Raw genomic sequence first — 57,362 nt, 5'->3', positions numbered from 1 at the left:
GGCGTCGAACAGATAGGCCCATTCAGGCGGTACGCTCAGATCGAGCGCATCGCCGCTGCGGATGCGGGTCTGTCCATCCACGGCAGCGGTCAGCACATCGGGGCTGCCCTGGTTGCTGCAATAGGCGTGGGTGATGGAGCCTAGCGACTCGACAAACGTCACGGTGGTTTTCAGCGCGTTGGCCGTGATGCCCGGCAACAAGTGCTCGGGACGTGCGCCCAGCTTGACGGCATCGCCCGGCTTGGCATTGGATGCGTCCACCCGGCACTCGATGACTTCGCCACCCCCAAGTCGCACGCGGGCAGCTTGGCTGTTGGCCTCGACGATCACGCCGTCAATCAGGTTCATGCCCGGCGAGCCAATGAAACCGGCGACAAACAGATTGTCCGGGTGTTCATACAAGTGCAAGGGCGAACCAACCTGCTCGATACGTCCTGCGGACAACACGACGATGCGATCTGCCAATGTCATGGCCTCGACCTGATCGTGCGTCACATAGACCATCGTCGTCTTGAATTCTTCGTGCAGCTTGGCGAACTCGTAGCGCATGCGTACGCGCAGCGCGGTGTCCAGATTGGACAGAGGCTCGTCAAACAAAAACACTTCCGGCTTGCGCACGATGGCGCGACCGATGGCGACGCGCTGGCGCTGCCCGCCCGACAGGTCCTTGGGCTTGCGGTCCAGCAGGTGATCGATATTGAGCACTTTGGCGGCCTGATGCACCAGACGGTCAATCTCGGCGGTGGGCATCTTGTTCAGCTTCAGGCCAAACGCCATGTTGTCGTACAGGTTCATGTGCGGGTACAGCGCGTACGACTGGAACACCATCGCAATGCCGCGTTCGGCCGGTGGTACGTCGTTGACCACTTTGCCGCCAATCGTCAGCTCGCCGCTGGTGATCTCCTCCAGGCCGGCGATTACGCGCAACAGCGTTGATTTACCGCAGCCGGACGGGCCGACAAACACCATGAACTCGCCGTCGTGAATTTCCAGGTCGATTCTTCGCAGGATGTGCGCATCCCCAAAGCTTTTGCAGACGCCCGTCAGTTTTACGTTAGCCACTTGTTGTCTCCGTGCGGCACCCTGGGGATGCCTGTTTTGCGTAAGTATACCTGTCAAATGTAGTCATACAACGAGATGTAAATGGCGGGAGTTTTCTTGAATTACGCTAATTCTGCTGATAATATCGCGACATTGAGCAATTGTTTGTAGTCAAACTACATGTAAATTCCGAGGCTGATGTGCAGCCCAGATCACTATCCGCCCCGTTGTACCTTTGTTTGTGACTCACCGTAATGATGAAAACCCACCCTGCAGCTACACCTTTGTCCCTGCCTGATCGCTTCCAGCAAATTTATGCAGCGGGTCTTGCGCAAGCCGGCCAGGCCGACGCCGCCCATTGCCTGCGTGCCGCAGCGAGCGCCTGCCGCGAACTGCTCGCCGGTCGCTGGGCCGCTTCGCGGCTACAGGACAAGGCCACGGTCGGGACGGCAGGCGTGCGTCGTGTGCATTACCTGTCGATGGAATTCCTGATGGGCCGTGCCACTGGTAATGCGCTGGCCGCGCTGGGGCTGGAGCCCGCTGTGCGCGATGCGCTCACCGCGCAAGACCTGCAACTTGGCGACGTACTGGAGCAAGAGAACGATGCCGCGCTGGGCAATGGTGGCCTGGGCCGTCTGGCCGCCTGTTTTCTGGATTCGTTCGCCGAGCTTGGCCTGCCATCGTTTGGCTACGGCCTGCGCTACCAGTACGGCATGTTTGCGCAGCGCATCCACAACGGCAAGCAGTCAGAGGTGCCGGACGACTGGATGAAGCACGGCAATCCGTGGGAAGTGCCGCGCCCCGACGTGCACTACACCGTTGGATTTGGTGGCTATATCGAGGTCAATGTGCACAAACGCCGCTGGATACCGGCCCAGCGCATGCTGGCGCAGGCCTACGACTTCATAGTCCCCGCGCATTTCAGCGAGCGTGTTTCCACATTGCGCCAGTGGCAGGCCAGCGCCGAGCAACCGATTGACTTTGGTCGCTTCTGCGCCGGTGACTACCAGGGCGCAGCTTCGCACCGGGTTGCTGCCGATGCGCTGAACTGGGTGCTGTACCCGGACGACAGCACCGAAGCCGGACGCGAACTGCGCTTGAAACAAGAAGCCTTTCTGGTGAGCGCCTCGTTGCAGGATTTGATTGCCCGCCACCTGGCCAACGGCCAGCCGCTTGGCACGCTGGGCCAACACAACGCGATCCACCTGAATGACACGCACCCGGCGCTGGCACCGGCCGAGCTCATGCGCCTGCTGGTTGATGAGCACGACATGGGTTGGGAAGCAGCCTGGGCCATCACGCAAGAGGCCGTGTCCTACACCAATCACACGCTGATGCCCGAGGCGCTGGAAACCTGGCCGGTGCGCATGTTTGAGCAACTGCTGCCGCGCCATCTGGAAATCATTTACGAGATCAACCACCGTTTTGTCGCCGAGGTGCGCGCCCGCTTCCCGTGGGACGACGCGCTGATCGCGCGCATATCGCTGATTGATGAGACCGGTGAGCGCCGCATCCGCATGGCGGCGCTGTCCATCGTCGCGTCGCACAAGATCAATGGCGTGTCGGCTTTGCACTCCGAGCTGATGGTGCAAACTATTTTTGCCGACTACGCCAAGCTGTTCCCCGCGCGTTTTCACAACGTGACCAATGGCGTCACGCCGCGGCGCTGGCTGATGCAGGCCAATCCCGTGCTGTCGCGGGTGATCGACCGCACTATAGGCACCGCATGGCGCCAAAACCTGGATGGCCTCGCTGCACTGAAACCGTTGGCGGCCGACGTCACACTGGGTCAGGAGTTCATGGCGGCCAAGCGCGCCAACAAGGAAAAACTGGCCCGCTACATCCAGCAAACCCTGGGAATTCAGGTCAGCACCGAAAGCCTGTTTGATGTGCAAACCAAGCGCATCCACGAGTACAAGCGCCAGTTGCTGAACGTGTTGCACGTGATTGCCCGCTACCAGGCCATCATCGACCAGCCCAACGCACACTGGACACCGCGCACCGTCATCATCGCTGGCAAGGCCGCGTCGGCTTACGTCACCGCCAAGCGCATCATTGAACTGATCCACGGCGTCGCCGCCGTCGTCAACAACGACCCGCGCGTCGGCCATCGGCTGAAGCTGGTGTTCATTCCCAACTACAGCGTGAGCCTGGCCGAGCGCATCATGCCGGCCGCCGATTTGAGCGAGCAGATTTCCACTGCGGGCACAGAAGCCTCCGGTACCGGCAACATGAAGTTCGCGTTGAACGGTGCGCTGACGATCGGCACTTGGGACGGCGCCAATATCGAAATGGCAGAGGCGATGGGCGAGCGCAACATGTTTGTGTTTGGCCTGCGCACCGAAGAGGTCGCCAAGGTGCTGCAGGACGGTTACCAGCCGCAGAAATACGTGGTGGCCGATCCACAACTCAAGCGCGTGATCGACGCGATTGCCAGCGGCCAGTTCTCTGGCGGCAACAGCAGCACCTTCCAGTCGCTGGTCGACAGCCTGATGACGCGCGATCAGTATTTGCTGATGGCTGACTTCGCGGCGTATGTGAGCGCGCAGTCGCAAGTGGATGCGTTGTACGACAAGCCACGCGCCTGGAGTGAGCGTGCGATCCTGAACGTTGCCGGCATGGGCGAGTTCTCGTCGGATCGCACGATTCGCGAGTACATCAGCCGCGTCTGGGCCAAGCCAGGCGCGTAGGATGCCCCCATGATTGCGCCGGACGATCTGGAACTGCTGCGTCTGGGGCAACACCCAAGGCCTTATGCCGTTCTGGGCGCGCATCTGGTTACGAGCGAGAAACGCGACGGTGTGCGCTTCGCCGTCTGGGCTCCGAATGCGCGGCAAGCCAGTGTGGTCGGTGACTTCAACGACTGGGATCCCGCGCGCAACCCGATGCACAAGCATACGGAGGCGGGTGTCTGGGAAGTGTTTGTGCCCGGCGTGCAGCCGGGTGCGCTCTACAAATTTGCGCTGATCGCTGCGGATGACCAGCCCTTACCGCTGAAGGCTGATCCGTATGGGCGTGCGGCACAACTACGGCCAGACACGGCCAGTATCGTCACCGTCATGCCTGAGCCACGCACTTTGTCGCCCGCGCGTGCAGCGGCGAACCGGCGTGATGCACCCGTTTCAATTTATGAAGTGCATGCAGGTTCATGGCGCCGCGCCGCCGATGGTGGCTTTATGCAGTGGGACGAACTGGCGGCCCAACTGCCGGAATACGCAGCGTCGCTGGGCTTTACGCACATCGAGCTGATGCCGGTCAGTGAGTTTCCGTTCGACGGTTCCTGGGGATATCAGATGCTGGGCCTGTATGCGCTGAGCGCGCGCTTTGGTCCGTGGGAAGCGTTTGACCGCTTCGTCGATGCCTGCCACGCCAAAGGCCTGGGCGTGCTGCTGGACTGGGTACCGGCGCACTTTCCTATGGACGCGCATGGTTTGACGCAGTTTGACGGCACGGCGCTGTTCGAACACGCTGATCCGCGCGAAGGGTTTCACCGCGACTGGAACACGCTGATCTACAACTTTGGTCGCAACGAGGTGCGCAACTTTCTGGTGGGCAATGCGCGCTACTGGAGCGAGCGGCACGCGATTGATGGTTTGCGCGTGGATGCAGTCGCGTCCATGCTGTACCGCGACTACTCGCGCAAGGAGGGCGAGTGGGTGCCCAACATCCATGGCGGAAACCACAACCTCGAAGCGATTGCACTCTTGCAAGAGGTCAATAGCGCGCTTGGTGCCAACGCACCAGGTTGCATCACCGTGGCTGAAGAGTCCACTGCGTTCCCCGGCGTTAGTGCGCCAGTCAGCGCCGGGGGACTGGGCTTTCACTACAAGTGGAACATGGGCTGGATGAACGACACACTGCAGTACATGCGGGAAGACTCGGTGCATCGCAAGTGGCACCACGAAAAAATGAGCTTCGGTCTGGTCTACGCGTTCAATGAAAACTTTGTGTTGCCGCTGTCGCACGACGAAGTGGTGCACGGTAAGGGATCGTTGTTGAACAAGATGCCGGGTGATGTCTGGCAGCGTTTTGCGAATCTGCGCGCCTATTACGGTTTCATGTGGGGCCACCCCGGCAAGAAGCTGCTGTTCATGGGGCAGGAGTTTGCGCAAGCTACGGAATGGAACCACGATGTGCCGCTACCGTGGTATCTGTTGAATGACTCGGCCCACGCCGGTGTGCAGGCGCTGGTGCGTGACCTGAACCATCTGTACCGCAGCGAGAGTGCATTGCACCAACTGGACTGCGAAGCGCGCGGCTTTGAATGGCTGGTCAGCGACGATGCGGACCATTCGGTGTTTGCCTGGCTGCGCCGCGATGCGGCAGGGCGCGAAGTGCTGGTCGTTTGTAATTTCACACCGGTGTCGCGTGCGGATTACCGCATTGGCGTACCTGCCAGTGGCGCCTGGCGCGAAGTGTTGAATACCGATGCAACCGTCTATGGTGGCAGCGGCGCTGGCAATGGAGGCACCGTCATCGCTGTGACAGCACAACCGGCACACAATCAGTCCCAATCCATTTCACTGACATTGCCGCCGCTGGCAACCTTGTTTTTGCAACCCGTTTGAGCCCCATGTCCCATACCCTTCAAGAAGGCCGCACCGAACCCATGGGAAGCCATGCGCGTGATGGCGGCGTGAATTTCTGCGTGTTCTCGCAGCACGCGCAACGCATCGAGCTATGCCTGTTCGGCGCCGATGGCAAGACTGAAGTGCAGCGCCTGGAGCTTTTCGGCCCACACGATGGCGTGTTCCACGGCTTCCTGCCCGGCGCTGCGCCAGGCCTGATCTATGGTTTGCGCGCGCATGGGCCTTACGAGCCGCATGCGGGTCATCGCTTCAACCCACACAAGTTGCTGCTGGACCCGAATGCGCGCGAGATCGTTGGCCAGTTTGAATGGCGTGCCGAGCACCACGGGTACACACTGGGTCATGCAGACGGCCCGTTCAGCATGGACACCCGCGACAACGCAGCCGATGCGCTGAAAGCCCGTGTTGCTGAGCCGCCGAGTCTCGCGCCCGGCAGCTTCAATGCGCCACGCCATGCAAACGCAGACCTGGTTTTGTACGAGGTGCATGTCAAAGGCTTTAGCAAACGCCTGCCCGGCATTCCTGCTGCGCTGCAAGGAACCTACGCCGGGCTGGCGCATCCGGCATCCATTGCGCACTTCAAGAAGCTGGGTGTCACCACGCTATCGCTGTTGCCGGTGCAGTACTGCATCGATGAGCCGCACCTGCCCTCAAAGGGTTTGCGCAATTATTGGGGCTACAACACCATTGGGTTTTGCTGCCCCGACCCGCGCCTAGCAGGGGCGGAGGCTGACCCGGCTGCCGTGACGGCAGAGTTCCGCCAAATGGTCAGCACGCTGCATGCGAACGGTCTGGAGGTGGTGCTTGACGTTGTATACAACCACACGCCGGAAGGCAGTGAACTCGGTCCCACGCTGAGCTTTCGCGGCCTCGATAATTCCAGCTGGTACCGGCTCGAACCGGAAGCGCGATCGAAGAGCGAGAACTTAACTGGTTGTGGGAACACCTTGCGCGTCGAGCATCCCCGTGTAACGCAGTTTGTACTGGACTCGCTGCGCTACTGGGTACAGGAGATGGGCATCGACGGTTTCCGCTTTGACCTGGCGCCGGTGCTGGGCCGCACCAGCCATGGCTTCGATCCGCAATCCGCATTCTTCACTGCGTTGCGGCAAGACCCTGTTCTGGCCAAGGTGCATCTGATCAGCGAGCCGTGGGATGCCGGTCCGAACGGCTACCAGGTGGGTCGCTTTCCGGGGCGCTTCCTGGACTGGAACGACAAGTTCCGCGACACGGTGCGTGGCTACTGGCTGCAGCAGGGCGGCGTCACGCGCGGCGAATTGGCCAAGCGGTTTTCTGCGTCAAGCGATCTGTTTCACCACAGCCAGCGCCGCCCCAGCGCTTCGGTTAATTTCATCTCGGTGCATGACGGCTTCACGCTGTTGGACATGGTCAGCTACAGCCGCAAGCACAACCTTGCCAATGCTGAAGACAACCGCGATGGCCGCGACGGCGAGATGTGCGCCAACTACGGCGTGGAGGGTGCAACCGAGGACACGGACATCCTGCAACTGCGCCAGCGTGTGCGCCGCGCGATGTTGGCCACGCTGTTGCTGTCCCAAGGCACGCCCATGCTGTGCGCAGGCGATGAAATTGGTAATAGCCAGCAGGGCAACAACAACGCCTATTGCCAGGACAACGCGGTGACCTGGCTGGACTGGAGCACGGCCGATGCTGCGTTGAACGATTTCGTCGCCGACGCCATCGCGCTGCGGCGCAGCGAACCCGTGCTGCGCAGTGACGAATGGGAACATGCTGGCCCCAAGCGCGTCTGGCGCGCGCCCGGTGGCCAAGAACTGCATGGCAACGACTGGAATGACCACCACCACAAGGCCTTTGCCTGCGAGCTGTCGCTGGCGGCCTCGCACTTGTTTATCGCTTTCAACCCGGGTGACCACGCAGAGGCCTTCAATGTGCCGGATTGCGCATGGCAACTGGCGCTGGACAGCTCCGGCCTGATGAACAACGCACCGCAACCGGGCAGCAGCATGGCCGTGCCCGCGCATGCGCTTGTCGTGTTGCGCAATGTGAAGAGCATTTGATTTTTTGAAGAGACACAACATGATCGATCTGAAACAACGCCGTGCGGGCGTACTGCTGCACATCACATCCCTGCCCGGCCCGCATGGCATTGGCGATCTGGGGCCGGACGCTTACCGTTTTGTCGATTGGCTGCAGTCGGCTGGCCAGCGCATCTGGCAACTGTTGCCGACCACACCGATTGGCCCGGGCGATTCTCCGTACATGAGTGTGTCGGCGTTTGCTGGCAGCCCGTTGATGGTGGCGCTGGAGCCGCTGGTGGATGCGGGCTGGTTGTCTCCCCCCGTGTTGCCGTCGGAAGGGTTTGCAGCCAGCCGTGTGAATTTTGGTCAGGTTGTTCCCTGGCGCGTGCAACAGTTGCGCGCGGCGGCAGCGGGTTACCGGAAGAGTGCGTCGCCGCAGGTCCGCGCCGATTTTTCTGCGTGGTGTGCAAAGCAGTCGTATTGGCTGGACGATTACGCGCTCTTCATGGCGCTGGAGACGGCCCACAACGGACACGCCTGGTGGGATTGGGAAGAGGGCACAATGCGCCGCGATCCGAAAGCATTGCAAAAGGCCCGAACAGAGCACGCCGATGAAGTGTTCTTCTGGCAGTTTGTGCAATGGTGTTTTGACACGCAGATGACTGCATTGAAGGCCTATGCCAATGCGCGCGACGTGTCCATCGTGGGCGACTTGCCGATCTTCATTGCCCACCACAGCGCCGATTGCTGGGCCCGGCCCGATCTGTACGAACTGGACGACAAGTTTCAGCCCACGGTTGTTGCTGGATGTCCGCCCGATGAGCTTGGGCCGGATGGCCAGCGTTGGGGCAACCCGCTGTACCGCTGGGACCGCATGGCTGCGGAAGACTTCGCCTGGTGGGCCGCACGCGTGCGCCGCGCGCTGGAGCAGGCCGACGTGTTCCGCATTGACCATTTCCGTGGCTTCGCTGGCTATTGGGAAATTCCGGCCAGCAGCCCGACCGCGCGCATTGGTAAATGGGTGCCTGCGCCGGGCAAGGCGATGTTTGACGCGATCCAACGCGCGCTGGGCGATTTGCCCATCATTGCCGAAGACCTGGGGCTCATCACCCCTGATGTCATCGAGCTGCGCGACGGCTGTGGCTTCCCTGGCATGAAGATTTTGCAGTTCGCGTTTGGCGGTGATGGGGCGCACGAGTTTTTGCCGCATAACTACGGCAGCAACTTTGTCGTCTACACCGGAACGCACGATAACGACACAGTGCGCGGCTGGTGGAACAACGCTTCAGCGCATGAACGTGCGTTCGTGGGCAGCTATCTCGCGTGTGGCGAGCACGATGTGCACTGGGCGATGGTCCGTGCACTGTGCAACTCGGTTGCCGAGATGGCGGTGTTTCCGCTGCAGGATGTGCTGGGCCTGGATGGGGCACACCGCATGAACATCCCCGGCACGCTGGGGGGTGCGAACTGGTGCTGGCGCTTTGACTGGGGCATGGTCGGCGCCGAACCGGGCCGTGTGTTGGGTCTGATTACCGCGACCAGTGGCCGGGGACCGATGCAACTGGCGCATCTGCCCTGATACTTGAGGGCGTGACTACTGCCTTACCCCGTCCCCGCCTGATTGCCGTCGCTTGGCCCCTGCTGGCCGAGCTGCTGCTGGGCTTTGGCGTCGGCCTGCTGGGCTTGTGGCTGGCATCGCAGGAGTCCGACACTTCGTCCGCTGCGTTTGCGCTGGCCAACCAGTGGCAGGGGACTTTCTTCCTGCTGTTTCGCATCATCAGCATGGGCGTCAGCGTGGTCATCACGCAGTATGTGGGTGCGGGTAACCGCACGGGTGCTGACCAGACTGCACGCGCCGCACTCGGTGCCAGCACCTGGCTGGGCCTGGGCTCAGGGTTGGCGATATTTCTGGGTGCCGTACCTCTGCTAACGCTGTTGAACGCGACACCTGATGTGGTCGCACTGGGCGCACCGTATCTGCAAATGCTGGCGCTCGCATTGTTGCTGGATGCTTTCAATGCCAGCATGGCCGCTGTGATGCGCGCGCACCTGCATACGCGCGACACGATGCTGACGCTCTTGGCTATGCATGCCAGCCATTTGTTGCTATGCCTGCCGCTGATGCGCGGTTATGGGCCGATTCCCGCGCTGGGGCTGGTGGGTTTTGCGCTGGCCATGGCGATCAGCCGCGCACTGGGTTTGTGTGCGCATCTGGTTTTGTGGCGCTGGCGTTTGCAACTGGTGCCGCGGCTCTCCGATTGGTTCACGCTGCACAGGAAAACCTTGGCGCCAGTGTTGCACATCGGCCTGCCCGGTGCCGCAGAAAACATCGCCTACCGTTTGGCCATGCTGGTCTCGGTGACTGTGGTGGGTGGCATGGGTGCCGCGGCGCTGGCAACCCAGACCTACACCTTCCAGATCATGAATGTGGTGGTGCTGTTCAGCGTGTCGCTGGGCTTCGCCAGCGAAATCCTGATCGGCCACATGATTGGCGCCGGGCACTTTCAACAGGCGAATAAATTGCTGCGCAAATGCATGGCCTGGGGTCTGGTCGTGTCATTTGTGTTGGCGGTGCTGGCGGCCATCAGCGCGCACTGGACGCTGACGCTGTTCACCCGTGACGCATCCATCATTGCGCAAGCGACGACACTGCTGTGGATTGCCGTGCTGCTTGAGCCCGGCCGCACCTGCAATGTGGTGATCATCAACGCACTGCGTGCCACCGGTGATGCGCGCTTCCCGGTCGCTGCCGGTGCGCTGTCGATGCTGCTGGTGATGGCCGGAGGCTCGTGGCTGCTGGGCGTGTATTTCAAGTTGGGTCTTGTCGGCGTGTGGATTGCCTATGCCGTTGACGAGTGGCTCAGGGGCTTGATGATGGCGGCGCGCTGGACACGACTCGGATGGTTGCCCGCAGCGCGAAGAATCCGGCGCCGCGTTGCGGGCTAACGCCCCGTAACGAACACCTGCACCGCCTGCGGCGCCAGCGTGATTTGCAGATGACCCGAGGCCGTGACTTTCAACGGGGCTGCGTCGGCGGGATGTGCCGCTTTGAACTCCCGCTTCGCGGGCAATCCCGGAATCACTACCTGCGCCGACTCGCCGCCGTAATTGAGCACCACCAACGCCGTCTCTTTGCCCCACGTCCGCTGAAATGCCATCACCGACCCTTGGCTCCAGGCCCCGTGGTAGTTGCCCTGAGCCAATGATGGATAGCGGTTGCGCAGAGCAAGCATCGATTGGTAGAACGCGAATATCGAATCCGGCTTTGCGCGTTCTGCGCCGACATTCTGCACAGAGGCATTTGGAGCAGTAGGTCGAAAAGGCGTGCCGCTGGTAAAGCCTGCTTTGTCCGGCTCGGCTGTCCAGCTCATAGGTGATCGCAGCGGCAGATCGCCTTCCAGGTTCGGCACGCCCGCCATGCCAATCTCTTCGCCGTAGTAAATGAAGGGTGTGCCGGGCTGCAGCAGGTAAGTGGCTGCGGCCAATTTGTATTGGGCGAGATGGCCGTCGACCTGGTCCCACAGCCGCTTGCCGGCGAAGATGTCGTGGTTGGAGAGCATGGTCGCCATCGTGATCGGTGCGGTCTTGAAATAGTCCGCAACCTCTTTGACCGCTTCGACATCACCCTTGGCAGCCTTGACGATGCTGTACTGGTGCCCAAACGCAAACGCGCTGCCACAGATTTTGGGTGCGGCATAGTCCAATGGCTTGGCCGTCGCCTCACATACGACGTAGCGCTTGGAGTAACCGGTAATCAACTTGCGCAAATCGCTGGTGATCTTGCGGCTCTCGGGCTGGTCGTTCCAGTCTTTGCCGTTGTTCTCCACCAGATGGGGCACGGCGTCGAGCCGGTAACCATCGAGGCCGCGGTTCAGCCAGAAACGCAGACTGTCTTCGTGGTACTTCACCACGGCCTTGTTGCGGAAATTGAAGTCCGGCATGTGCGCACCGAACGTGGCGAAGAAGGTTCCGTCGGGTGAGGCGTACCAGGGGTCTTTGCCCCAGATGTCCCAGCCCTGCGGTGCGGGGTCCTTCCAGACATACCAACTGCGATAGGGGCTTGCCGGATCCTTTGCCTCCAGAAACATCGGGTGGACGGCCGCGCTGTGGTTGATCACGTAATCCATGATCACGCCGATGCCGCGCTTGTGCGCTTCACGGATCAATTCGTCGAAGTCGGCCAGCGTGCCGTATTCCGGGGCTATGCCACGGAAGTCGGTCGTGGCATAGCCGTGGTCACCATCCGCGTTGCCGGTGATCGGCATCAGCCAGATGCCTTTGATCCCTAAGTCTTTCAGGTATTCCAGGCTTTGGGTTACGCCGCGCAGGTCGCCAATGCCGTCACCGTTGCTGTCACGGTAGGCGCGGACAAAGATTTCCATGAAGGCGCCGTTGTGCCAACCCTTGGCCAACTTGCTTCCAGGGTCGCGTTTCATGACCGCGCTGGTGTCGATCGCAGTGCCGGCCCAAGCACCGCCGGTCAGCAGGGCCGCCACAGCGGTGGCGGGTGCTAGACAATGCCGAAAACGACTCAAGGCGAAGCGCATAAAACCTCTTTGTGTAGTAAAACTACTTAATAAACTACGGTGCCTAAATAGAATTGATGCAGTAATTAAAGTAAATATCAGAACAAATTGCAAATTCTGTAGTGATACTACTCAAATAATTCGATGAGGAGAAGCTGATGAAATCCCTATGTCTGGCCCTTGCTTTGGGCGCCTGCAGCATGGCTTGGGCGCAATCGCCTGTTGATGTGCAAGCCTGCAATGCCAGGTCTGCGCAAACCGCTTTGCATGCTGCGCCAGCGGGCGAGAGTTTGCAAGCCCAAGCCTATTGGTTGTCCCGCGACTTGCTGACCTGGCCGGGCCAGGCGGCGGGCGGGCGTTATCGCCTGTACCACTCCGCGCAGGCGCAGTTGTTGGTGGCCGTGGGTGCTGCGGTGCAGGGTGCCGATGGCGCATTGGATTTACAGAGTGCGAGTGAAGGCCCTGCAGTCAGTATTCAGAAGCGTTTCAAGTTTGTTGGCGCGGGTGCGCTGCTTGGTGTGGCAAGGCAGGATCAACCACGTGTTGCCGAGTTGCTGCGCCAGCAGTTGGTGCTGGTGAAAGAGGATGAGGCAGGGCGCGTTGTTGCGGCCACGCAGCTGCAGACGCCCGGTGCGTTGGACGATCTGTATGCCGCTGCGGCGCAGGTGTCGGATCTGGGTGTGCGTTTGCAGCCAGGGGGCACGGTATTCAAGCTGTGGGCGCCGACGGCTCGCAACGTAGCCGTGTGTGTGTATGGTGCTTCGCAAAGCCCTGCTGTCGCAGCCGAGCCCATGCGCATGGATAGCAGTACAGGCGTGTGGCAGGTGCAACTGCCCAAGCGGCATGTTGGAAGCTACTACGCCTATCTGGTCGATGTCGTGGTACCGGGCGCGGGTGTGGTGCGTAACCGCGTGACCGACCCGTATGCGCTGAGCCTCAATGTCAACTCACGTCGCGCTTATATCGCCGACATGCAAGCCGCAGCCCTGGCGCCCAAGGGCTGGGCGACCCACACAATGCCGCAGCGCGTCAAAAACCAGACCGATATGGTGGTCTACGAACTGCATGTGCGCGACTTCTCGATCAACGACGCCTCCGTATTGCCGGCCTGGCGCGGCAAGTACATGGCGTTTACGCAAACGAAAGCCAACGGCATGCAGCACCTGCGGCAACTGTCGCAGGCAGGCATGACCGATGTGCACTTGCTGCCGGTGTTTGATCTGGCAACCGTTCCCGAAAAAGGCTGCAGCGTGCCGACCGTGCCGCAAGCAGCGGCCGACAGTGAAGCCCAGCAAGCCGCGGTGATGGCGCAGGCGGGCGCGGATTGTTTCAACTGGGGCTACGACCCGTTCCACTTCAATGCGCCCGAGGGCAGCTACGCCACCAATGCCGATGACGGCGCCGTGCGCATCCGCGAGTTCCGCGCGATGGTGCAGGCCTTGCACAGTGCTGGGCTGCGGGTCGGTATGGACGTGGTCTACAACCACATGTCGGCCTCCGGGCAAGCAGAGCATTCGGTGCTGGACCGCATAGCTCCTGGCTACTACCACCGGCTGAGCGCCACAGGCAAGGTGGAACGTTCCACCTGCTGCGACAACACCGCGACCGAGAACCTGATGATGGGCAAGCTGATGGTGGACTCGGTCGAAGGCTGGGTGCGCGACTACAAGATCGACTCGTTCCGCTTCGACCTGATGGGTCACCAGCCGCGCGCAGTGATGGAGCAATTGCAGTTGCGTGCAGATGCTGCAGCCGGGCGCCATGTGAACCTGATTGGCGAAGGCTGGAACTTTGGCGAGATTGAGAACGGCGCGCGCTTTGTGCAGGCGTCGCAACTGTCGCTGAACGGCTCCGGCATTGGCACCTTCAGTGACCGCGGACGCGACGCGGTGCGTGGTGGCCGTGCGGGCGAGGGCGGCAAGGATCTGATTCGCAACCAGGGCTATGTGAATGGTCTGGTATATGACGCCAACGCATTGGCAGAGGGCAAGCGGGCCGATCTTTTGCGCACCGCAGACATGGTGCGCTTGGGGCTGGCGGGCTCGGTGCGCGACTACGTGATGACGGATCACTTGGGGCAAGCCAAACCCCTGAGCGCCTACGACTACGGCGGACAACCTGCGGGCTACGCCAGCGCGCCTGGCGAAGTCGTCAACTATGTGGAGAACCACGACAACCAGACGCTGTTCGACATCAATGCCTTCAAGCTGCCACTCTCAACCAGCCGCGAGGACCGTGCCCGCGTGCAAATGCTGGCATTGGCCATCAACATGTTCAGTCAGGGCGTGGCCTACTTCCATGCGGGTGGTGAGAGCCTGCGCTCCAAGTCGCTGGACGGCAACAGCTACGACTCCGGCGACTGGTTCAATCGGCTGGACTGGACATTTAGCGACAACTACTTTGGCACCGGCGCGCCTCCCAAAGGCGACAACGGTGCGAACTACCCGTGGATCAAGCCCTTGCTGGCCAACTCGGACATTCGACCGCAGGCGGTCAATATCCGTTGGGCGCGTGACCAGTTCAACGATTTGCTGCGCCTGCGTGCCAGCTCCAGTCTGTTCCGCCTCGCCAGTACCAAAGACATTCAAGACCGACTGACATTCTTCAACACCGGGCCGCGACAGGTGCCCACGGTCTTGGTGGGCCATCTGCGCGGCGACGGCTACCCGCACGCGGGCTTCAAGGAGGTGCTGTACCTCGTCAATGTCGACAAGGTGACCCAGCAGGTGCGTGTCGATGGATTGAAAGGCAAGCCTTTCGTGTTGCACCCGGTGCATCTGGCCAAACAAGCGGCGGACCAGCGGCCGCGCCGGGAAGCTAGCTTCAACGCTACCGATGGGACTTTCCAAATCCCCGCCCGAATCGCGGTGGTGTTTGTCGTGCGGTAACCAAGCGTGACATAGGGGCGTGCCGTTGGGTAGACAATAGCGGCATGACCCTGACGGAACTCAAATACATTGTGGCGGTCGCGCGGGAGCGGCACTTCGGCAAAGCGGCCGAGGCTTGCTACGTGTCGCAGCCCACGCTGTCGGTGGCCGTCAAGAAGCTGGAAGAGGAGCTGGACGTCAAGCTCTTCGAGCGCAGCGCCAACGAAGTCACGGTCACGCCGTTGGGTGAAGAGATCGTCCGCCAGGCGCAAAGCGTGTTGGAGCAGGCGGCCAATATCAAGGACATCGCCAAGCGTGGCAAAGACCCGCTGGCCGGCTCGTTGAAGCTGGGTGTCATCTACACGATCGCACCGTACCTGTTGCCGGATCTTGTACGTCAGGTGATTACTCACAGTCCGCAGATGCCTTTGATGTTGCAGGAAAACTTTACCGTCAAATTGCTGGACATGCTGCGCACCGGCGAAATCGATTGCGCGATTCTGGCGGAGCCTTTTCCGGACACCGGCCTCGCGATTGCGCAGCTGTACGACGAGCCGTTTTTTGCCGCCGTGCCCACAAGCCATGCACTGGCCAAACAAGACAGCGTGACCACCGAAGAGCTGAAGAAGGAAACCATGCTGCTGCTGGGCAACGGCCATTGTTTTCGCGACCACGTTCTGGAGGTATGCCCCGAGTTCGCGCGCTTCTCCAGCGACACCGAAGGCATACGCAAGAGTTTTGAGGGCTCGTCACTAGAGACCATCAAGCACATGGTGGCCGCGGGCATGGGCATCACACTGGTGCCGCGCCTGAGTGTGCCCAAGGATGCGATGACCTCCAAGAAGCGCCGAGGCGATGAACCGTTTGTGAAATACCTGCCGGTGCAGGACGGCAAGTTGCCTCCGCCCACACGCCGCATCGTGCTGGCATGGCGGCGCAGCTTTACGCGTTACGAAGCCATCGCCGCACTGCGCAACGCGATCTATGCCTGCGAACTCCCCGGAGTTACTCGCCTTTCGTAATTTGGAGCCAAATCGGCCTCTGAAGCCCGCAGAATGTGCGTAAGCAGCTACAAAAATAATAGCAACTTCATGGCTGAAAGAATTTCCCTGTACCTCGATCTGATCCGTTGGAACCGCCCAGCGGGCTGGCTGCTACTGCTCTGGCCCACGCTCAGTGCGCTGTGGCTTGCCAGCGGCGGTTTCCCGGGGTGGCATCTGCTGACCGTGTTCACACTTGGCACGATCCTGATGCGCAGCGCTGGTTGCTGCATCAACGACGTGGCCGACCGCGCGTTTGACCGCCATGTGAAACGGACTGCGCAACGCCCCGTGACCAGCGGCGCGGTGTCGGTGCGTGAGGCATTGGCCGTTGGCGCGGTGTTGGCCCTGCTCGCCTTTGGCCTGGTGTTGACGACAGACCGTCTGGTGGTGATGTGGTCGGTCGCGGCGCTGGCAGTGACGCTGGCATATCCCTATGCGAAGCGCTATTTGTCCATGCCGCAGGCGGTGTTGGGTGTGGCGTTCAGCTTTGGCGTTCCGATGGCATTTGTCGCGGTGCAGCACAGCGTGCCGCTGTACGCATGGGGCTTGTGGCTGGGCAACCTCTTTTGGGTGCTGGCCTACGACACCGAGTACGCAATGGTGGACCGTGATGATGATTTGAAGATCGGCATCAAGACCTCGGCCATTACTTTGGGGCGCTGGGATGTGACAGCGATCTTGTTGTTTTATGGCGTGTATCTGACGCTGTGGGCCGCGGTTCTGTTGCATGTGGTGCCCTCGTCCCAGTGGTGGCTGGGCTGGGCTGCAGCTGTGGCCCAAGTGGTTTGGCATGCTGGCCTAATTTGGAAACGTTCGCGCGATGGGTGTTTCCGAGCTTTTCGGGCCAACCACTGGTTGGGCTTTACGTTGTTTCTTGGACTGGTACTGGCGCAACAGGCATAAAAAAAGCCCGCGGTGACGCGGGCTTCGCAGAGGCATGTGCCTTTACTTCGCGTCGGCCATGCACTTCTTGATGTGCGCAGTTTTGGCGGCGCCATGCAGCTTCTTGTCGGCAGCTGACTTGTCGCATGCGGGGCTGGCGGCGACGGCGGCTGAAGCGGCGGCTGCGGGTGCATCGGCCTTCATGCATTCATCGCGTTTTTTCTTGTATTCGTCACCCTTCAGCCCTTTGGCTTCGGAGCTACAGGTAGCCAGCTTGCTCTTCTTGCCCGCAGCGGCCTTGTCGTCTGCCGCATGTGCGCTGCCAACTGCAAGGGCCAAGCCCATCACCATGAGAGAGATCAGTTTTTTCATAGCATTTCCTGTTGGTTGTGGCATTCCTGCCGAGGTGAAAATCCCGAATGAGATTCCAGCACATAACGCGCGTACTGGCAATGCGGCCGACCCGCAGAGCAGTAATACAGGGGTTGCTGCGGACCTGCCCGTAAAATCGCGGCATGCTGTCTGTCAAAAAAGAACTACTCGAGGCGCTGGCCTCCACCCTCGAAACTCTGTCGCCCGGTGCGGGCGAAAAAGCGGCCTTTGAATCCCCCAAAGTGGCGGCGCATGGCGATCTGGCCACTACGGCTGCGATGCAGCTGGCCAAACCGCTGAAACAAAACCCGCGACAACTGGCGGAAACGCTGCGTAGCAACCTGCTGGCGCACCCCGCGTTTCAGCGCTGGGTTGAAGCAATCGAGATTGCCGGCCCCGGCTTTATCAATTTCCGCCTCAAGCCCGAGGCCAAGCAGCAAGTGGTGCAGGAAGTTCTGACCCAGGCCACGCACTTTGGCGAACAACCGTCCAACGGTCAGCGCCTGCTGGTGGAGTTTGTGTCAGCCAACCCGACCGGACCGCTGCACGTGGGCCACGGCCGCCAGGCAGCGCTGGGAGACGCCATTTGCAGCCTGTTCCAGACCCAGGGCTGGAACGTGCACCGCGAGTTTTATTACAACGATGCTGGCGTGCAGATCAACACGCTGGCGACCAGCACGCACTTGCGTGCCCAGGGTTTCAAGCCAGGCGATGCCCAGTGGCCCAGTGGTGAGAACGCGCAGGCCTACAACGGGGACTACATCGCGGACATCGCCGCCGACTTCCTGGCCGGCAAGACCGTCAAATCCGATGACCGCGAATACACCGCCAGCGGCGACATCAACGATCTGGACGGCATGCGGCAGTTCGCCGTGGCCTATTTGCGCCACGAGCAGGATCTGGACCTGCAAGCCTTTGCGGTCAAGTTTGATCACTACTACCTGGAGTCCAGCCTCTACACCAGCGGCAAAGTGGACGATGCGGTGGCGCGCCTGCAAAAGTCTGGCAAGACCTATGAAAAAGACGGTGCGCTGTGGCTGCAGTCCACCGACTACGGCGATGACAAAGACCGTGTGATGCGCAAGCAGGACGGCAGCTACACCTACTTCGTGCCCGATGTGGCGTACCACATCGCCAAATGGGAGCGGGGTTTCACCAAGGTCATCAACATCCAGGGCACAGACCACCACGGCACCATTGCCCGGGTACGCGCAGGGCTGCAGGCGGCCAATGTCGGCATCCCGCTCGGCTATCCGGACTATGTGTTGCACACCATGGTGCGCGTGGTCAAAGGCGGTGAAGAGGTCAAGATTTCCAAGCGTGCGGGCAGCTACGTCACACTGCGCGACCTGATCGAATGGACCAGCAAGGACGCGGTGCGTTTCTTCCTGCTGTCGCGCAAGCCCGATACCGAATACACCTTCGACGTGGACTTGGCCGTTGCCAAGAACAACGACAACCCGGTTTACTACGTGCAGTACGCGCATGCGCGCATCTGCTCGGTGCTGGCGGCCTGGGGCGGTGATGCCGCACAGCTGAAGTCTGTCGACCTGAGCCCGCTGACCAGCCCGCAGGCGCTGTCCTTGATGCTGCTGCTGGCCAAGTTCCCGGAGATGCTGACGGCCGCCGCTGAGGGCTTTGCGCCACACGACGTGACCTTTTACCTTCGCGAACTGGCTGCGAGCTACCACAGCTATTACGATGCAGAACGCATCCTAGTGGACGACGAGCAGATCAAACTGGCACGCCTGGCCCTGGTCGCAGCGACGGCGCAGGTGCTGCACAATGGTTTGGCAGTGCTGGGCGTGAGTGCGCCGGCAAAAATGTAATAACTTGCGGGTCAGACCACTCGCGTAAGCGATGTGCTCTGAACCCAACTGATTGAGAAAGCAACGGATGAAATTGCAACGTGGTAATACCCTGGTGGGATTCATCGTCGGCGTGGTCGTAGGGCTCGCCGCCGCACTGGCGGTGGCCGTGTACGTGACCAAAGTCCCCGTCCCTTTCATGAACAAGGGCCAAAGCCGCTCCAGCGATCAGGACGAGGCTGAAGCCAAAAAGAACAAGGACTGGGATCCGAACGCGCCTTTGTACGGCAAGAACCCGGTCAAACCTCCGCCCGCACCGGTCCCTGAAGAGCCGGCCAAAACGGCTGGCAAGGCCGACGCCAAGGATGCTGGCAAAGCGCCGGCGAAACCAGAAGCAAAGGCCGATGCAAAAGCGGATGCCAAAGGCGAACTCAAGCCTGCGGTATCGGCAGATCCGCTGGGCGATCTGGCCAGAGCCAAGGCGGCTATCAACGAAGGCGATGCCTTCAGCTACTTTGTGCAAATTGGCGCCTTCCAGAAGCAGGAAGATGCTGAGGCCCACCGTGCCAAGCTATCCCTCAGCGGGATTGAGTCCAAAATTTCGGAGCGCGAACAATCGGGCAAGATGGTGTACCGTGTGCGCGTCGGGCCGTTTGACAAGAAAGACGACGGCGAGCGCGCCAAGGAAAAGCTGGAAAAAGCAGGGCTGGAAACGGCTTTGGTGCGCGTACAAAAGTAACTGTTTGCAGGGCAGATCATCAGCCCTGTTCCCAACTGCCTAGAGGATTGGAGCCAAGCGTATGAAACGTCGTGATTTTTCCGCCGTCGTTGCCGGCGCAGCTGCGCTGTCGTTGGCCAGCGGCGCTCTGGCGCAGGGCGGCAAACCAATAGCCGGAACGCACTATGCGGTCATCGATCCGAAGGCACCCGTAGATGCGCCGGCGGGCAAGATCGAGGTGGTGGAGTTCTTCTGGTACGACTGTCCCCACTGCAACGCGTTTGAGCCCATCCTGGATGCCTGGCTGAAACGTTTACCCAACGACATTGCGTTCCGTCGGGCTCCTGCAGCTTTCGATGACAGCTTTGTCCCACTGCAACGCCTGTATTACGCGCTGGAAGAGATGGGGCTGATCGACAAGCTGCACGCCAAAGTGTTTTCTGCGATTCATCGCGAACGAAGTCTGCCCATCCGATCCAAAGGGGAAGCCATCGCCGAGTGGGTGTCCAGGCAAGGCGTGGACAAGGCCAAATTTGTCGAGCAGTACAACTCCTTCACGGTAGCGGCCAAGGCCAGCCGCGCAACGCAGCTGCAAAACGCTTACAAGCTCGAAGGCGTACCCGCCCTCGGGGTGGCTGGACGTTTCCTGACCGATGGCCCCATGGCTGGCAATATGGACAGGGCGCTGCTGGTGGTGGAGTCGCTGGTGGCGGATCTGCGCGCCGCGCGCGCGTAAGTTTCCTGAAGGCCTGCTGTTGCGGGCTAGAATAATTCGCACAACATTACAACGGAGCAGGCGCCATGGCCCATGAGAAATACCGACTGGTAACCCGCAGTGACTTTGACGGCTTGGTCTGCGCAGTGCTGCTCAATGAGATGGACTTGATCGATGACATCAAGTTTGTGCACCCCAAAGATATGCAGGATGGCAAGGTGGACGTGTCGGACCGCGACATCACCACCAATCTGCCCTATGTACCTGGCGTGCATCTGGCGTTTGACCACCACGCATCTGAAACCGTACGCAATACCGGCGAGCGCCCCAATCACATCATCCATCCGGACGTGCCATCGGCCGCCCGCGTGGTGTTTGACCACTACGGTGGTTTCTCCAAGTTCCCGCAACGCTTCGAAGCCATGATGGACGCGGTGGACAAAGGTGACTCTGCCCAGTTTGATCGCGACGAAATTCTGGAGCCCACCGACTGGGTACTGCTGAACTTCCTGATGGACTCCCGTACCGGCTTGGGCCGTTTCCGCGAGTTCCGCGTCAGCAACTACCAGTTGATGATGGATTTGATCCAGTATTGCCGCAACCACAGCATCGACGAAATACTGCAATTGCCCGACGTGATCGAGCGGGTGGATCTGTATTTTGACCACACCGCCCAGGCCCGCGACCAAATTGAACGCTGCGCCAAGGTCTACAAGAATCTGGTGGTGCTGGACCTGCGCAACGAGGAAACCATCTATGCGGTGAATCGTTTCATGATTTACGCGATGTTCCCCGAGACCAATATCTCCATCCACGCGATGTGGGGTGTGCAGAAGCAGAACACGGTGTATGCCACCGGTAAGTCCATTCTGAACCGCTCGTCCAAGACCAATATCGGTGAACTGATGTTGTCGTATGGCGGTGGCGGCCACGAAAATGCAGGTACCTGCCAGATCGACAACGACAAAGCTGACGCTGTTTTGCAGCAACTGATCACCAAAATCAACGCAGACGGCTAGCCCGTTCGGACGGTCCGCGCAAAATCTTTGCGCGCCAGGCACGACAAAGCTCCGGGAATACCCGGGGCGCTCGTTACAATGGGACATCGCCCAAGAGCAAGTTTCGTGCCTTTATGAAAAACAACCCCTTTCGTACGCTGGTTCTGGTTGCCTTGATGGCGGCCAGCGGCTGGGCATGGGCCGACAAGGCCGACCGCAACAAGCCGATGAATATCGAGGCAGATTCCCTGCGCTACGACGATGTGCGGCAGATCAGTATTGCTACTGGTCGGGTGGTCATTACCAAGGGCAGCATCGTGATGCGCGGCGCGAAGATTGAGGTTCGCCAGGACCCCGAAGGTTACCAATACGGCGTAGTCACCAGCGGGGCGGATGCCCGGGCCTTCTTCCGGCAAAAGCGCGACACCGTGGACGAATTCATTGAGGGCGAGGGTGACACCATTGAGTACGACGGCAAGGCCGACACCGTGCGCTTTGTCCAGAAAGCCCAGTTGCGCCGTTTGCGTGGCAGTGCGTTGGCAGACGAAATCACGGGCGCTGTCATCGTCTACGAAAACCTGACCGATCGGTTCACGGTGGACGGCAACGCTGGCAAGACCGCCACGGGTGCGCCCGCGGGCCGTGTACGTGCCGTGCTGACCCCCAAACAGGATGTAGCGCCAGCGACTGCACCTGCGGCATCTGCCCCCGGTCCGGCATTGCGCGCGACCACGACTTTGGGCGGAACTGCGCGGTGAGCACCGAACTGTTGGCGCCTGAGGCAAGCATTCCTTTTGCTGACTCCACGCAAGGCAAACTGGAAGCCCGCCATCTGCAAAAGTCGTACGGCAAACGGCTGGTGGTCAAGGATGTGTCTCTGGCGGTGCGCACTGGCGAGGTGGTTGGTCTGCTGGGCCCCAATGGTGCGGGCAAGACCACATCGTTCTACATGATCGTAGGCCTGCTGCGTGCCAGCGCAGGTGACATCACGATCGACGGTCAGTCGATCGAGCACATGCCCATCCACCGTCGCGCGCGCTTGGGGCTGGGCTATCTGCCGCAAGAGGCATCCATCTTTCGCAAGCTCAATGTCGAAGACAACGTGCGCGCTGTTCTGGAGTTGCAGCGTGACGAGAATGGTGAGCCGCTGAAGAAGCCGGAAATCGAAGCCCGCCTGACGTCGCTGTTGCAGGAGCTGCGTGTGGAGCATCTGCGTGAGTCGCCCTCGTTGGCCTTGTCCGGAGGTGAGCGCCGCCGCGTGGAGATTGCCCGCGCACTGGCAACCCGGCCGCGCTTCATCCTGCTGGACGAGCCGTTCGCGGGTATAGATCCAATCGCCGTGATCGAGATCCAGCGCATCATCAATTTCCTGAAGGCACGTGGCATCGGCGTGTTGATCACCGACCACAATGTGCGCGAGACGCTGGGCATCTGTGACCATGCCTACATCATCAGCGACGGCCACGTGCTGGCTGAGGGTACGCCCTCCGAGATCGTGAACAACGCCGATGTGCGCCGCGTGTATCTCGGTGAGCACTTCAAAATGTGATGAAGCAGGGCTTATCCCTACGCGTCTCCCAACACCTGGCGCTAACCCCCCAGCTACAACAGTCGATCCGGCTGCTGCAGCTTTCCACGCTGGAACTCAGCCAGGAAGTGGAGCAGATGCTGGACGAAAACCCGTTTCTGGAACTCACCGAAGAACGCGCCGAGCGCGAAGACTATGGGCTGGTGGCGGCGGATACGCCTGTCAGCACCGGAGACCGCGAATCTGAAGTTGCTGCTGATTTTGTAGCTGATTACGCTGGTGCGACGGGTGCTGACGGCAAAACAGACGACGACAGTGTGCCTTTGTCTGGCGATGATGGCATGGGTTGGGAGGGCGATGGCGGTACGGGTGTCGCCGCTGACGACAGCGAATGGGGTGGTGATGCTGCCCCGCGTACGAACAACCGGGACGAGGACGAAACGCAGGACGCCACGGCGTTGGCGCGCTCGCAGGAGAGCCTGCAAGCCCATCTGCACCGCCAGGCATTGCGTCTGCGCCTGTCAGAGGAAGACCGCGCCGCGCTGCGCTTCCTGATTGAATCGCTGAACGACGACGGCTACCTGGAAGACACACTGGAGAACCTGGCGCGCAGCCTGACGCCGGGCAGCGACGAGCAGTTGGACGACCTGGTGCATCACTTCCAGGTGGCGCTGGGCCTGCTGCACAGCCTGGAGCCGGTGGGCGTAGGCGCCCGTGATCTGGGCGAATGCCTGCGTTTGCAATTGCGCGCGCTGTTACTGGACAACGATTTCCCTGACGAGCGCGAAGTGCTGGAAGTGGGTTTGAAGATTTGCCGCCAGCCCATGGAGCTACTGGCGCGGCGCGATATCAAACGGCTGGTGCAATTGGGAGCGGGCAGCGACGCGCTGGTGCGCGAAGCGATTGCCCGCATTGCCCGGCTGGAGCCCAAGCCGGGGCGGCGCTTTGTCGACGTCGAGCGCAACGTCGTAATCCCCGACGTGTTGGTGGTGCAGGTCGGCAAGACGATTGGCGGCATGGGTCCGAAATTCCGGGTGCAGTTGAACCCGGATGTGATGCCGCGCCTCAAGGTGCATGACATTTACGCCAATGTGCTGCGCAACCACAAGGCCAGTTCCAGCCATGCGGGGCTGCAGCAGCGCCTGCAGGAAGCGCGCTGGTTTATCAAGAACATCCAGCAGCGCTTCGACACCATCTTGCGTGTCAGCACGGCGATTGTGGAGCGGCAAAAAAGCTTCTTTGTGCACGGCGAATTGGCGATGCGCCCACTGGTGCTGCGCGAGATTGCGGATGAATTGGGGCTGCACGAGTCAACGATCAGCCGCGTGACCACGGCCAAGTACATGGCAACGCCGTTTGGTACCTTTGAGTTGAAGTATTTCTTTGGTTCAGGGCTGGGCACCGAGTCCGGTGGCAATGCGTCCAGCACGGCCGTACGTGCGTTGATCAAGCAGTTCATCAGCGCCGAGAGCAGCAAGAAGCCTTTGAGCGACAACCAGATTTCCGAGATGCTCAAGGAGCAGGGCATTGAATGCGCCCGCCGCACCGTGGCCAAATACCGCGAGGGGCTGAAGATCGCTCCCGCATCTTTACGTAAGGCACTCTGATGCAACTCCAACTTTTCTTACCTTGTGCCGCCGGTGTCGAGGACCTGCTGGCCGCCGAAGTACACGCAGCGACAGGCCTGATGGGTGAAGACCTGCTGACGCGCCGCGGTGGCGTATTGGCGCGCGGCTCCTGGCGTGACGCGATGCTGCTGAACCTGCATAGCCGTCTGGCGCAGCGCGTGCTGGTGCAACTCTCGTATACCGAATACCGCAATGAGCAGGACCTGTACCGCGCCGCCAGCGAGGTGGCCTGGGAAATCTGGTTTACGCCCAAGCAAAGCATCAAGGTCGAAGTCACGTCGCAGCACAGCCCGCTGACCAGCCTGAACTTCGCTGCGCTGAAGATCAAGGATGCGGTCTGCGACCGCTTCCGCGACAAGGCCAACGGCGTGCGCCCCGATGTGAATACCCAGTGGCCCGACGTGCGCATCTATGCCCACCTGACCACCGACAGCTGTTCGCTGTACATCGACACCTCGGGCGAGCCACTGTTCAAGCGCGGCTGGCGCGAAGACAAGGGCGATGCGCCGCTGAAGGAAACCCTGGCCGCTGCGATGATCGCCGCCAGCGGCTGGGCAGATGGCGATGACGACTTGCTGCCGCTGTACGACCCCTGCTGTGGCAGCGGCACGATTGCGATTGAAGCGGCGCAGATTGCCTGCAATATTGCACCTGGATCGCTGCGTCGTTTTGCCTTTGAGAAATTTGTTCCGTTCCAGCCCCATGTCTGGTCTGCTATCAAATCAGAAGCCGCTGCCGCCGTCGTCAAGCCGGAGCCAGGCCAAAAGGCCCTAATTTACGGCAGCGATGTATCGCACCGCATGGTGGACTTTGCACAGCGCAACGCCGAGCGCGCGGGCGTGGCCGATGTGATCGAATTCCGCGGCGGTGATGCGCTGCAGCGCATGCCGCCGATCGAAGGTGGCGGCGTGATGGTGCTGAACCCGCCCTATGGTGAACGGATTGATGTCGGCGGCGTCGCTGGCGCAGCACACGAAGCGCGTTTTGGCGCGCGCGAAGCGGCAGTCACCGAAGACGGTGGCGAATTCTTCAGCCAGCTGGCGAGTCACTGGAAGAAAAATTACGCGGGCTGGACGGCGTGGATGCTGACACCGGACCTGAAGCTGCCCGGCAAGATGCGCCTCAAAGAGTCACGCCGTGTGCCGATGTGGAATGGGCCGATTGAATGTCGCCTGTTCAAATTCAGCATGGTGGCGGGCAAGATGGCGCCCAAGGGTGACGTGGCCAAACCGTGATTGTTCTGGACACCAATATCGTTCTGGATCTGTTTGTTTTTGAAGATCCGACGACCCACGCGTTATTGGCTGCCTTGCAGCAAGGCACTTTGCAATGGATTGCGACACCCGCCATGCGCGAAGAGCTGGAGCGGGTGCTGGCCTATCCACAGATCGTTAAAAGCCTGGCCTACCACCAGCGCAGTGCGATCCAAGTGCTGGCGCACTTTGACGCGCTGGTTGCCGCTCAGGCAGTTGCACCCAAAGCCAGTGTGACTTGCAAGGACGCCGATGACCAGAAGTTCATTGATCTGGCCGTGGCACACAAGGCCATGTTGTTGAGCAAGGATAACGCCGTGCTTTGCATGCAAAAAAGGCTTCTGGCGCTTGGTGTGCAAGCGCAAGTAGCTATGAAATAGATAGCGGCATGGCGCCTGGGTTTTGCACTTACGCAGCCAATCTTTGGGGTATGTCTGCCTGGAGCAGAAAGCTCTCAGCCGTAGCTTGCGGCCAGGTCAACCGGTAGATCGCCGGCAGGGCCTGCAAATCGCTTTCCAGCAGCGACCGGTCAGGCAACTGGGTCAGGATGGTTTGTGCCAGCGAACGTACTTTGTTATCGGAGCCGCGACGCACGATGTGGTGGGCGGTGATTTCGCTGGGGTGCTCTACGCCGGCAGCCTGCACCAGCTCCTGCAACGCATGCAGGGTCTGCTGGTGGAAGTTGTAGACGCGCACCGCCTTGTCTGGCACCACCAACGACTGCTGGCGCAGCGGGTCCTGTGTGGTCACACCGGTCGGGCAGTGGCCAGTGTGGCAGGTCTGCGCCTGCAGGCAGCCCAGTGCGAACATGAAGCCGCGCGCGCTGTTGCACCAGTCGGCGCCCAGCGCCATCATCCGGGCAATGTCGAATGCGCTGACCACCTTGCCAGCGCAGCCTACCTTCACCTGATCGCGCAGGCCGACGCCGCGCAGCGTGTTGTGCACCAGCAGGAGGCCCTCCTGCAGCGGTGAACCGACATGGTCGGTGAACTCCACCGGTGCCGCACCGGTACCGCCCTCGGCCCCGTCCACCACGATGAAGTCGGGCGTGATGCCGGTGACCAGCATTGCCTTGACCATCGCAAACCACTCCCACGGATGGCCTATGCATAGCTTGAAACCGGTGGGCTTGCCACCGGAGAGCGTGCGCAGCTTCTCGATGAACTGCATCATCTCCACCGGTGTGGAAAAGGCGCTGTGAGATGCCGGTGAAATACAGTCCACACCGACCGGTATACCGCGTGCGGCCGCAATTTCGGGCGTTACCTTGGCGCCGGGCAGCATGCCGCCGTGGCCCGGTTTGGCGCCCTGGCTGAGCTTCAGCTCAATCAGCTTCACTTGCGGGTCTGTCGCGTTCTCGGCGAACTTCTCGGCATTGAACGTGCCATCGTCGTTGCGGCAGCCAAAGTAGCCGGAGGCCACTTCCCAGATCAGATCGCCACCGTGCTTGCGGTGGTGCACCGAGATCGAGCCCTCGCCCGTGTCATGGGCAAAACCACCGCGCTTGGCGCCGGCATTGAGCGCCTGGATGGCGTTGGCGCTCAACGCGCCGAAGCTCATGGCCGATATATTGAATACGCTGGCGCTATACGGCTGCGCCCGTTGCGCGCCAATGGTGATGCGAAAGTCATGCGATGCCAGCTTGGTGGGGGCGACCGAATGGTTCATCCATTCATAGCCTTCGGCGTGCACATCGAGTTGGGTGCCAAACGGGCGCTTGTCCGGGTCGCCCTTGGCACGCTGGTAGACCAGCGAGCGCTGCGCGCGCGAGAACGGATTGGCTTCGGTATCGCTCTCGATGAAATACTGCCGGATCTCGGGCCGGATGAATTCCATCGTGAAACGCAGGTGCCCGATGATGGGGTAGTTGCGCAGGATGGAGCGCTTTTGCTGCCGTAGATCGTAGATGCCGATTGTGACCAACACCGCAAACAGCAAAAACGGCCCCACCCCTACGCCGAATGCCACCAGGCTGAAGATGCTCAGCAGCAAGGCAAAGCAGCTTAAACCCATCGCCGTATAGCGGATCGGGAACAGGTTATTCAGGGTGTGCAGCATGGACAGGTTTCCTCAGGGTACGTGACAATACCAGTCACTATCCTTTTTGCACAGCCCATGAACCCTAAATCCAGCCCGCCCACCCCGATCGAAGACAACGGCTCGGCGTTGAGTCCCGAAGAATTCGACCAGATTGACGCCATTCTTGACGAGATGCGCAGCCGCGCCGACGAAACCCCGCAATGGGAGTTTTGTGAAGGCTTCATGGCCGCGTTAGTGGTCAGCCGCCGTGTGATTCCTGTCGAGGAGTACCTGCCGGTGTTGCTGGACAGCGGCGACGCCGATGGCGAACTGGGCAGCTTTGCGAGCCAGGAGCAGCGGCAGGAGTTCATGGATCTGTGGGCGCGGCGCTGGAACGAGATCAGCGCTGCGCTGGACATCACCGTAGAAAGCCTGGACGACGAGCGTGCCTACCACCCGGAAGTGATGGACGTGCGCGGTGCAGTCGCGGCTCTGCCGGAGACCGAGCGCGCTGACATGGCGGGCGAGAACCTGCCTTCGTTCGCGCAAGTCTGGGCTTTGGGCTTTATGTATGCGGTCGAGAGCTGGCCAGATGAATGGGTGCCACCGCGCGACAAGCAGGCGCAAAAATGGCTGGACGCCAGTTTGCAGGCCATGGTCGCGTTGACCGAAGACGATACCGATCCGCCTACCTTGGCGGTGTTTGACGACGAAGGCATCCCCAGTGTCAGCCTGAAGCGTTTCAACGCGTTTGCCGATGCTGTGTGGGCGGTGTATGACTTGCGGGAAATGTGGCGCGGCATCGGCCCCCGTGTGGAAACCATCCGCAAGGAGGCAACACCGGGTCGCAATGACTTGTGCCACTGTGGCAGCGGCAAGAAGTTCAAGAAATGCCACGGGGCTTGAGTACTAAGCGGTGAGCAAGCACCCCTTGTCACTCGAGTGGCAACAGTGGATCCGGGACAACCTGGCGCGCGGTTGCACGGTGCCCAGCATGGTCGAGATGATGGTGCAGGCCGATTTCGAAGCGGGCTTTGCCGCAGCGTGCATTGCCCAAGTGCAAGAAGGGTCGATCGCCTCCGTCACCCAGACGGCGCAATATGTTTACGAAGCGCCGCGCTTTACGGTGCGCGGCAACGTGATTGCAACCGCCGACCGTGAAGTACACGTCAGCATGCGGCTGAGCAAACCCGTGATCGCAGTGTTGGACGATCTGTTCAGCATGGACGAGTGCGACGAGTTGATACGCCTGTCGCGCATCAAACTACAGCGCTCGACCATTGTCGACCCGACCACCGGACTTGAGACGGTGATTGCCGAACGCAGCAGTTACGGCACCTTCTTCAATGCCGGCGAGACCGGGTTCATCAGCCAGCTGGAAAACCGCATTGCAGTGGTGATGAACTGTCCGGCCGAGAACGGCGAAGGCCTGCAAATCCTGAACTACCAGGTCGGCGCCGAGTACAAACCGCACTTTGATTACTTTCCGCCGGGCGACCCCGGCAGCGCGGTGCATCTGGCCAAGGGCGGCCAGCGTGTCAGCACGCTGGTGATTTACCTGAACGATGTCGAGGGCGGAGGCGAAACCATGTTCCCGGACGTCGGACTGTCGGTCACGCCGAAGAAGGGCTCAGCGGTTTATTTTGAATACTGCAACAGCCTGGGCCAAACGGACCCCCTGTCGTTGCACAGTGGGGCCCCCGTGGTGACCGGAGAAAAGTGGATCGCCACCAAGTGGATGCGCCAGGGCCGCTACGGCTGAGGTGCTAAGGCTGACTCGCGAGGAATTTGTCCAGATTACCGCGTGCCGTGGCTTTGACCTTGTTGTGCAACATCGGCGTCCAGCCCATCAGCAGGCCCGGTGCACCCAGCGCCTGGCGCGACCAGCGCCAAAAATTGAAATGGTCCTTGTGCGTGGCAATCAGCCCTTCGGGTGTGAAGGTGAAATCCGCATCGATGATGTTGTGCACCAGGCGGCCCGTGGTGCTGAATTTGTAATGCGCCTCCCAATGTGCGTGCCCGGTTTGCGCATCCGCTGTGATGTCGCGGAACTCCAACTTCCAGTGCGCCAAGCCTTTGGCCCGGGTCGCAGCGGATAGCATGCGCCACATGCCGGCGGTTTCGCGCCGCCCCTGCAGCGTGAAAACCGGGTCACTGAAGGAGACATTCTCAGCGTAGCACTCGGCCATCGTGTCGGCGTCCAGCGCCGCAAAGGCGGTGTAGAAACGCTGCAGGGTTTGGGCATTGGGGTGCATGGTGCTCTTCCAAAAAAGAAATGGCTTGCAGGGTAATTCAAATCAACCGTTTGTGTAAATCAAGGCTGAAGTCCGGACTATGATACCGACAGACTCCATTAGAGAGGATTGTTGTGGCGCACCGTTGGCATTGGCGTTACTGGCTTCGCTTGGCATTCTTTTGCCTGGCGGGGTCGGGTATTTGCGCGGGCGTTTCCGCCGAAACTTTACGTTTGGCCACGGGTGAGTTACCGCCCTATGCGACCGAACAGCGCCCCGACCAAGGCATTGCACTGGACATCATCCGCCGTGCGTTTGCCAATGAGGGTATCGATGTCCAATATTTTTTCAAACCCTGGACACGCTCCCTGGAAGAAGCGCGTGACGGCAAATGGGATGGCACCGCATACTGGGGCCGCAACCCGACACGCGATGCGGGGTTTCTGATCAGCGACAACGTGCTGACCGAGCAATGGGTGTTTGTGTACCGGCGGGACGCATTGACGATGCGCCAGTTTGACTGGAAGCAGTTCACCGACTTGTCAGGCTTGCGTATTGGCGCTGCCAAATTCAACAGCTACACGCCCGAGTTTTGGGCATTGCAAAAAACTGGGGCGTTGAAGGTGGAATTTGCTGCGGACGATTTGAGCAATCTGCGTTTGTTGGTGGCGGGACGTCTGGACTTGGTTCCGTTGGAGCGCAATGTGGCGTGCTATCTGATGGCGGCGCATTTCCAGCCGGCCGAAGTGGCGATGCTGCGGGCCCATCCGAAGTTGTTAACTGACAACTTCACAACCCATTTGATGCTCAGCAAAACACTGCCGCAAAGTGCCGCCCGTATGGCGGCGTTCAATCATGGATTGAAGAAGTTGCAAAAATCACGGCATTACGGCGAAGTGTTACGCCAGCCGGGCTGCAGCCTGAACCGCTAGCCCCCCAGCAGATTAATCAGCTTGCGTAGGCTGTGCAGCGCTGTAGCGTTGCGCACTGCGCTGCGGTCGCCTGGGAAATGTTGCACTTCGCTGTGCAATCCCGACGGGGTGGCCCATGCGAACCACACGGTGCCGACGGGCTTGGACGCGCTGCCGCCAGTGGGTCCGGCAATCCCCGTCACCGCCAGCGCGACTTGCGCATGCGAATGCTCCACAGCGCCTGCAGCCATCGCGCGGGCCACCTCTTCGCTGACAGCGCCGTGCGTTTCAATCAGTGCGGGGTCCACACCCAACATCTCGGCCTTGGCGGCGTTGGAGTAGGTCACAAAACCCCGCTCCAACCAGGCGCTGGAGCCTGGCAGTTCAGTGCACAGGCTGGCAATCAGGCCACCCGTGCAGCTCTCTGCAGTGGCCAGTTGCCATTGTCTTTTCACAAACAAATCGGCCAGTAGAGCGCATGGAGATTGCGTAAGCAGCTCCTGAAACAATAGCGTATCGCTCATGCCATGGGCTTAAAAAGCAACCCGCCACAGGGCGATCACCAGGACCGTGCAGCCCGCTGCAACCAGATCATCCAGCATGATGCCAAAGCCCGCTTTGCGCCAGGCTTGGCGATCGGTGTGTGGGTCTACGCCATGGAACAAGGCGTCTGCCCAGCCCACCGGGCCGGGTTTGACTGCATCAAAAAAGCGGAACAGGCCAAACGCCAGCACTTGGCCGACCAAACCGGTGGGCATGATCAGCCACAGGACCAGCCAAAACGCGACGACTTCGTCCCAGACGATGCTGCCCGGGTCGAGTACGCCCATGTGTTTGGCCGTCAGGGTGCTGGACCACCAGCCGATGGGCAGACTGGCGGCAATCAGCCAACCCCATGCGGCATCCGTCATCCATGGAGACAGGGCAATGAACACCACCCAGGCCCACAGGGTTCCGGAGGTGCCAGGTGCAATGCGCGATAGCCCCGAGCCCGCGCCCAGCGCGATGAAGTGCGCTGGGTGGGAGAACAGGAAACGAACGGTGGGCCGCCCCATCGGGGCATTGGCCAGCGGCTCCGGGAAATCCGGGGCGGAAGTCAGCAGGGGCTCGTGCATGCTGACGGAGCGGCTTATTTGCTGGACAGATTGGTGCCTGCAGCGCCCGTAGTGGCGTACATAAAGGTACCACGCACCAGAGCCAGCAAATTGCTGGTGGTGCCGCTCGTCACTGCAGTCCATGTCACGGCATCGGTGCTGGTGAAAATTTTCCCGCCATTACCTACTGTGACGTATTGCGCGCCAAAAACCAGTGCATTCAGATTGCTTGCGCCGGGCAATACCTGGGCAGTCCAGGTGGTTGTGTCGGGACTGGTTAGAACGGTGCCGCCGTTGCCCACCAGAACATAGGCCAGGCCCGAAGTCGTAGTGACGCTTGTGCCATAGGCGAAGCCATGGAAATCGACGGTGGAGCCCGTGGCGACCGCCGTCCAGGTAAGTCCGTCGGTGCTCTTCACCAAAGTGCCGTTGGCGCCTGTTGCAAACCATACGCCGCCGGCAGTGGCAACTGCATACAGATCGTTGGTGGTGCCACTGGCAGTAGCGGGTGTCCAGGTCGTGCTGTCAGCGCTGGTGAGGATGGTGCCTCCCGCGCCCACTGCCACGCTGAGCGTTCCATTGTTGGCCGCGGCATACAGATTTTTGGTCGTTCCACTGGTTTTTGCGGTCCAGGTCACAGCGTCATTGCTGTACAGCACCGTGCCCGCATCGCCCACCGCCAAGTAATTGAGCGTGGTGGTCAACGTACTGCCGGAAACTACCGATGTGGCGAATTGCGTAGCGCCATTGAGCGTGTTGGTCGTGGGCGAAACGGCACTGGTCCATGTCGATGCATTGGTGCTGGACAAAATAGCCCCGCCTGTGCCAACGGCAACGTAAGTACCGCTGTATGTCAATCCACGCAAATCCTGCGCAGTTGCCGAAGTCCCCGCAGTCCATGTGGCGCCTGCCAGTCGGGGAGTTGCCGTCACTGTGGTCGCGGCAGGGCCGCCAGGGCCGCCTCCCGTGCGTCCGTTGACCGTGAATGAATAGCTGGCGTCGTTCGCCAGCCCAGTGACGACGGCGGGATTGGCTGAGTTGAGTATGACGTTGCCACCGAGCAAATTGAACCAACGGCTCATATTGGAGTTGTCTTTGGGCGCGTAAACAGTGGGTGCATAAAACAGCCAGTATTCAACGCCAGGGCTGGCGTCCCATGTCACTGTTACGGTCGACTCCGTTGCCACTGCCTTCAGGCCGGGAGGAGGGGGTGCCGAGCTGCCACCGCCGCAACCAAGAGTGATTGCCGCAGCAACCAACATGGAGGCGATGACTTTGAAAGATTGCAGACGCATGTTCAATTCCAGGAAAAAGTTCACGGGCTGCCCACAGATGGCCGCCCTTGCGCAGGCGCCCGTGGCGCCGCAAGGGGCTAATCATAGAGCAAGCGTGTGAAGTTGCCGCCCCGGAGCCGGTGGCGGGCTTTTGGGGTGGATCAGGCGTCGCCCAGAAAGGCATCCAGACGCGCCAGGGTCTGTTTACCGCCTTCGACAGCGCCAAATTCAGAGACCACAAAGTTGCGGTCTTCCACGCTGGGAAACACCATGCGGCCGGTAATGCGGGTGCCTCCCTCCACTGCCTCAAACGTCCAGGTGGCCACAAAATTGGTGCCTTTGCCATGTTCCTTGCCGCCGCCGAGTTTGTAGACGATGCGCTCGAATGGCAGCAGTTCCTGGAAAGTGCTTTTGTTTGGATAACGTGTGCCATCGGGGCCGACCATGGTGTGCTTCCAGTGGCCACCTACGCGCACGTCCATCTCTTCGATATGGGTGGAAAAACCTGTGGGCCCCCACCACTGCGCGACCTGCCGCGGATCGACAAAGGCATGCCACACCTGCTCCTGCGTGGCGCGCACGATACGGCTCAGCACAATTTCGTTGGGAGCTTCGGGGCGCTGGGTGTCCATAGTGGATTTGACGGTGTCGGTCAGAGAAAACGCGCTGGAATGGCGCTGTGAAATGGGTACATGGGGAAGTAGGGCTTGGCTTCGGTCAGCACACGCTGTACGGAGGGGCGTGCCATCAACTTGTCAAAGTAGGCACGCAAGTGCACATGCTGCTCAGGAAATGATTCCAGCGTGTGGGCGTAGAACAGCGCCGGAGCGGCGGCGCAATCGGCCATGCTGAAGTTCTGACCTGCGGCCCAGGCTGAAGACGCCAGGTGCGTATTGATCATTTCGTACGCGGTCTGCATGGTGGCCCTGGTATTGCCCATGTCCTGCTTGGCATCGCGAAAATGGTCCAACACGATGTTTTGCATCGGCTCGTGCACGTAGTTGTCGAAAACGCGATCCCACAGCCGTACCTGCAGGGCTTCGTTGAAGTCCGTGGGAATCAATCGCTGTAGGCCCGGGAAGAGCTGGTCCAGGTACTCGATGATGATGGACGACTCCGCCACATTGCGCTGGCGTTCGGGGTCATGGATCACCGGGAATTTGCAGAATGGCCACAGGGCTGCGAGCTCTGCGCGATCCTTCTGTGCACCGAGGTCAACGATACGTGCTTCAAACGCAATATTGTTCTCGTACAGGGCGATCAGAACCTTGTGGCAATAGGACGCCAAAGGGTGGTAGTACAGGGTCAATGGCATGGCTGGCATCTCTCGCTTCAGGGTGTTTGCAGCAGTGCCAGGTAGTCATCCAGCACATCGATATTGCCGCTCCAGCCCTGGTTCATGCTGTCATGGCTGGCGGCGAACAGGGCTTCCTCTTCCGGCGTGGCTTCGTGCGGCGCCCATACCAACGTCATCAACGTGCCGCCGTCCTGCTCGGTGAGCGTCGTGGTGGAGTGCGTGTACATCGGCCAGCCCGGTGCCCAAGGGTTGCGCGTGACGCCGCCTTGCGGGTCGGAGAAGCACTGAACCAGCACCATTTTTTCTGGCGCGTGTAGTTCGCGGAACAACCACTTGCCCCACAGCTCCATGCCGCCATCGACGGTCATCGCATAGTGGTAGCTGCCACCGACACGGAAGTCCAGCTCGCTGTGGGTCACGGTGCTGCCCTTGGGACCCAGCCAGTGTTGCAAGTGCTTGGGATCGGAGTAGACCTCCCAGACCAGTGCGCGCGGCGCTTTGAGCAGGCGGGAAATGGTGAAAGGGGCGTGGGTCGTCATTGTTTTTCCTCAGTTGACGGGGGTTGCAGGGTTGCCAAATAGGTTTCCAGCCTGTCCAGACGCTCTTCCCAGTGCTGGCGGTACTGGGCGACCCAGTCGGCTGCTTCGCGCAGCGGCTGGGCTTCGAGCTTGCACGGGCGCCACTGGGCCTGGCGGCCCTGGGTGATCAGCCCGGCGCGCTGCAATACCTTCAGGTGTTTGGTCACGGCCGGGGCGGTCATGGCAAAGGGCGCAGCCAGATCGCGCACCGAACTTTCTCCCAATGACAGTCGCGCCAGGATGGCCCGACGGGTCGGGTCAGCCAAGGCGGCGAAGGTGGCACTGAGGGCGTCAGTCATGGTGTGTGGCAGGAATTCTTTAATTTACCAGTTGGTTAATTAAAGCATGCAATGTGAAACTCGTCAAACATCTGCCAATAGCCGAATAAAGCAAAGTGCAGACCACGAAACCTCAGGGACGGTGATCTATGGCAGTGCCGGGCAAGCGCGAATCTGCGGACCAAACTCCGACCACACCTTCTGTGGCAGGGTGGCCCATCAAGCTATCCATTGCTTCCGTGGTTGTCACTTCCATGGTGATTCTGGCAGTGACCATCATCACATTGGGCTGGATGGGGGCCAGGCAGTCCTTGCTGGACGCGGCCTCCAAAAGCGCGCGCGACGCCGGTTTGCTGATCAACGAAAAGTCGTACCGCATGTTGGAGCCTGCACAGGCCACGCTGCGTCTACTGACCTCCACGCCGTTGATCCAGGCCACCACACTGGAGCAGCGCCTGCTGCAATTGCGCACGCTGTCCGACGTGCTGATCGCCAACCGCCTGATGTCCGCGGTCTACGTGGGCTACGCCGACGGCTCCTTCTTTCTGGTGCGCCCCCTGAATCTGCCGGCATTGACCGAGCGCTTCTATCCGCCGGCCAAGGCGAAGTTCATGGTGCAGTCCATTCAGATGCGCTCGGGTAAACCGGTGGGTGAGTTTCTTTTCTTCGACGGTGGCCGCAACTTGCTGGAGCGCCGCGCGCAGCCGGACTACGTCTTTGACCCGCGCAAGCGCCCATGGTTTGAGTCTGCACAAAACGTCTTTACCGCAGTGTTTACCCAGCCATACGTGTTCTTCACCACCCGCCAACTTGGCCTGACCTTGAGCCAGGCCAGCTTGGACGGTGATTCCGTGTTCGGCGTTGATGTCGTGTTGGACGATCTGGCGGCCAGTCTGGGCGACCTGCGCAGCACGCCGAATGCGCAGCTTGCGCTGGTCAACTCCAGGGATCAGGTGCTGGCCTATCCGGATATGACCCGTGTACTGGTAGAGCGTGAAGGTCGCTTTGATTTCAAGTCGGTCAACGCGTTGGGTGTGCCGGGCCTCGCGGCCCTCAGCGGTCTGCGTGACAAGGCAGACAAGGTACAGACGTACAAGGTCGACGGCACCGAATGGGTGGGCGTGAACTTGCCGTTTGATGTGTGGCAATCGGAAGGACTGCGCCTGCTGGTCGCGGCGCCCAGTGATGATTTGCTGGGCGACTTGAAAACCAAGGCAGGCGAGTTGGCGCTGATCATCATCGGGCTGGCGTTGCTGTTGATGCCCATGGGTTGGTTGGCCGGCGCAGCGATTGGCCGCAGCCTGGACCGATTGACGCTATTGGCGCAGCGCATGAACCACTTTGATTTTCACCATGTTGACCTACCGCCCAACTACATACGCGAAGTCAATAGCCTCTCCAGCGTGATGGGTGAGATGGGTGAAACCATTGAGACCTTTTTGCAGATCAGCCAGGATATGGCGACCGAGCCCAAGGTCGAGCGCATGTTGCACAACGTGTTGCAAAAAATGGTATCCGCCACGCGCTGCCAGGGTGGCGCTGTGTATCTGGTGGACAGCGCAAGCCAGAATCTGCAGCAATCCGCAGTTGCTGGGTATCTGCTGGACCATGACCCGTCGCACATGCAGCTCAGTGCCCTGCCGACCTCTGGCGCACGCCGCACGGTGACGAAAAATGTGTCGGAAATGCAGGTGGAGTTGCGCGGGCGCAGTGGAAAACTCGAAGGCATACTGGTTCTGCAGCACACCAGCGACGTGGGGCACGCCGACGCGTCGTTTACCGAGTTCGTGCACAAGCTCTCCGGCATGCTGGCGGTGTCGATAGAAACGCGTCAGTTGATCGAAGCGCAAAAGGCATTGCTGGACGCGGTGATCCGCCTGATGGCGGATGCGATTGACGCCAAGAGCCCGTACACCGGAGGCCACTGCGAACGCGTCCCCGAGCTGGCGGGCATGCTGGTGGACCGAATGGCAAAGGAAAACACAGGCACGTACGCCGCGTTCACGATGAATGAGGACGAGCGCTACGAGTTTCATTTGGGCGCCTGGTTGCACGACTGCGGCAAGGTCACCAGCCCCGAGCACATCATCGACAAATCGACCAAGCTGGAGACCATTTACAACCGTGTCCACGAAGTGCGCATGCGCTTTGAGGTGCTGCTGCGCGATGCACAGATCGCCTTCTGGCAAGGTGTGTCGCAGGGTGGGGATCGCACCGCGTTGCAAGCAGAATTGGCGCAGCGCCAGGCGCAATTGCAGGACGATTTTGCGTTCGTCGCGCGCTGCAATGTGGGTGGCGAATTCATGGCCGATGCCGACGTGGCGCGCCTGCAGGCGCTGGCGCAGACGCCATGGGTGCGCAACTTTGACAATCGCTTGGGCCTGTCTAGCCAGGAGCTGATGCGCGTGGAGGCGGCCTCGCCAGAGGCGCGGCCCTTACCGGTGCAGGAGCAGTTGTTGGCGGACCGGCCTGACCACGTGGTGCCCTGGGGTGCGCGCAGGCCGCCTGTCGAGAAGGGCGATCCCAAAAACCGCTACGGCTTTGACATGAAGCTCCCGGCGCAAGAGCAGCACATGGGTGAGCTCTACAACCTGTCGATTCGTCGTGGCACGCTGACCGAAGAAGACCGCTTCAAGATCAACGACCACATCGTGCAGACGTTGATCATGTTGAAGAGCTTGCCGTGGCCCGCACAGCTGGCGCGCGTGCCGGACATCGCGGCGACCCATCACGAGAAGCTCGATGGCCAAGGCTACCCGCGCAAACTGGGGGCCGACAAGCTGACGGTGCCTGACCGCGTGATGGCGCTGGCCGACATCTTTGAAGCACTGACGGCGGCCGACCGGCCCTACAAGGCGCCCAAGACCCTGTCGGAATCGCTGCGCATCATGGCCTTCATGGCCAAGGACCAGCACATCGACCCCGAGCTGTTCCGCTATTTCCTGCACAGCCGTGTCTGGGACGAGTTTGCCGAGCGCTACATGCAATCCGGACAACGGGATGCTGTGGACCTAGCTGCTATTGAGAATCTGTTGCCGACTTAGCGTGGCGCTGGTGGTTGCAGCGCGCGTGGCTGATCGCCAGGTTGTCCTGGTGGCTGCTGCCGCCTTCACTGAGCGGCTGGATGTGTTCCAGCGTGGCGTCGGCGTGTTCCACATGCTGCCCGCACACCCAGCACGGTACCTTGCCGTGCATCTGGCGCGCCACGGTCTTGTAAATCTTGTCGCGGGTGTAGGCGGGTTTGCTCATGGCTTGGGAGTCGTTCAGGCGAAATGGTCGAATGAACCAAAGGTGTTGGCCACGGGCGCACCCTGTCCATCCACCAGGCGCAGCCCGGGCTGCGCATCCATCTGGCCAATCCGGGTGACGGCAACGCCAGAGTTCTGCGCGGCGGCCAGCACCGCGGCACGCCGAGCCGGTGGCGCAGTGAACACCAGCTCATAGTCGTCGCCACCACTGAGCACATATTCAAGTGCTAGCGCCGGGGTGATTGGAGTGTCAAATTGGCTTGTAGCGCCCGCAGAATGTGCGTAAGCAGCTATCAAGTTAATAGCATAAGAGGTGTCGATCGTGGCCCCGACGCCAGAGCGCCGCAGGATGTGGCCGAGGTCACCCAGCAATCCGTCGCTGATGTCGGCAGCAGCAGTCGCAATGCCGCGCAAAGCCATGCCCAGCGCGACCCGAGGCGTTGGCATTTCCATACGCTGGCGCGCCTTCGCAAACATTTCGTCCGGTAGCACCACGGTTTTCCTGAAGTGCTCCAGCGCCAGCCGCGCATCGCCCACGTTGCCACTGACATAGAGATCGTCACCTGCCTGCGCACCGCTGCGCAGCAGCGCCTGGCTGCGCCCGTCAACTACAGGCACCTCGCCAAACACTGTGATGCAAATGTTCAAAGGGCCCTTGGTCGTGTCGCCACCAATCAACTCGCAATCGTGTGCATCAGCCAGCGCCCACAGGCCTTGCGAAAACGGCGCCAGCCAGGCCGGATCTGACTCGGGCAGTGCCAGCGCGAGGGTGAAGGCGACGGGTTTGGCGCCGCAAGCCGCCAGATCACTCAGGTTGACGGCCAGCGCCTTGTGGCCGAGCTTGCTCGGATCGACATCGGGGAAGAAATGGCGGCCGCTGACCAGCATGTCGGAAGAAACAGCCAGTTGGGTGCCGGGGCTGGGTTGCAGGAGCGCGCAATCGTCGCCTACGCCCAGCACCGCGCGGCGCGCGGGCCGGGTGAAAAACTGCTGAATCAGCTCAAACTCGCCCATCTGCTCCACCCACTATGTCTGGTCCCGTGTCGGCCAGAAGAAGGACAGTGGTTGTGTGCGCAGTCGCTGCCAGATCGCGCGGCGAATACTGGCGCGGCCTATGCCGGTCACGTTATGCGCCTGCAAGGCAACGCGAAATGCCAGGTAAAAACTCACACCCAGATTCAGCGCGCCGATGAAGGGGATGCTCGCTGCCGCCCACCACACCGCAGGCAGATGGACCGCGTCCCAGCCGAGTGAGGCGCAGGCCGCGGCAAGCTGGCCGGTCGATAGCGTGACGTGCCGCACATCCAGTCCAATGCCCAAAAAGGCAAGAATGGCCGGAACCAGCCCGAGCATGAAGCCCAGCGATATGTTCGACGCGAAGCCGGAGATGTTCTGCCGCATAAATGTGGCCCAACGGTCGGCCCGTGCAGCGCCCAGAATTTGCGTGATGTGGGGGTTGTAGCGCAACGCGGAGTCGAGCCGGTGCAGTACAAACCAATTCTCCACCCAGCCCGCAATAATGCTGCTGGCAAATAGCAGCACGCCGGTAAACGCCGCAAACAACAGGCATGGGCCCAACAGCGTCAACGACTGCAGCACGTGGTGCGCCTTGTCGGCATCGATCATCGGCACGCTGGTGATGGCCTGCCATACCAGTGACAGCAATACCGCCACTGGAAACACGGCGACCACGTTGCCCAGTACCGCGGCAACTTGCGAACGCACCAGATGGGAGACTTCGTCTACGAACCCGTCCACCGCAGTAGGGTCGCCCAAATCCTTGAGCTTGGCTGCCATGGCGGGTGCGGTCATGGCCGGCTGCTTGGTGGCCAGCGTGAAATGGAACAGCTGGATCAACACAAAGCTGGCGGCGTACATCAGGCCGGACCAGAATCCGAACCAGAACGCAGCCAAACCCAGCGCCGTCAGCGCGAACTTGAGCGCCACGGTAAAGGCGGTCAATACGCCGCCACCCGCCGCATTGCCCAGCATCGCGCGGTATTCGGTGCGGCTGCGGGTGATGTAGTGCTCGCCAGTCTCCGAGCTGCGCTCTGCCACCTTGGCTGCCAACAGTGAAGAGCTGCTGGAAATCAGTGCGCCTATGCTGCTGCGGTCCTGGCCTACGCTGACCAGTTGTGACAACAGGCGCGCCGTGTATTTGTGATCGGCATCGTTCAGCAGGCAGTCCAGCAAGATGCGGATGCGCAGCACGCGCTCGCGCAGTTGCCGCAATCGGAACACCAGATCGACCGAGATGCCGTGCGTATCCAGATGCGTGTAAACCGTGGCGGCGCAATGGCGGCAGGCTTCCAGTTGCGCCTTGAAGCGCTGGGCAGTTTCATCTACCTCCACGCCGCTGAGCCAGGCGTTGCGCACAGCGTCCCAACTGGCGGAAAGATCGTAAAACGGGCTGGCGTCCTGTTCCGGCGCGCTCATGCGCAAGCGGATCTCCGGTGAAAAACCGGCCGCACGAACCTGGCTGGTGCAAAAGGTCAGTGCGTCCAGCAGCGTGCACTGCCAGTAGCTCAGGCTGGGTGTTTGCAGCGCATGGTGGCCATGCGCCGGTGCGCTCAGCAGCGAACCCAGCCGCGCCAACGTGGCTTCAGGAAGCGCTGCAATCCACTGCGCATCCAGCGTAGTGGGCAAAGCCAGCGCGAACAACTCCGACGCGTCCGAGGTTTCCGGCGAGGAGGGCAGCAGCTTGTGGTGCAGGCGCTGAATCAACTCCGAGACGAAAGCGTTGCGCGATGCAAATCCAAAATCTGCCAGAAGCGTACTGCCGTCTACCGTCGTGGTGATGGTGCGCCACCAGGCGCGCAACTGCAGCAACCGCTCGGGCTGCGACTCCAGAACATCCAGCAGATTCTCAATCCGGGTTACGCAGGTCGCCGCATCGTCTTCGTCGCCGCGTATCCAGTCAAACAGCGCCAGCAGCGCCAAATGCCGCTGTACCAACGGTGCTTGCGCATTCAGCGCGCTCAGAAGACCATCCCCAGCGGGGTTGCTCTCAGTGCGCAGGGTGAGGTCTTGCATCAGTGCAACGTCCGGGATCCGTCGGCACCGCCGCTCAGTGCGTCCAGCACAAACATGGGCACATCCGCATCAAATTTCTCGCCGTCCTCTGCGACGCAGAAGAAAATCCCGTGCATCGTGCCGGTGGGTGTGCGCAGGCGGGTGCCGCTGGTGTACTCGAACGCCTGTCCGGGCTTCAGGAAGGGCTGCTGACCGATCACGCCCAGTCCTTTGACCTTTTCGGTCAGGCCGTTGGAATCATTGACGCTCCAGCTGCGCGAGATCAGTTGGGCCGGCACTTCGCCGGTATTGGTGATGGTGATGGTGTACGCAAAGACATAGCTGTCTTCTTCCGGCGCCGATTGCTCGGGGAGGAATTGCGGGTGTACTTCCACCGTAAATTGGTACTTGGCCATGGCTGCAGTTTAATCTTGATAGCATTCACCCATGACTTACCGTATTGCCCCCTCCATCCTCTCAGCCGACTTTGCCCGTCTGGGCGAAGAAGTCAAAAACGTGATCGCGGCTGGCGCCGACTGGATCCATTTCGACGTAATGGACAACCATTACGTGCCCAATTTGACTTTTGGCCCGATGATTTGCAGCGCGTTGAAGCCGCATGCCAAGACTGCAGCGGGTGTGGCGGTGCCGATCGACGTGCATTTGATGATTTCGCCGGTTGACGCGTTGGCCGGCGCCTTTGCCGATGCCGGCGCCGATCTGATCAGCTTTCACCCCGATGCGTCCAGCCATGTGCACCGCAGCATCCAGGCGATCAAGGCCAAGGGCGTCAAGGCGGGGCTGACCTTCAATCCAGCCGAGCCGCTGGATGTGCTGGACTGGGTGATTGATGACATCGATCTGGTGCTGATCATGAGCGTGAATCCCGGCTTTGGCGGTCAGAGCTTCATCGACTCGGCGCTGCGCAAGATCGAGGATGTGCGCAAGCGCATTGACGCATCGGGCAAGGACATTCGCCTGGAAGTCGACGGTGGCATCAAGACCGACAACATTCGCCGTGTGGCCGATGCGGGGGCGGATACGTTTGTGGCCGGCAGTGCGATTTTTGGCAAGCCGGACTACAAGAGCGTTGTGGACGCAATGCGTGTCGCATTGGGCTAACTCAAATTTCTTTGGGCAACGCGCGCAAAAAACTGAACGTAAAGCAACTGCCCTGACCGGGAGTGGAGCTGGCCACCAGCGTGCCGCCCAGTACCGTATTGGCGATGCGGTGAGAGACTGACAACCCCAAGCCCGAACCCCCTTTCCCCAGGCGGGTCGTAAAAAAAGGATCGAACGCATGCTTGAGCGTGTGCTCGTCCATCCCCTTGCCGCTGTCCTTCACCCGCATCACCACCAGCCCGCCCTCGGTGCGTGCGGTAATGGCGATGCTGCCAGATGCGTTGTCGCCGAATGCATGGGTCAGCGCGTTCTGGATCAGATTTGTGATCACCTGTCCCACCGGGCCAGGGAAGCTGTCGCACTGAATGCCATCCGGTATGTCTACCGTCACTTCAACATGGTGGTGGCGCATGCCAGGTTTCAAAGCGGTGACCAGCTCCTGCACCAGGGTTGCCAGATCGAACTCGCGCCTTCGCTCGGAGGAACGGTCCACGGCCACTTGTTTGAAGCTGGTGACCAGCTCGGCGGCGCGGCGTGTTGAGCGCACGATCACTTCGGACATTTCATCCTGCAGCCCCAGGAAATCCACCAGATCGGATTTGCGCAACTGGCCGGCATCGACCAGTTTCTTGAAATCCCGAATCTGGGCTTGCATGGTGCTGGACACGGTGACTGTATTGCCTATGGGCGTGTTTAGTTCGTGGGAAATGCCGGCCACCATGGCACCCAGCGACGCCAGCTTTTCGGACTGCACCAGCTCCTCCCGCGCGGCGGTCAGGCGTGCGACTGTTTGTGACAGCTCGGCGGTGCGTTGACTGACGCGTACTTCCAGTTCTTCTGTCACGGCGCGCTGTGCGGCTTCGGCTGTCAGGTGGTCGGTCTGATCGAACATGGTGGCGACCAGTCGCTGCAGCCCGCCGAACTCCACCGGGGCGATATAAAGTAAAAAAGGACGTGCTCCAGTGGTCGTCCGCAGGGCGGCCGGCAAACCATCTACCTTGCCTTCGCGTTGCAAGGACGCACGCACTGCGTCACGCTCAAGCTCCTTCTCCCACAGGTCCAGATCTTCCGCGGTCTTTCCTGCGGCATCTTCGGCGGTGATGCCGAACAGTGCGACCCATGCGTCATTGACGGCGAGGTGACGGCCATCCCTGTCAATCGTGGAAGAGGGCATGGGGTTGGCGCGAAACAGCGCAGAGAAGCGCTCGTCCGACACCCGCAGTGCTTCCAATTGTTGCTCCTGCGCCTTCGTCAGTTCCAGCACCTGTGTAATCTTGGACTTGAAGCTGCGAAAGGCGTAGACAGAAATCAGCAGGCTGAGCAAAGTACATGGGATGAAAACCAAGGCCATGCCGATGGGCGTACGGGTCAGGTTGGGCGGCTGGTACCCCAGGTAGGATTCACCGATAGCGAGCGCTGCCATGTCCAGCGCGATGACGACGAAGACGGCAATCGCGGCGCGCTCGCCCAACAGCCAGGCGGCAAACATACACAGGGTAGGTGCAACGAACAACGCGGGTGTGCGCAAACCTGCAACGCTGAAAGTCAGGGCCACCGCTGCCGCGGTAATGCCCCACAGCACGACTTGAATGCCGCGCCGTGACTGGCCCTTTCGCATCAGGGCATAGGCCGCCCAGCACACGGCAACAATCCCCAGTGTCACCAGCATGCTGCGTTGCGGACCATACGTCCACAGGCCGTACGCGAGCGAAACCATCACGGTGAGCGATACGATGAGCAGGAAGCGCTGGAAGATCAACAGCCCATTGGCGCCCAGCAGCAACTCAGCGTCGTCGTGCGCTGGGCTGGTGTCTGTGGGCGGGTTGAGGGCTGTCATGCAGTGGACGTGCTGGGGTCCATTGCACTATGGTGCGCCGGTCAGAAGGTTTCCCAATCGGCGTCGTCGCCGGCGGGTGTTGGCTGGGGTCTCGCCGCAGGCTTCGGTGCAGCCAGCGTGGCTTTGGGTGCGGGCTTGGCTGCCGGTTTCACGGCGGGCGCGTTGCCCAGTTGCCGCATCGCGCTCTGGTGAGGCAACGACTTGGGGGCGCTTGAACGTACCGCGGCTTGGGGTACGTGTGGTGGGCGGCGTCCATCGTCATCAAGCTTGAACACCGCCACCGACTGCACCAACTCGTTCGCCTGGTTTTTCAGGCTGCCGGCAGCGGCGGCCATCTGCTCTACCAATGCCGCGTTTTGCTGGGTTGCCGTGTCCATCTGTGTCACCGCATCGCCGACCTGGGACACACCCTGCGACTGTTCGGTGCTGGCAGCGCTGATCTCGCCCATGATGTCGGTGACGCGCCTGATCGAACCGACCACTTCGGTCATGGTTGTGCCGGCCTGGTCTACCAATACCGTGCCCTGGCTCACCCGGTCGACGCTGGTATTGATCAGGCTCTTGATTTCCTTGGCGGCTTCCGCAGAACGCCCGGCCAGCGAACGCACTTCGGATGCGACCACCGCAAAGCCGCGGCCCTGCTCGCCCGCGCGTGCCGCTTCCACTGCGGCGTTCAGCGCCAGGATATTGGTCTGGAACGCAATGCCGTCGATCACGCTGATGATGTCGGAGATCTTGCGTGACGACTCGTTGATGCCCTTCATGGTTTCCACCACCTGGCCCACCACTTCGCCACCCTTGATGGCGACGGCGGAGGCATTCATCGCCAACTGGTTCGCCTGGCGTGCACTGTCCGCATTTTGTTTAACGGTGGAGCCCAGTTCTTCCATGCTGGCGGCGGTTTCTTCCAGCGCGCTGGCTTGTTGCTCGGTACGGGCAGACAGGTCGTCGTTGCCCTGGGCAATCTCTGCGCTGGACGTCGCGACATTCTGTGCATTGCTCTGGACCACGCGCACGATACCGCCAAAGCTTTCCTGCATGCGGTCCATGGCTTTGAGCAGGCGAATGGTTTCGTCGTTGCCGGAGGGACGCACAGACGAGGTCAGGTCACCTTCGGCCAGGCGGTCGGCAACGCGCACCGCATGGGCCATAGGCTCGGCAATGTGATTGGCCAGCCAGACAGACGAAAATACCAGCAGGGCGGCTGCAATGGCCAGCCCAACGCCGACTTGCCAAGTGGCCGAGGAGGCACGTGATTTGGCTTCAACGCTGTAGGCCTCTACGTCCTTCTCGATAGCGCCGCTCTGCTCTTCCATCGTGTCTTCCAACACCTTGAACGCTTTCTGGAATTCCGGTACAGCTGCCAAGGCGGCCTGTGCATCGGTGGCGGCCAATTGCTGCACATGGGAGGCAGATGCCACATACATTTTCAGCGCGGGCCCGACCTTGGCCACCACGCTCTTGGCGTTGTCAGACAGGGGAGCTGCCTGCATCTCGGACAGGGCCTTGTCGAAGGTGGCCGCATGCTCCTTCAGGTCTTTTTGCGATGCGGCCAGGTCGGCTGCATTATTGGTCTGGGCACTGAGCAGGGCCAGCAGCACATCGCCGCGGATGGCGTCATGCATCATGTCGGCCTCCTGGCTCTTTTGCAGCGCCAGGCCCATGTTGATCGAGTTGTCAAAGGCGACGGACAGCTTGGATGCATTGAGCAGGCCGGTGCCGCCTACGAGAGCGGTCATCACCAGCCCCACCACGCCCAACAACAAAATCTGACTTTTAAGTTTCATGGATTGCTCGCTCCTGTCAGAGTTATCTTATAGAACAATGTTGCCAGCAGCAATTTTCGGACAGCCACAAAAAAGCCCATGCCATTGCGGGCATGGGCCTTGCGAGGTGATAGGTCTTGGCTTAGAAAGTTTCCCAATCATCGTCTCCGCCACCAGCGGTTGCGGTAGCTTTGCTGGCGGTCAACACGGGTGCTGCCTTGGGTGCCGGTTTGGCGTTGCTTGCCTTTGGCGGCGCCTTGGCAGCCATCTTCGGTGGCGCAGATGCCAGCGGCTTGCGCGGTGCAGGTGCGGGAGTGGAGCGCATGCCGTAACCCATGCTGGAGGAGGGCGACATGGCGTGCTCGCCGCTGTTGACTTTGAAAGTCGACACCAGCTGCACCAGATCGGCAGCCTGTGCCTTCAGCCCCGAAGCCGCTGCGGCCATTTGCTCCACCAGCGCCGCATTTTGTTGCGTGGCTTGGTCGATCTGATTGATGGCTTCGCCAACCTGCGCCACGCCCAAGTTTTGCTCGCCACTGGCAGCGCTGATTTCGCCCACGATGTCGGTCACGCGGCGGATGCTGCTGACCACCTCATTCATGGTTGAGCCGGCTTGGTCCACCAAGGTAGTGCCGTGCGCCACGCGCTCCACGCTGGCGCCGATCAGACTCTTGATCTCCTTGGCTGCTTCGGCGGAGCGCCCAGCCAGTGAGCGTACTTCCGACGCGACCACGGCAAAGCCGCGACCCTGCTCGCCCGCGCGTGCCGCTTCCACAGCGGCATTCAGCGCCAGGATATTGGTCTGGAAGGCGATGCCATCGATCACGCTGATGATGTCGGAAATACGGCGGGAGGATTCGTTGATGCCCTTCATGGTTTCCACCACCTGGGTGACCACTTCGCCGCCCTGGATGGCAACCGTCGATGCATTCATTGCCAACTGGCTGGCCTGGCGGGCGTTATCCGCACTCTGGCTGACGGTGGAGTTCAACTCTTCCATGCTCGCCGCAGTTTCTTCCAGCGCGCTGGCCTGGCTTTCGGTCCGCGCCGACAAATCATGATTGCCCTGTGCGATCTCGCTGCTGGCCGTCGCCACACCTTCAGAACCCTGGCGCACCTTGATGACCAAAGTGGAAAGGCTGCCTTGCATGGTCCCCAGGGATTTCATAAGCGCGGCGACTTCATCACGGCCACTGGATGTGATTTGGTTGGTCAGGTCACCGTCTGCAACCGAATCGGCCAGACGCACAGCGCGCTCCAGCGGTGCCACGATTTCGCGGCTCAACCACACGGCGCCCGCCATCGCAATCAGCGTCACCACAATCATCACACCCACCGCCAGGGTGCTGCTGCTCTTGGCGACGGCGCTGGCGGCGGCAGAGCTCTCCGCCTCTTGCTTGGAGAGCAGTTCACGCAATTCGCTCAGCGTAGCCGTTGCTTCCCTGTCCTTGCCTTTGGCGGCTTTGTCGCCTGCCGCGTAGTCGCTGTCTGCCGCTTTATAAGCTTCGAAGGCTTTGACGTAGCCGTCCTGGGCGGAAGTCATACCGGCTGCCAATTTGCTGACCAGGGCTTGTGCAGCAGGGTCGCTGATCAGTGAATCCAGCGCCTTGAGGCCCTCCTGCACATCTTTCATTTCCTTGAGATGCGAATTCCAGTATTTTTCCTGGTCTTTGGGCTCCTTGCCGCGTATCAGTACGTTCTTCCACTCCTGGACTGCAACGGAGAATTTGCCGGAAATGTCCGCGGCTTTTTTGTTGGCAGCCACTTTTTGCTGCACATCCGTTTCGTAGGTGTTAACGACGCTGTTGAGCTTGTAGATGCCAAACATGCCGCTCAAGAAGAGCAGAGCCAAGGCCAAGCCGAAGGCCAGAGGGAGTTTCAAAGCCAGTTTCATCACGAATCCTTTTGATGCAAAGGGTGAACCAACGAAGCAATCCCTGTCTATCGTTGTCGGCTATATGACAGGTTTGTTAAGAAATACACATTGACACATGTAGCGTAAGCAAAAAAAAGCCTGCCGACAAGTGTCGGCAGGCTGTGTTGCTATTTGGGGAAGCTCCCCATGCCGGCCTTACTTCATGCCGAGCAGGTTGTCTTTGAGCTTGTAGTCCGCGGGCACGGCACCCAGCCAGATGGACATCAGGGCCTTGAAGAAGTCGGGTTCGACAAAGGGTTCACCCTGCACAACACCCTTGACGGTGATCACGGTTCCTTTGCCCGGAATCCAGTCGATCTCGAAGCGGTCGCCCGACTTCAATGTCTTCTGCTCAGAAAACATGGCGCCCATGCGAATCAGACCACCTACCAGTTTGGACATTTCGGTCTTGCTGGCGTTGTCTTCCATTCCACGGGTCAGCAGCTTGCCCAGTTCACGCGCATCAATGTCGCGCAGCATGGTCACCGCCACGCGTTTGGGACCAGGCGCTGCCAACAGCTCGTCCAGATTGTTAACCTTCTTGGTGGTGTACAGCTCGGCCACATAGACCTTGAAGATGGCCTTGTAGCGGATGCCTGCGCCATTGAGCTGCAGTTTGGTCCCCACCAGAGTGATGTTGTCCTCAACCTTGACGCCGCTGAGTTCCATGGGCGCCGCAAGTGCGCTGCCCGCCAATGTCAATGCAGCAAGCAATGTTCCTAAATTCTTGAAAACGTTCATTTGTCTATTCCCGCCTGTGCGCGGCGGGCCTCAAGTGTTGATGCCCTATTGTCCGCCCAAGTGTGGTGCGCAGTATCAGGGTTTTCGAGGACAACCTTTTGGTGCGTAATGGTTTGCTACACTGCATCCATGTTCATTCACCGCACCAGCATTGAGGGTTGTAGCGACCGGGGAGCCTGGCCCTGGCGTACCCAGACTGCAGCGTCTGCGCGGTTTGCCGCCCTGTTCGCCTGAAGGGCACTGGGCTGGCCGCAACGGCCAAACCCCACCATCCCGATGAACCTGTCGCCCTTTCCATTCCTGTGATGGGCGGCGCTTGCAGCGCAAGGGGCTTGATGCCCTGTGCTGCGGCTGATGTTGAAAGGCTTCCTTTTGTGATTTCCGAACTTGAATTCCAGGCCCTGGGTGCGCAAGGCTTCAACCGCGTCCCTCTGATGGCGCAGGCCTTTGCCGATCTGGAAACCCCCCTCTCGCTGTATCTCAAGCTGGCCCATGGCGGCGGCACGGCGGCTGACGCTGGTAAATACAGCTTTCTGCTGGAATCGGTGGTCGGTGGCGAACGCTTTGGTCGCTATAGCTTCATTGGCCTGCCAGCCCGAACCCTGTTGCGCGCGAACGGTTTTGGTGCACAGGCGCTGACCGAGGTGGTCACCGACGGCGTAGTGGTGGAGACCTCGCGCGACAACCCGCTGGACTTTATCGCTAGCTACCAGCAACGCTTCAAGGTGGCATTGCAGCCCGGTCTGCCGCGCTTTTGTGGCGGTTTGGCGGGTTACTTCGGTTACGACGCTGTGCGCTACATCGAGAAAAAGCTGGAGGCTACCTGCCCGCCCGACGAGATCGGCTGCCCGGACATCCTGTTGTTGCAGTGTGAAGAGCTGGCGGTGATCGACAACCTGTCGGGCAAACTGCACCTGATCGTCTACGCCGACCCGACACAGCCCGATGCGTACGCCAAAGGTAAACAGCGCCTGCAGCAGCTCCGGGCGAGTTTGGCCCAAGCTGTCAGCGCGCCGGAAATCAAACCCAGCCAGGCGCACCCGGCGCAGCGCGACTTCGCGAAGGCCGATTACATCGCCGCTGTCGAGCGCGCGAAGGAACTGATTGCCGGTGGTGACTTCATGCAGGTGCAGGTGGGGCAGCGCATCAAGAAGCGCTACACCGAGTCGCCACTCTCTTTGTACCGTGCACTGCGATCGCTGAACCCCAGCCCGTACATGTACTACTACCACTTTGGTGATTTCCATGTGGTCGGCGCATCGCCGGAGATTCTGGTGCGGCAAGAGATTCTGTCTGCGGCTGTTAACGACGGCGTTGCTGAGAAGCGCGTGATCATTCGCCCATTGGCCGGTACCCGGCCACGCGGCGCGACCGAAGAACTGGATAAAGCCGCTGAAGCAGAGCTGGTGAACGACCCGAAAGAGCGCGCCGAGCATGTGATGTTGATTGACCTGGCGCGCAACGACATTGGCCGTATCGCCAAGATCGGCACAGTCAAGGTGACCGAAGCCTTTTGCGTGGAGCGCTACAGCCATGTGATGCACATCGTCAGCAACGTCGAGGGCACGTTGCTCGATGGCATGAGCAATATGGATGTGCTCAAGGCCACCTTCCCGGCCGGCACGCTGACCGGCGCACCCAAGGTGCATGCGATGGAGCTGATCGACCAGTTGGAGCCCACCAAGCGGGGCTTGTACGGCGGGGCTTGTGGCTACCTGAGTTACGCCGGCGATATGGATGTCGCGATTGCGATCCGCACCGGCATCATCAAGAACCAGACTTTGTATGTGCAGGCGGCGGCGGGTGTTGTGGCCGATAGCGTGCCCGAACTGGAGTGGAAAGAAACTGAAGCCAAGGCACGCGCATTACTGCGCGCCAGCGAGCTGGTAGAGGAGGGGCTGGAATGAGCCGCGCGATTGACAAAGTGAGCCATTGCAACAACATGGCCGAGGTGCGCCAGCGCATCGATGCGCTGGATGACATCCTGGTGCCGCTGTTGGTAGAGCGCAGCAGTTACATGCTGCAAGCGGCCCGCATCAAGCAGGATGTTTCGCAGGTACGCGACGAGGGGCGGATTGAAGCCATCGTGACCCGGGTGCGTGAAAAAGCGCTTGCCGAGGGCGGCTCGCCCGAGGTGCTGGAGGCGATTTACCGCAGTCTGATGGAAGTGTGCATTGCCTATGAGCACGGCGAGTTTGCGCGCTTGCGTGCTCCGCAGAGCGCCGTTGAGAAGTCGGAGGTGACGGCATGAAACTGGTCATGATCGACAACTACGACAGCTTCACCTACAACATCGTTCAATACTTTGGCGAGCTGGGTGCTGACGTAGAGGTGTTCCGCAACGACGAAATCACTCTGGAAGAAATTGCCGCGCGCACGCCAGACCGCTTGGTCGTGTCGCCCGGCCCATGCTCGCCCGCAGAAGCGGGTATCTCGGTGGCGGCGATTCAGCATTTCATGGGCAAGCTGCCGATTCTGGGCGTCTGCCTGGGGCACCAGAGCATTGGTGCGGCGCTGGGGGGCAAGATCGTGCGCGCCCAAGAGCTGATGCACGGCAAGACCAGCGTGATCACGACCACGCAAGAAGGCGTGTTCGCCAACCTGCCGCAGCAATTCACCGTAAACCGTTACCACTCGCTGGCCATTGAGCGCGCGACTTGCCCCAAGGAGTTGGCCGTTACTGCGTGGACGGACGATGGCGAGATCATGGGCGTGCGACATACGGGCCTCGCACATGCCGTGCGCATGGAAGGCGTGCAGTTCCATCCCGAATCCATCCTGACCGAGCATGGCCACGCCATGTTGAAAAATTTCTTGCTATGAAAAGCGTAGCTGCTCACGCCTGTCTTTCGGGCTTTGGAGGCCAATATGACAAAAATAATTGATCTGCGTAGCGATACCGTTACGCAACCCACCACTGCAATGCGCGCGGCCATGATGGCTGCGCCTCTGGGTGATGACGTGTTTGTCGACGACCCTACGGTCAACGCGCTGCAGCAAAAACTTGCCGACCTGCTGGGCTTTGAGGCCGCGCTGTTCATGCCCACGGGCACCCAGAGCAACCTGTGTGCCATCCTGGCCCACTGTGGCCGCGGTGATGAGTACATCGTCGGCCAATCGGCCCACACCTACCGCTATGAGGGCGGCGGCGCCGCGGTACTAGGCAGTGTGCAACCGCAACCGCTGACGCAGGATGCGCAGGGCCGCATGGCATTGGCCGACATTGCCGGCGCGGTGAAGCCGGACGATTGCCACTTCGCCCGTACGCGCTTGCTGTGCCTGGAAAACACCTGGAACGGACACCCTATGCCCCAGGACTACCTGGAAGCCGCAACCAAGCTGGCGCGCGACAAGGGACTGGCGGTGCATCTGGACGGCGCGCGTTTGTTCAATGCCGCCGTTGCCACTAAGGCGGCGGGTGAAACAGGCATGGCTTCGGCGCGCCGCATCACCAGTCTGTTTGACAGCGTGTCGGTGTGCTTCAGCAAAGGCCTGGGTGCGCCCATTGGCTCGGTGCTGTGCGGCAGCAAGGAACTGATCGCCCGCGCGCACCGTATCCGCAAGATGGCCGGCGGCGGTATGCGTCAGGTCGGCTTGTTGGCGGCGGCGGCCAACCACGCGCTGGACCACCATGTCGAGCGCCTGGCCGACGACCATGCGTTGGCGCAGCGGCTGGCGGCGGGTTTGCAGGGGCTGGACGGCCTCACTGTGCGTTCTGCGCAGACCAATATCGTGTTCATCGATGTAGCCAACGACCGCGGCCCGGCGCTGCTGGCGCATCTGCAGGCCAACGGCGTGCTGGCGACTGGCCTGATCGGACTGCGCTTTGTGACGCATCTGGATGTAGATGCGGCCAGCATTGACCACACGATTCAGTGCGTGCGGCAGTTCTTCATGGCCGGACAGGGCGCTGCCAAGGCGCCTGCTGCGGCAAGCGGGCCGTATTGAGTTCCGGCAAGGTATTGCAATGTCTACCGAGTCTTTGCTGCTGTTTGTTGTCGCCGGCCTTTTGCTGAACCTGACACCCGGACCCGATGTGCTGTACATCGTGACCCATGCACTGCGCAGCGGTGCGCGTGCCGGCATGGTCGCTGCGGCGGGTATCACTGCCGGTTGTTTTGTCCATATTTTTGCGGCGGCAGCCGGCGTCAGTGCGCTGATGGCTGCGTCGGCCACCGCGTTTACCGCACTGAAGTGGATCGGGGCGGGTTATCTGGTCTATGTCGGGCTGCGCTTGCTTACGGCGAAGGTCGGAGATGCTATCAAATTGGAAGCTGCTCACGCGCATTCTGCGGTTATTTCAGGCCTTTTTGATTGGAAAGCCACATTTCTGCGCGGTTTCTTGACCAATGTATTGAACCCCAAGGTCGCGCTGTTCTTTCTGGCATTTGTGCCGCAGTTCATTGCACCGTCTGTAGAGCACAAGGCCGTGGCGTTTCTGCTGCTTGGGTTGCTGTTCAATATCAATGGCCTGTTCGTTAACCTGGGCTGGGCGCTGGCCGCAGCATGGCTGGCCGGTCGCGCCGAGGTGGTGCAAAAGTCCATGCACTGGCTGGACCGCATCGCCGGCGCAATGTTTATTGGTTTCGGAATCAAGCTGGCGCTCACCGATGCGCCACAGGCTTAAAGGAGTTTCTCATGCCCGTTTCAACCGTCAAAATCACGCCGCAGGAAGCCCTGCAACGCACCATCGAACACCGCGAGATCTTTCACGACGAGATGCTGCATCTGATGCGGCAAATCATGTCGGGTGAGGTGTCTCCCGTCATGATGGCTGCCATCATCACCGGCTTGCGTGTCAAAAAGGAAACCATCGGCGAAATCACCGCCGCCGCCCAGGTGATGCGCGAGTTTTCGATGAAGGTCGAGGTGCCGGATCGCAAGCACTTGGTGGACATCGTCGGCACCGGCGGCGATGGCTCGCATACGTTCAATATTTCCACCTGCTCGATGTTTGTCGCCGCTGCGGCGGGCGCCAAGGTCAGCAAGCATGGCGGGCGCAGTGTTAGCAGCAAGTGCGGCAGTGCCGATGTGTTGGAGACGTTGGGCCTGAACATCAACCTGAACCCCGCGCAGATCGCGCAATGCATTGCCGAAGAAGGCGTGGGCTTCATGTTCGCACCCAACCACCACCCCGCAATGAAAAACGTCGCGCCGGTGCGCCGTGAAATGGGTGTGCGCACCATCTTCAACATCCTCGGTCCCTTGACCAATCCGGCGGGTGCGCCGAATATCCTGATGGGCGTGTTCCATGAGGATCTGGTCGGCATCCAGGTGCGCGCGCTGCAGCGCCTGGGCGCCGAGCATGCATTGGTGGTCTACGGGCGCGACGGCATGGACGAAGTGAGTCTGGGCGCGGCGACCATGGTCGGTGAATTGAAAGACGGTGTGATCACCGAGTACGAAATTCACCCGGAAGACTTCGGCATGGTGATGGCCAGCAACCGTTCGCTGAAAGTGACGACGGCGGAAGACTCTAGGGCGATGATGCTGAGCGTGCTGAACAACCAGGCCGGCGCGGCAAAAGACATTGTGGTGTTGAATGCAGGGCTGGCGCTGTATGCCGCCAATGTGGCAAATAGCATGGAAGCCGGCATCAAACTGGCGCGGACCGCCATCGAATCAGGAGCAGCCAAGGCCAAATTGGATGCGCTGGTGGCGCTGTCCCGCCGATTGGGGACTTAAGGAAGATATGAGTGACATTCTGGACAAAATCGTAGCCATCAAACACCAGGAGGTGGCAGCGGCGAAAAAGCGCATGTCGTTAGAAGCGATGCGCACGGACGCCGAATCGCGTGTGCTGACGCGTGACTTCGTGGGCGCCCTGCGCGCCAAGATTGCCGCGGGCAAACCCGCTGTGATTGCCGAGGTCAAAAAAGCCAGCCCGTCCAAAGGCGTAATCCGCGCGGACTTCATTCCGGCTGATATTGCCCAGAGCTATGCCGAGCACGGGGCGGCTTGCCTTTCGGTGTTGACCGACCAGCAGTTTTTTCAGGGCCAGATCGATGACCTGAAGCAAGCGCGCGCGTCCTGCCAGTTGCCGGTGTTGCGCAAGGACTTCATGGTCGACGCCTACCAAATCTACGAATCGCGCGCAAAGGGTGCCGACGCAGTGTTGCTGATCGCGGCTTGCCTGAGCGACGTGCAAATGAAGGAATTTGAGGCCATTGCCCGCAGCCTGGACATGGCGGTGCTGGTGGAGGTGCATGACCAAGCCGAGCTGGAGCGTGCGTTGCAATTGAAGACGCCGCTCTTGGGCATCAACAACCGCAATCTGAAGACCTTCGAGGTGTCGCTGGAAACCACGCTGACATTGCGCACGCTGGTGCCCAAGGATCGCATTCTGGTAACAGAGAGCGGCATCCACACCCGGGATGACGTGCTGCGCATGGGTGCGGCGGGTGTCAACGCGTTCCTGGTCGGCGAGGCCTTCATGCGTGCGCCGGAGCCCGGTGAGGCGCTCAAGGTGTTGTTTGGATAACCGGGGGGCACGAGGCAATGCAGGATGACCAGTTGCGCTCTGCGGACCCGGCGGGCTGGCCCGTCGCGACGGGCTGGCAACCCACAGTAAACGCGTTCTTCCAGTCGCCCACTGGCGCAAGTCTGCTGGGTTTTTTGAAGCAAAGATTGGATGCGGGCGCCACCATCTTCCCGCCACAGCCGCTGCGCGCGCTAGATTTGACGCCGCCCGAGGCCGTGCGCGTCGTGATCCTGGGCCAAGACCCGTACCACGGCCGCGGGCAGGCCGAAGGACTGGCCTTTTCGGTCGCGCCCGGCGTGCAACTACCACCCTCTTTGCGCAATATTTTCAAAGAGTTGCAGCGTGATCTGGGTACGCCGTTTCCCGCATTTCCCCAGCCGGGCGGCAGCCTGGTTCGCTGGGCCGAAAAGGGTGTTTTATTGCTCAATACCTGCCTGACGGTGGAGGAGGCCCAGCCCGCCAGCCATTCCGGTAAAGGCTGGGAGGCGTTGACGGACGCGGTGATCCGTCAGGTGTCACTGGATGCCCAGCCAGCAGTTTTCATGCTGTGGGGTGCCCATGCGCAGGGCAAGCGCCCGCTTATTGATGCTTCGCGCCATTTGGTGCTGACGGCCAACCACCCATCCCCGCTGTCGGCGCTTCGCCCACCGCTTCCCTTCATCGGTTGCGGGCATTTTTCGCAAGCGCGTGAGTGGCGAGATTCCCAGAGTCAAAAACTCATGGCATAATCCGGGGTTCACCAAAGGAGAGGTGGCCGAGTGGTTAATGGCAGCAGACTGTAAATCTGCCCTCTTACGAGTACGCTGGTTCGAATCCAGCCCTCTCCACCAGTGATTGTTAATTGTCGAGAAGTTTGGTTGGCGGATGTGCGAGCCGGCCTGCTTAGTTCGGCGGGGTTCGTATAGTGGTAATACCTTAGCCTTCCAAGCTAAAGCGAGGAGTTCGATTCTCCTACCCCGCTCCACAGTTGATTTATCGCTATTGGTTGAATTTGCCCTTTTGGCTCAGTGGTAGAGCACTCCCTTGGTAAGGGAGAGGTCGCGGGTCCGATTCCCGCAAAGGGCACCAGTTTTTTGCGTCGCCAGGGCGCCTTGTTTCTGGTTGGCGTGTTGTGGTTTTGTTGGTTTAACTCATTACTTTTCGGAGTCAGACAATGGGAAAAGAAAAATTCACGCGTACCAAGCCCCACGTGAACGTTGGCACAATTGGCCACGTTGACCACGGCAAGACCACGCTGACAGCGGCTATTACTACGGTTCTGGCATCCAAGTTTGGCGGCCAAGCCAAGGCGTACGACCAGATCGACGCAGCTCCTGAAGAAAAAGCACGCGGTATCACGATCAACACCGCCCACGTGGAATACGAAACGGCCAACCGCCACTACGCCCACGTTGACTGCCCCGGCCACGCTGACTATGTGAAGAACATGATCACTGGCGCAGCCCAAATGGACGGCGCGATCCTGGTTTGCTCCGCAGCTGACGGCCCAATGCCTCAGACCCGCGAGCACATCCTGCTGGCCCGCCAGGTTGGCGTTCCTTACATCATCGTGTTCCTGAACAAATGCGACATGGTGGATGACGCTGA

Annotated in this window: 51 protein-coding genes and 3 tRNA genes (1 of these 54 running past the window's edge); 34 read left to right on the top strand and 20 right to left on the bottom strand. The window is 60.6% G+C overall.

What is annotated here, in order from left to right:
- Positions 1 to 1,062, bottom strand: the 5' portion of a protein-coding gene (locus AC1DV6_RS14320; RefSeq protein ID WP_477978494.1) for an ABC transporter ATP-binding protein. It extends 54 nt beyond the left edge of the window; the window shows 1,062 of its 1,116 coding nt (coding positions 1-1,062); the start codon lies at positions 1,060 to 1,062; its stop codon lies off the left edge, out of view.
- Positions 1,063 to 1,295: 233 nt separating this feature from the next.
- Between AC1DV6_RS14320 and AC1DV6_RS14315 the strand changes: the two genes are divergently transcribed.
- Genes AC1DV6_RS14315 through AC1DV6_RS14295 form a run of 5 tightly spaced genes read left to right on the top strand, consistent with a single transcriptional unit; the run spans position 1,296 to position 10,576 of the window.
- On the top strand, positions 1,296 to 3,731 hold the full coding sequence (locus tag AC1DV6_RS14315) for a glycogen/starch/alpha-glucan phosphorylase (RefSeq protein WP_477978492.1): 2,436 nt from the start codon (positions 1,296 to 1,298) through the stop codon (positions 3,729 to 3,731).
- Positions 3,732 to 3,740: 9 nt separating this feature from the next.
- Complete coding sequence (gene glgB, locus AC1DV6_RS14310) at positions 3,741 to 5,609, top strand: 1,4-alpha-glucan branching protein GlgB (RefSeq protein ID WP_477978490.1); 1,869 nt, start codon at positions 3,741 to 3,743, stop codon at positions 5,607 to 5,609.
- 5 nt (positions 5,610 to 5,614) lie between these two features.
- Positions 5,615 to 7,669 (top strand): glycogen debranching protein GlgX, encoded by a 2,055-nt coding sequence (glgX, locus tag AC1DV6_RS14305; RefSeq protein ID WP_477978488.1) that lies wholly within the window; start codon positions 5,615 to 5,617, stop codon positions 7,667 to 7,669.
- 19 nt (positions 7,670 to 7,688) lie between these two features.
- Positions 7,689 to 9,209 carry a 4-alpha-glucanotransferase gene (gene malQ / locus AC1DV6_RS14300; protein WP_477978486.1) on the top strand — a complete coding sequence of 507 codons (1,521 nt, stop codon included), beginning with the start codon at positions 7,689 to 7,691 and terminating at the stop codon, positions 9,207 to 9,209.
- Positions 9,210 to 9,220: 11 nt separating this feature from the next.
- The gene (locus tag AC1DV6_RS14295) at positions 9,221 to 10,576 is read left to right on the top strand and encodes an MATE family efflux transporter (RefSeq protein ID WP_477978484.1); all 1,356 of its coding nucleotides are present in this window, start codon (positions 9,221 to 9,223) and stop codon (positions 10,574 to 10,576) included.
- On the opposite strand, the gene AC1DV6_RS14290 is transcribed toward AC1DV6_RS14295, so the two are convergent.
- Positions 10,573 to 12,177 (bottom strand): alpha-amylase family glycosyl hydrolase, encoded by a 1,605-nt coding sequence (locus tag AC1DV6_RS14290; RefSeq protein WP_477978482.1) that lies wholly within the window; start codon positions 12,175 to 12,177, stop codon positions 10,573 to 10,575. The genes AC1DV6_RS14295 and AC1DV6_RS14290 overlap by 4 nt on opposite strands.
- A gap of 137 nt (positions 12,178 to 12,314) precedes the next feature.
- Between AC1DV6_RS14290 and AC1DV6_RS14285 the strand changes: the two genes are divergently transcribed.
- The 3 genes from AC1DV6_RS14285 to ubiA all read left to right on the top strand — a co-directional run bounded on the left by AC1DV6_RS14285 (position 12,315) and on the right by ubiA (position 16,969).
- Positions 12,315 to 15,044, top strand: coding sequence for an alpha-1,6-glucosidase domain-containing protein (locus AC1DV6_RS14285; RefSeq protein ID WP_477978480.1), 2,730 nt, complete (start codon positions 12,315 to 12,317; stop codon positions 15,042 to 15,044).
- Positions 15,045 to 15,088: 44 nt separating this feature from the next.
- Positions 15,089 to 16,045, top strand: coding sequence for a LysR substrate-binding domain-containing protein (locus AC1DV6_RS14280; protein WP_477978478.1), 957 nt, complete (start codon positions 15,089 to 15,091; stop codon positions 16,043 to 16,045).
- 69 nt (positions 16,046 to 16,114) lie between these two features.
- A complete protein-coding gene (gene ubiA / locus AC1DV6_RS14275; RefSeq protein ID WP_477978476.1) occupies positions 16,115 to 16,969 on the top strand; it encodes a 4-hydroxybenzoate octaprenyltransferase in 855 nt (284 codons plus the stop codon).
- A gap of 42 nt (positions 16,970 to 17,011) precedes the next feature.
- Here ubiA and AC1DV6_RS14270 read toward each other — a convergent pair whose 3' ends face one another.
- Positions 17,012 to 17,320: a hypothetical protein gene (locus AC1DV6_RS14270; RefSeq protein ID WP_477978474.1), complete on the bottom strand. Its 309-nt coding sequence runs from the start codon at positions 17,318 to 17,320 to the stop codon at positions 17,012 to 17,014.
- A gap of 143 nt (positions 17,321 to 17,463) precedes the next feature.
- Between AC1DV6_RS14270 and argS the strand changes: the two genes are divergently transcribed.
- The 9 genes from argS (at position 17,464) to AC1DV6_RS14225 (ending at position 26,348) form a co-directional block, all read left to right on the top strand.
- The gene (gene argS / locus AC1DV6_RS14265; RefSeq protein ID WP_477978472.1) at positions 17,464 to 19,149 is read left to right on the top strand and encodes an arginine--tRNA ligase; all 1,686 of its coding nucleotides are present in this window, start codon (positions 17,464 to 17,466) and stop codon (positions 19,147 to 19,149) included.
- Between the two features lie 67 nt (positions 19,150 to 19,216).
- Positions 19,217 to 19,867, top strand: a complete 651-nt coding sequence (locus AC1DV6_RS14260; protein WP_477978470.1) for an SPOR domain-containing protein — start codon at positions 19,217 to 19,219, stop codon at positions 19,865 to 19,867.
- A 61-nt stretch (positions 19,868 to 19,928) separates the two neighbouring features.
- Positions 19,929 to 20,582 carry a thiol:disulfide interchange protein DsbA/DsbL gene (locus AC1DV6_RS14255; protein ID WP_477978468.1) on the top strand — a complete coding sequence of 218 codons (654 nt, stop codon included), beginning with the start codon at positions 19,929 to 19,931 and terminating at the stop codon, positions 20,580 to 20,582.
- Positions 20,583 to 20,647: 65 nt separating this feature from the next.
- Positions 20,648 to 21,580, top strand: a complete 933-nt coding sequence (locus AC1DV6_RS14250) for an exopolyphosphatase (RefSeq protein ID WP_477978466.1) — start codon at positions 20,648 to 20,650, stop codon at positions 21,578 to 21,580.
- Positions 21,581 to 21,693: 113 nt separating this feature from the next.
- On the top strand, positions 21,694 to 22,317 hold the full coding sequence (lptA, locus tag AC1DV6_RS14245; RefSeq protein ID WP_477978464.1) for a lipopolysaccharide transport periplasmic protein LptA: 624 nt from the start codon (positions 21,694 to 21,696) through the stop codon (positions 22,315 to 22,317).
- Positions 22,314 to 23,108, top strand: coding sequence for an LPS export ABC transporter ATP-binding protein (lptB, locus tag AC1DV6_RS14240; protein WP_477978462.1), 795 nt, complete (start codon positions 22,314 to 22,316; stop codon positions 23,106 to 23,108). Before lptA ends, lptB begins: the two co-directional genes overlap by 4 nt.
- Complete coding sequence (gene rpoN / locus AC1DV6_RS14235) at positions 23,108 to 24,694, top strand: RNA polymerase factor sigma-54 (protein WP_477978460.1); 1,587 nt, start codon at positions 23,108 to 23,110, stop codon at positions 24,692 to 24,694. The genes lptB and rpoN overlap by 1 nt, the downstream gene beginning before the upstream one ends.
- Positions 24,691 to 25,950, top strand: coding sequence for a THUMP domain-containing class I SAM-dependent RNA methyltransferase (locus AC1DV6_RS14230; protein ID WP_477978724.1), 1,260 nt, complete (start codon positions 24,691 to 24,693; stop codon positions 25,948 to 25,950). Before rpoN ends, AC1DV6_RS14230 begins: the two co-directional genes overlap by 4 nt.
- Entirely contained in the window at positions 25,947 to 26,348 is a 402-nt protein-coding gene (locus AC1DV6_RS14225) for a putative toxin-antitoxin system toxin component, PIN family (protein ID WP_477978458.1), read from the top strand. The genes AC1DV6_RS14230 and AC1DV6_RS14225 overlap by 4 nt, the downstream gene beginning before the upstream one ends.
- Before the next feature lie 28 nt (positions 26,349 to 26,376).
- On the opposite strand, the gene AC1DV6_RS14220 is transcribed toward AC1DV6_RS14225, so the two are convergent.
- Entirely contained in the window at positions 26,377 to 28,026 is a 1,650-nt protein-coding gene (locus AC1DV6_RS14220) for an FMN-binding glutamate synthase family protein (RefSeq protein ID WP_477978456.1), read from the bottom strand.
- A 57-nt stretch (positions 28,027 to 28,083) separates the two neighbouring features.
- On the opposite strand from AC1DV6_RS14220, the gene AC1DV6_RS14215 reads away from it, so the two are divergent.
- Both AC1DV6_RS14215 and AC1DV6_RS14210 read left to right on the top strand, forming a co-directional pair.
- Positions 28,084 to 28,893, top strand: a complete 810-nt coding sequence (locus tag AC1DV6_RS14215; RefSeq protein WP_477978454.1) for a UPF0149 family protein — start codon at positions 28,084 to 28,086, stop codon at positions 28,891 to 28,893.
- A gap of 25 nt (positions 28,894 to 28,918) precedes the next feature.
- Entirely contained in the window at positions 28,919 to 29,749 is an 831-nt protein-coding gene (locus AC1DV6_RS14210) for a 2OG-Fe(II) oxygenase (protein WP_477978452.1), read from the top strand.
- 4 nt (positions 29,750 to 29,753) lie between these two features.
- On the opposite strand, the gene AC1DV6_RS14205 is transcribed toward AC1DV6_RS14210, so the two are convergent.
- Positions 29,754 to 30,242, bottom strand: coding sequence for a nuclear transport factor 2 family protein (locus AC1DV6_RS14205; protein WP_477978450.1), 489 nt, complete (start codon positions 30,240 to 30,242; stop codon positions 29,754 to 29,756).
- Between the two features lie 212 nt (positions 30,243 to 30,454).
- Between AC1DV6_RS14205 and AC1DV6_RS14200 the strand changes: the two genes are divergently transcribed.
- Entirely contained in the window at positions 30,455 to 31,153 is a 699-nt protein-coding gene (locus tag AC1DV6_RS14200) for a substrate-binding periplasmic protein (protein ID WP_477978448.1), read from the top strand.
- On the opposite strand, the gene AC1DV6_RS14195 is transcribed toward AC1DV6_RS14200, so the two are convergent.
- From AC1DV6_RS14195 to AC1DV6_RS14165, 7 genes are all read right to left on the bottom strand, one after another.
- Positions 31,150 to 31,656, bottom strand: coding sequence for a CinA family protein (locus AC1DV6_RS14195; RefSeq protein WP_477978446.1), 507 nt, complete (start codon positions 31,654 to 31,656; stop codon positions 31,150 to 31,152). The genes AC1DV6_RS14200 and AC1DV6_RS14195 overlap by 4 nt on opposite strands.
- A 9-nt stretch (positions 31,657 to 31,665) precedes the next feature.
- The gene (locus AC1DV6_RS14190; protein WP_477978444.1) at positions 31,666 to 32,247 is read right to left on the bottom strand and encodes a phosphatidylglycerophosphatase A family protein; all 582 of its coding nucleotides are present in this window, start codon (positions 32,245 to 32,247) and stop codon (positions 31,666 to 31,668) included.
- Between the two features lie 14 nt (positions 32,248 to 32,261).
- Positions 32,262 to 33,521 (bottom strand): WD40/YVTN/BNR-like repeat-containing protein, encoded by a 1,260-nt coding sequence (locus AC1DV6_RS14185; protein WP_477978442.1) that lies wholly within the window; start codon positions 33,519 to 33,521, stop codon positions 32,262 to 32,264.
- Positions 33,522 to 33,661: 140 nt separating this feature from the next.
- A complete protein-coding gene (locus AC1DV6_RS14180) occupies positions 33,662 to 34,132 on the bottom strand; it encodes an SRPBCC domain-containing protein (RefSeq protein WP_477978440.1) in 471 nt (156 codons plus the stop codon).
- A 20-nt stretch (positions 34,133 to 34,152) separates the two neighbouring features.
- Positions 34,153 to 34,815: a glutathione S-transferase family protein gene (locus tag AC1DV6_RS14175; protein ID WP_477978438.1), complete on the bottom strand. Its 663-nt coding sequence runs from the start codon at positions 34,813 to 34,815 to the stop codon at positions 34,153 to 34,155.
- A 17-nt stretch (positions 34,816 to 34,832) separates the two neighbouring features.
- Positions 34,833 to 35,336, bottom strand: a complete 504-nt coding sequence (locus AC1DV6_RS14170) for an SRPBCC family protein (protein WP_477978436.1) — start codon at positions 35,334 to 35,336, stop codon at positions 34,833 to 34,835.
- A complete protein-coding gene (locus AC1DV6_RS14165; protein WP_477978434.1) occupies positions 35,333 to 35,674 on the bottom strand; it encodes an ArsR/SmtB family transcription factor in 342 nt (113 codons plus the stop codon). Before AC1DV6_RS14165 ends, AC1DV6_RS14170 begins: the two co-directional genes overlap by 4 nt.
- Positions 35,675 to 35,802: 128 nt before the next feature.
- Between AC1DV6_RS14165 and AC1DV6_RS14160 the strand changes: the two genes are divergently transcribed.
- Positions 35,803 to 38,697 (top strand): HD domain-containing phosphohydrolase, encoded by a 2,895-nt coding sequence (locus tag AC1DV6_RS14160; protein WP_477978432.1) that lies wholly within the window; start codon positions 35,803 to 35,805, stop codon positions 38,695 to 38,697.
- Here the strand turns inward: AC1DV6_RS14160 and AC1DV6_RS14155 are convergent.
- From AC1DV6_RS14155 to apaG, 4 genes are read right to left on the bottom strand one after another with little or no spacing between them, the layout of a single operon-like run.
- Positions 38,672 to 38,902 (bottom strand): HNH endonuclease, encoded by a 231-nt coding sequence (locus AC1DV6_RS14155; RefSeq protein WP_477978430.1) that lies wholly within the window; start codon positions 38,900 to 38,902, stop codon positions 38,672 to 38,674. The two genes, AC1DV6_RS14160 and AC1DV6_RS14155, sit on opposite strands and share 26 nt — an antisense overlap.
- A gap of 14 nt (positions 38,903 to 38,916) precedes the next feature.
- Positions 38,917 to 39,915 carry a thiamine-phosphate kinase gene (gene thiL, locus AC1DV6_RS14150; protein WP_477978428.1) on the bottom strand — a complete coding sequence of 333 codons (999 nt, stop codon included), beginning with the start codon at positions 39,913 to 39,915 and terminating at the stop codon, positions 38,917 to 38,919.
- 12 nt (positions 39,916 to 39,927) lie between these two features.
- On the bottom strand, positions 39,928 to 41,934 hold the full coding sequence (locus AC1DV6_RS14145; RefSeq protein ID WP_477978426.1) for a site-specific recombinase: 2,007 nt from the start codon (positions 41,932 to 41,934) through the stop codon (positions 39,928 to 39,930).
- Entirely contained in the window at positions 41,934 to 42,329 is a 396-nt protein-coding gene (gene apaG / locus AC1DV6_RS14140; RefSeq protein ID WP_477978424.1) for a Co2+/Mg2+ efflux protein ApaG, read from the bottom strand. The genes AC1DV6_RS14145 and apaG overlap by 1 nt, the downstream gene beginning before the upstream one ends.
- Before the next feature lie 31 nt (positions 42,330 to 42,360).
- On the opposite strand from apaG, the gene rpe reads away from it, so the two are divergent.
- Positions 42,361 to 43,035, top strand: a complete 675-nt coding sequence (rpe, locus tag AC1DV6_RS14135) for a ribulose-phosphate 3-epimerase (RefSeq protein WP_477978422.1) — start codon at positions 42,361 to 42,363, stop codon at positions 43,033 to 43,035.
- A 1-nt stretch (position 43,036) separates the two neighbouring features.
- Here the strand turns inward: rpe and AC1DV6_RS14130 are convergent, their stop codons facing one another.
- The 4 genes from AC1DV6_RS14130 to AC1DV6_RS14115 form a co-directional block, all read right to left on the bottom strand.
- On the bottom strand, positions 43,037 to 44,872 hold the full coding sequence (locus AC1DV6_RS14130) for a sensor histidine kinase (protein ID WP_477978420.1): 1,836 nt from the start codon (positions 44,870 to 44,872) through the stop codon (positions 43,037 to 43,039).
- 41 nt (positions 44,873 to 44,913) lie between these two features.
- Entirely contained in the window at positions 44,914 to 46,659 is a 1,746-nt protein-coding gene (locus tag AC1DV6_RS14125) for a methyl-accepting chemotaxis protein (RefSeq protein ID WP_477978418.1), read from the bottom strand.
- Between the two features lie 121 nt (positions 46,660 to 46,780).
- Positions 46,781 to 48,532 carry a methyl-accepting chemotaxis protein gene (locus tag AC1DV6_RS14120; protein ID WP_477978416.1) on the bottom strand — a complete coding sequence of 584 codons (1,752 nt, stop codon included), beginning with the start codon at positions 48,530 to 48,532 and terminating at the stop codon, positions 46,781 to 46,783.
- 177 nt (positions 48,533 to 48,709) lie between these two features.
- A complete protein-coding gene (locus AC1DV6_RS14115) occupies positions 48,710 to 49,294 on the bottom strand; it encodes a chalcone isomerase family protein (protein ID WP_477978414.1) in 585 nt (194 codons plus the stop codon).
- Positions 49,295 to 49,668: 374 nt separating this feature from the next.
- Between AC1DV6_RS14115 and AC1DV6_RS14110 the strand changes: the two genes are divergently transcribed.
- From AC1DV6_RS14110 to AC1DV6_RS14055, 12 genes are all read left to right on the top strand, one after another.
- Positions 49,669 to 51,201 (top strand): anthranilate synthase component I family protein, encoded by a 1,533-nt coding sequence (locus AC1DV6_RS14110; protein ID WP_477978412.1) that lies wholly within the window; start codon positions 49,669 to 49,671, stop codon positions 51,199 to 51,201.
- On the top strand, positions 51,198 to 51,545 hold the full coding sequence (locus AC1DV6_RS14105) for a chorismate mutase (RefSeq protein ID WP_477978410.1): 348 nt from the start codon (positions 51,198 to 51,200) through the stop codon (positions 51,543 to 51,545). Before AC1DV6_RS14110 ends, AC1DV6_RS14105 begins: the two co-directional genes overlap by 4 nt.
- Positions 51,542 to 52,117: an aminodeoxychorismate/anthranilate synthase component II gene (locus tag AC1DV6_RS14100; RefSeq protein ID WP_477978408.1), complete on the top strand. Its 576-nt coding sequence runs from the start codon at positions 51,542 to 51,544 to the stop codon at positions 52,115 to 52,117. The genes AC1DV6_RS14105 and AC1DV6_RS14100 overlap by 4 nt, the downstream gene beginning before the upstream one ends.
- Before the next feature lie 45 nt (positions 52,118 to 52,162).
- The gene (gene ltaE, locus AC1DV6_RS14095; protein ID WP_477978406.1) at positions 52,163 to 53,242 is read left to right on the top strand and encodes a low-specificity L-threonine aldolase; all 1,080 of its coding nucleotides are present in this window, start codon (positions 52,163 to 52,165) and stop codon (positions 53,240 to 53,242) included.
- A 19-nt stretch (positions 53,243 to 53,261) separates the two neighbouring features.
- Positions 53,262 to 53,921, top strand: a complete 660-nt coding sequence (locus AC1DV6_RS14090) for a LysE family translocator (RefSeq protein ID WP_477978404.1) — start codon at positions 53,262 to 53,264, stop codon at positions 53,919 to 53,921.
- Positions 53,922 to 53,932: 11 nt separating this feature from the next.
- Positions 53,933 to 54,979 (top strand): anthranilate phosphoribosyltransferase, encoded by a 1,047-nt coding sequence (trpD, locus tag AC1DV6_RS14085; protein WP_477978402.1) that lies wholly within the window; start codon positions 53,933 to 53,935, stop codon positions 54,977 to 54,979.
- Positions 54,980 to 54,986: 7 nt separating this feature from the next.
- The gene (gene trpC / locus AC1DV6_RS14080; protein WP_477978400.1) at positions 54,987 to 55,775 is read left to right on the top strand and encodes an indole-3-glycerol phosphate synthase TrpC; all 789 of its coding nucleotides are present in this window, start codon (positions 54,987 to 54,989) and stop codon (positions 55,773 to 55,775) included.
- Positions 55,776 to 55,792: 17 nt separating this feature from the next.
- Entirely contained in the window at positions 55,793 to 56,503 is a 711-nt protein-coding gene (locus tag AC1DV6_RS14075; RefSeq protein ID WP_477978398.1) for a uracil-DNA glycosylase, read from the top strand.
- Between the two features lie 16 nt (positions 56,504 to 56,519).
- Positions 56,520 to 56,605: transfer RNA gene (locus AC1DV6_RS14070), tRNA-Tyr, on the top strand.
- Between the two features lie 60 nt (positions 56,606 to 56,665).
- A tRNA-Gly gene (locus AC1DV6_RS14065) sits at positions 56,666 to 56,739 on the top strand.
- Between the two features lie 29 nt (positions 56,740 to 56,768).
- Positions 56,769 to 56,843, top strand: a tRNA-Thr gene (locus AC1DV6_RS14060).
- Between the two features lie 85 nt (positions 56,844 to 56,928).
- Positions 56,929 to 57,362, top strand: a 434-nt coding sequence (locus AC1DV6_RS14055; RefSeq protein WP_477978396.1) for a GTP-binding protein, incomplete at its 3' end; no start/stop codon positions are given.

Source organism: Rhodoferax sp. P2_H8_2 (assembly GCF_056403235.1).
The sequence above is the reverse complement of the archived record's forward strand: the minus strand, read 5'-3'. Positions and strand labels throughout refer to the sequence as shown.

Coding starts and splice junctions, on each gene's coding strand:
- AC1DV6_RS14175 (WP_477978438.1), bottom strand. CDS start 34,815: ATGCCATTGACCCTGTACTACCACCCTTTGGCGTCCTATTGCCACAAG.
- AC1DV6_RS14105 (WP_477978410.1), top strand. CDS start 51,198: ATGAGCCGCGCGATTGACAAAGTGAGCCATTGCAACAACATGGCCGAG.
- AC1DV6_RS14170 (WP_477978436.1), bottom strand. CDS start 35,336: ATGACGACCCACGCCCCTTTCACCATTTCCCGCCTGCTCAAAGCGCCG.
- AC1DV6_RS14285 (WP_477978480.1), top strand. CDS start 12,315: ATGAAATCCCTATGTCTGGCCCTTGCTTTGGGCGCCTGCAGCATGGCT.
- AC1DV6_RS14090 (WP_477978404.1), top strand. CDS start 53,262: ATGTCTACCGAGTCTTTGCTGCTGTTTGTTGTCGCCGGCCTTTTGCTG.
- trpC (WP_477978400.1), top strand. CDS start 54,987: ATGAGTGACATTCTGGACAAAATCGTAGCCATCAAACACCAGGAGGTG.
- AC1DV6_RS14130 (WP_477978420.1), bottom strand. CDS start 44,872: ATGACAGCCCTCAACCCGCCCACAGACACCAGCCCAGCGCACGACGAC.
- AC1DV6_RS14205 (WP_477978450.1), bottom strand. CDS start 30,242: ATGCACCCCAATGCCCAAACCCTGCAGCGTTTCTACACCGCCTTTGCG.
- apaG (WP_477978424.1), bottom strand. CDS start 42,329: ATGGCCAAGTACCAATTTACGGTGGAAGTACACCCGCAATTCCTCCCC.
- AC1DV6_RS14260 (WP_477978470.1), top strand. CDS start 19,217: ATGAAATTGCAACGTGGTAATACCCTGGTGGGATTCATCGTCGGCGTG.
- AC1DV6_RS14075 (WP_477978398.1), top strand. CDS start 55,793: ATGCAGGATGACCAGTTGCGCTCTGCGGACCCGGCGGGCTGGCCCGTC.
- ubiA (WP_477978476.1), top strand. CDS start 16,115: ATGGCTGAAAGAATTTCCCTGTACCTCGATCTGATCCGTTGGAACCGC.
- AC1DV6_RS14290 (WP_477978482.1), bottom strand. CDS start 12,177: ATGCGCTTCGCCTTGAGTCGTTTTCGGCATTGTCTAGCACCCGCCACC.
- AC1DV6_RS14280 (WP_477978478.1), top strand. CDS start 15,089: ATGACCCTGACGGAACTCAAATACATTGTGGCGGTCGCGCGGGAGCGG.
- AC1DV6_RS14145 (WP_477978426.1), bottom strand. CDS start 41,934: ATGCAAGACCTCACCCTGCGCACTGAGAGCAACCCCGCTGGGGATGGT.
- argS (WP_477978472.1), top strand. CDS start 17,464: ATGCTGTCTGTCAAAAAAGAACTACTCGAGGCGCTGGCCTCCACCCTC.
- AC1DV6_RS14215 (WP_477978454.1), top strand. CDS start 28,084: ATGAACCCTAAATCCAGCCCGCCCACCCCGATCGAAGACAACGGCTCG.
- malQ (WP_477978486.1), top strand. CDS start 7,689: ATGATCGATCTGAAACAACGCCGTGCGGGCGTACTGCTGCACATCACA.
- lptA (WP_477978464.1), top strand. CDS start 21,694: ATGAAAAACAACCCCTTTCGTACGCTGGTTCTGGTTGCCTTGATGGCG.
- AC1DV6_RS14190 (WP_477978444.1), bottom strand. CDS start 32,247: ATGCACGAGCCCCTGCTGACTTCCGCCCCGGATTTCCCGGAGCCGCTG.
- thiL (WP_477978428.1), bottom strand. CDS start 39,915: ATGGGCGAGTTTGAGCTGATTCAGCAGTTTTTCACCCGGCCCGCGCGC.
- AC1DV6_RS14120 (WP_477978416.1), bottom strand. CDS start 48,532: ATGAAACTGGCTTTGAAACTCCCTCTGGCCTTCGGCTTGGCCTTGGCT.
- AC1DV6_RS14270 (WP_477978474.1), bottom strand. CDS start 17,320: ATGAAAAAACTGATCTCTCTCATGGTGATGGGCTTGGCCCTTGCAGTT.
- AC1DV6_RS14195 (WP_477978446.1), bottom strand. CDS start 31,656: ATGAGCGATACGCTATTGTTTCAGGAGCTGCTTACGCAATCTCCATGC.
- AC1DV6_RS14115 (WP_477978414.1), bottom strand. CDS start 49,294: ATGAACGTTTTCAAGAATTTAGGAACATTGCTTGCTGCATTGACATTG.
- rpoN (WP_477978460.1), top strand. CDS start 23,108: ATGAAGCAGGGCTTATCCCTACGCGTCTCCCAACACCTGGCGCTAACC.
- AC1DV6_RS14220 (WP_477978456.1), bottom strand. CDS start 28,026: ATGCTGCACACCCTGAATAACCTGTTCCCGATCCGCTATACGGCGATG.
- AC1DV6_RS14315 (WP_477978492.1), top strand. CDS start 1,296: ATGATGAAAACCCACCCTGCAGCTACACCTTTGTCCCTGCCTGATCGC.
- glgB (WP_477978490.1), top strand. CDS start 3,741: ATGATTGCGCCGGACGATCTGGAACTGCTGCGTCTGGGGCAACACCCA.
- AC1DV6_RS14180 (WP_477978440.1), bottom strand. CDS start 34,132: ATGGACACCCAGCGCCCCGAAGCTCCCAACGAAATTGTGCTGAGCCGT.
- ltaE (WP_477978406.1), top strand. CDS start 52,163: ATGACAAAAATAATTGATCTGCGTAGCGATACCGTTACGCAACCCACC.
- AC1DV6_RS14255 (WP_477978468.1), top strand. CDS start 19,929: ATGAAACGTCGTGATTTTTCCGCCGTCGTTGCCGGCGCAGCTGCGCTG.
- AC1DV6_RS14165 (WP_477978434.1), bottom strand. CDS start 35,674: ATGACTGACGCCCTCAGTGCCACCTTCGCCGCCTTGGCTGACCCGACC.
- trpD (WP_477978402.1), top strand. CDS start 53,933: ATGCCCGTTTCAACCGTCAAAATCACGCCGCAGGAAGCCCTGCAACGC.
- AC1DV6_RS14160 (WP_477978432.1), top strand. CDS start 35,803: ATGGCAGTGCCGGGCAAGCGCGAATCTGCGGACCAAACTCCGACCACA.
- AC1DV6_RS14250 (WP_477978466.1), top strand. CDS start 20,648: ATGGCCCATGAGAAATACCGACTGGTAACCCGCAGTGACTTTGACGGC.
- rpe (WP_477978422.1), top strand. CDS start 42,361: ATGACTTACCGTATTGCCCCCTCCATCCTCTCAGCCGACTTTGCCCGT.
- AC1DV6_RS14125 (WP_477978418.1), bottom strand. CDS start 46,659: ATGAAACTTAAAAGTCAGATTTTGTTGTTGGGCGTGGTGGGGCTGGTG.
- glgX (WP_477978488.1), top strand. CDS start 5,615: ATGTCCCATACCCTTCAAGAAGGCCGCACCGAACCCATGGGAAGCCAT.
- AC1DV6_RS14155 (WP_477978430.1), bottom strand. CDS start 38,902: ATGAGCAAACCCGCCTACACCCGCGACAAGATTTACAAGACCGTGGCG.
- AC1DV6_RS14100 (WP_477978408.1), top strand. CDS start 51,542: ATGAAACTGGTCATGATCGACAACTACGACAGCTTCACCTACAACATC.
- AC1DV6_RS14185 (WP_477978442.1), bottom strand. CDS start 33,521: ATGCGTCTGCAATCTTTCAAAGTCATCGCCTCCATGTTGGTTGCTGCG.